The sequence below is a fragment of the Bartonella australis AUST/NH1 genome, from assembly GCF_000341355.1.
Classification (GTDB): domain Bacteria; phylum Pseudomonadota; class Alphaproteobacteria; order Rhizobiales; family Rhizobiaceae; genus Bartonella; species Bartonella australis.
Genome location: NC_020300.1, coordinates 346,030 through 403,700 on the forward strand (window position 1 = coordinate 346,030; position 57,671 = coordinate 403,700).

Consider the following 57,671-nt stretch of genomic DNA (forward strand, 5'->3'; position numbering starts at 1 on the left):
CATTTTTTGACAAAAACCTTTCAGGGAGGGGCAGAAAACATTCTTCTCACTACATTGAAACAGAATTTTAAAACAGTCCGACACGTCAAACCGCCCGCAAGTCGAGCAGAATCAGCTGAACTTTACCTCTTAGCGCTTCAATTTAAAGGAAAAACCGAAATACAACGATAATTGAGGGTAGGGATGTTTTCAGGCAGTTTTCGATGACGTTATGTGCCGTTTTTAAGTGTATGATGAAAAACTAGCAGAATTAGCGTATTTTCTGTACAAATAAAAATAATTGATTCCCAGCGAGCGTCTCTATGAAATTTCTTGATCAGGCTAAAGTCTATATTCGTTCTGGTAATGGCGGGGCGGGGGCAGTGTCATTTCGCCGCGAAAAATTTATAGAATTTGGGGGGCCAGATGGTGGTGATGGGGGGCGTGGCGGTGATGTTTGGGCCCTCGTTGTCGATGGGCTAAATACGCTGATTGACTATCGTTACCAGCAGCATTTTAAAGCAAAGACAGGTGGTCATGGCGGGGGGCGTAATATGACGGGCGCCAAGGGTGATGATATTATCCTTAAAGTGCCGGTTGGAACGCAGATTTTTGAAGAAGATAATAAAACATTGATCTGTGATTTAACGGAAGTCGGCCAACGTTATCTTCTTGCAAAAGGAGGCAATGGAGGTTTTGGCAATCTTCATTTTACGACATCCACTAATCGAGCTCCTCGCCGCGCAAATCCAGGTTTGAGCGGAGAAGAGCGCACGCTTTGGCTGCGCTTGAAACTGATTGCTGATGGTGGGCTTATTGGTCTACCAAACGCCGGGAAGTCGACATTTTTGGCATCGGTAACAGCTGCGAAGCCAAAAATTGCCGATTACCCTTTTACCACTCTCCACCCCCATCTTGGCGTAGTACGTATTGATGCGCGCGAATTCGTTTTGGCTGATATTCCCGGTTTAATTGAAGGTGCTCACGAAGGTGCAGGGGTCGGTGACCGTTTTTTAGGGCACGTGGAACGCTGTCGTGTTTTACTCCATTTAATTTCTGCTCAAGAAGAAGATGTGGCCAAAGCGTATCAAACTATCCGTAATGAACTCGATGCGTACGGAAATGGTTTGAGTGAGAAAGCCGAAATTGTTGCTTTAAGCCAAGTGGATACTCTTTCTGTCGAGGAGCGTGAAGCTAAACAAGCAGTTTTGCAAAAAATATCTGGTAAATCTGTTGTGGCGTTATCTGCGGTCAGTCATGAGGGCTTAGAAAATGTGTTACGTTCTTTGGCACACATTATTGAAACGGTCCACAAAGATAATCTCGACGAGAATGAGAAAGATTGATCAAGATGGCGCTTGGATCACAAAAACTTGAGCAATATAAACGTATTGTCGTCAAAGTTGGTTCTGCACTTTTGGTTGATCCCCAAGCAGGGTTGCGAGTTGAGTGGCTCAAGAGTTTGGTAAGTGACGTTGCTGAGTTACGCCAAAAAGGAGTGGAGATTTTACTAGTGTCTTCTGGCGCTATTGCTTTAGGGCGAACATTATTACATCTTCCTAAGGGGACTTTAAAATTGGAAGAAAGCCAAGCGTGTGCTGCTTTGGGTCAAATTGAACTGGCTAAGGCTTATAGTGAGACACTTGATCGCCACGGATTAAGAACAGGCCAGATTTTACTCACGCTATTTGATACGGAAGAACGGCGGCGTTATTTAAATGCGCGTGCCACCATTAATACGCTTCTGCATTTTAGAGCTGTGCCCGTTATTAACGAAAATGACACTGTGGCAACGAGCGAAATTCGCTACGGTGATAACGATCGTTTGGCAGCGCGTGTTGCGACTATGATGGGTTCAGATCTTTTGATACTTTTGTCAGATGTTGATGGTCTTTATACGAGCTCTCCTTATCTAGATCCGAAGGCTGAATTTATCCCTTTTGTTACATCAATTACGAGCGAAATTGAAAAAATGGCGGGTGCTGCTGCTTCAGGGTTTTCAAGGGGCGGAATGAAGACAAAGCTCGCTGCTGGAAAAATAGCTAATTCTTCTGGGACGGCTATGATCATCGCGTCGGGTAAGGCCTTGAATCCTCTTGCGGCAATTGATCGAGGGGGACGTAAGAGTTTTTTTGCTGCCAGTGAAAAGCCGATAAATGCTTGGAAGACTTGGATTTCAGGCAATTTGGATCCATCTGGTACCTTGATGATTGATCAGGGGGCAGTTAAGGCGCTTGAATCTGGAAAGTCATTATTAGCCGTGGGGGTTATCGCGGTTGAGGGCGTTTTTGATCGCGGAGATACGGTTGCAATTGTTGGCGTAGATGGGATTGAGGTCGCTCGCGGCCTTGTAAATTATGGTAAGGATGAAATTGTGCGCATTATGGGCTGCAAAAGTAAGGAAATAGAACGCGTCCTTGGGCATGGGCCGCGTTCTGCTGTAGTGCATCATAATGATATGGTTTTACGCTATTTGGCCGATTTTACTTAAAAAGTTACCCCTTTTTTCTTTACCGTTTTTTGGAATGGATGATTACATGGCTTTAAAAGAACAAATGAAAGTTATGGGGCAGAAAGCACGTGATGCTGCATCGGCGCTTGCGATTATTTCGGCCGAGCAAAAAAAGGACGCACTGGAAATGATAGCTCTGAGTTTGGAAGCTCAGTCAGACGAGATTTTATGCGCTAATCGACAAGATTTAGCTAATGCTGTTCAGAATAATTTGCAGGCATCTATGATTGACCGGCTAAAGTTAGATGAATCGCGTTTGCGTGCAATTATAGATAGCGTTCGTCAGATTGCTTATTTGCCTGATCCAGTCGGACAAGTGATAGGTGAATGGACGCGTCCAAATGGGCTTCATATAAGTCGTGTACGGACGCCACTCGGTGTTATTGGTGTTATTTATGAAAGCCGGCCCAATGTTACAGTTGATGCAAGCGCTTTATGTTTGAAGGCTGGAAATGCTGCAATTTTACGTGGTGGTACAGATAGCTTTTGTTCTGCACATGCGCTTCATTCGGCATTGGTACAGGGATTAGAAAAGGCCGGTTTAACTAAAGATGCTGTCCAAATGGTTAAAACCACAGATCGTTGTGCTGTTGGGGAAATGCTGAAGGGATTGGATGGAGCGATTGATGTTATTATACCTCGTGGCGGCAAAAGACTTGTTGCACGTGTTCAATCTGATGCACGTGTCCCTATTTTTGCACATTTAGAGGGGCTTTGCCATATTTATATCGACAAATCAGCAAATTTAGAGATGGCACATGATATTGTGCTGAATGCGAAATTGCGGCGTCCCAGCGTATGTGGGGCCGTTGAGACAGTTTTAATTGATCGCCAGGCACTTAAAAAGTTTTTCCCCGTCCTTACGGCTTTACAGGAGAGAGGATGTGAAATTCGCGCGACAGAGGATATTATTTCACTGATGCCAGTGGCAAAGTTAGCAACTGAAGAAGACTGGTCATGTGAATATCTTGATACAATTCTTTCTGTCAAAACAGTCGATGGTGTTGAGGGAGCCATTGCGCATATTAAGCGTTATTCATCAGGACATACTGAGTCAATCATTGCTGAGGATATGAGGACAGTAGAGACATTTTTTTATCGTTTAGATTCGGCTATTTTGCTTCATAATGCATCCACGCAGTTTGCTGATGGTGGTGAATTTGGTTTTGGAGCGGAAATTGGTATTGCTACGGGGAAAATGCACGCGCGTGGACCGATAGGCGTTGAACAACTGACGTCATTTCAATATCATGTTAAAGGAAATGGACAGGTTAGGCCTTGAAGCAGCTATTTTTTCCGTGGGAAAATCGTATGCCGCATGTTGAGAAGTCTACTATCGTTGGCTTATTTGGTGGCTCATTTAATCCGCCGCATGAGGGGCACCTCCTCGTTGCAAAGAGCGCAATCCGGCGTTTGCACCTTGATCAATTATGGTGGATGGTTACTCCAGGAAATCCTTTAAAAGATTGTACGCGATTACCGTTTTTACATGAAAGAATGCGGCTTAGTATTGAACTCGTTGATCACCCAAAGATTCGTATAACAGGTTTTGAGGGGAATATAGGGAGTACGATATCGGCGGAAACAATTTCTTATATTCTCGCCCACTATAGCGGAGTGCGTTTTGTGTGGGTTATGGGTGCGGATAGTTTGGTAACGATTCATCGTTGGCACCAATGGCGTGATATTGTGTCTACGCTTCCTATTGCAATTATCGATCGTCCTTCAGCGCGTATGTCAGCGCTTTCTTCTCCTATGGCGCGGGCGTATCGTTATTTCCGCTTAGATGAAAGAGAAAGCGCGAGATTGCCTTTTATGAAGCCACCGGTTTGGACCTATTTGCACGTGCCTTTGTCTTTTCAGTCTTCAACGAAGCTCCGTTCAAAAGGGGATCATTTTGCTTGAATATCTTATAAGATTCTGTCAATCTCTTTAAAGCAATTCCTCTTTTTCTTTATTTTAACCGATGAGAAAGGATATCAATCTGGAAAACGCCCCACAAAAAGGTCATTGTAGTATCACGGCGGTAGAAGAAGGTTTTTTTTTAATAGCCGATAGCCTCAAAATTATTCTTAATAGCTTAGAAGATGCAAAAGCAGGCGATATTGTTTCTATTAACATTCAAGATAGGTCATCTTTCGCCGATTATATGGTTCTCGCTTCGGCGCGTTCTCAGCGTCATCTTTCGGCTGTCACCGGTTATTTACTGCGTAATTGGAAAAACAGCGGACGCGGACAAGTAAGGGTGGAGGGGCTCTCTGGCGGCGGTTGGGTGTTAATTGATACAGGAGATATTATTGTTCATCTTTTTCGCCCAGAAATTCGCGCTCTTTATGATTTAGAAAAAATATGGCTTGCTCGGGATTAAAGTGATACAAGCTCGGTTTTCATTTAGGGCAATTGATATGCAAATTTCTATTTTTGCTGTTGGTCGTATGAAAAAAGGAGCTGAGCAAAAATTAGTTCACCATTATTTAGACCGTTTTTCTAAAAGCGCTAGGGGGGTAGGTCTCCATTTAGCAAAGTTGCAAGAAATATCAGAGAGTCGTGCTCAGACAGCCTATCAGCGTATGGAAGAAGAAGGTAAGAAACTCTTGGAATTTTTGCCTGAAAAGTGTCGATTAATTGTATTGGATGAGCGCGGAAAGTCAATTTCGTCGCCTTTTTTCGCCGAAAAATTAGGGTTTTACCGTGACGAAGGCGTCCGCGATTTGGTAATTGCGTTGGGGGGTCCTGACGGACATAGCGAGCAGGTAAGAAAGCGCGCTGATTTTCTTTTATCGTTTGGTTTTATGACGTGGCCACACCAAATCGCGCGCATATTACTCACAGAACAGCTCTACCGGGCCGTGACTATTGCCGGTAATCATCCTTATCACCGTTTTTAATTTTTGTATATGTTTTTTGGCACCTATTTATACGCTTATTAATATTGTTTTAGGTGTCACCATTTAAAGCACTTTTAATTTATGCGATTGGGTTTGGATGGTTAGATAAATGAAGCGGCTTCTTCATGGAAAGATGCGATATTTATATAAGGGATGGGTGATGTCTGTGGTTTTGACATCTGGCGTAGCGGGATATTCATCTATACTACATGCAGAAAATACACAGAGTCGTGAGGCTGCGCGTAAAGCATTGGCAGAAATTCGCCAAAATATCTCTGTATCGCGTAAGCACGTCGCTTTTCTTGCTAACCAAATTGACCGTTTAAAAAAAGATCAACGTACTGTAACTGATGCATTAATAAAAGTGGCTAAGGCGGAACGTGATGCGGCAAATGATATTGCTGAAAGAGAAAAAGAACTTGAGCAACTTATAGAGCGGCAGGAGTTTGTGCGCCAAAACTTAAGAAGGCGTCGTGCTGAATTTTCAGAAGTGCTGGCTATCTTGGAACGAATGGGGCTAAAGCCGATTCCCGCTCTTCTAGCACGGCCTGAAGATGTATTAGCTTCTATACGCAGTTCCATTTTGTTGGGGACTGTTATTCCAGAAATGCAAGAAAAAACGCATGCTTTGACAGTAAGTCTCAAGGAATTATCTAAGTTAGATCATTTGGTTACTGCGGAATACAAGGCTTTAAAAGCTAAAATGCAAAATCAAGCCGAGCAGAGAAAGTATTTAGAGCTTTTATTAAATGAAAAAGAAAAATTGCAAATAGGATCGGAAAAAGAGCTTGCAGAACAGCGACAAAGAAATGTTATTCTTTCTAAAAAAGCTCAGTCTTTGGAAGAAATGATTTCAGAGTTTGATCACCGGTCACAGCTTAAACTCAATTCATCGGCGCAGATGCGAAAAAATTTGCAATTGTTAGAGAGGTTTGATTTCGAAAGCCGAAAAGGCTCTTTATTTTTGCCTGTTTCAGGAAAAAAAATTCAGCAATTTAATAGTGGTTCGCGCGCTGCGCGCTTTGGTGAAATAATTGCGACAGAACCTGCCGCTGTAGTTACAGCACCTACTGATGCCTTTGTTGCTTTTGCCGGGCCGTTCCGTTCTTATGGACAGCTCATTATTCTCAATGTTGGACGTGGTTATCATATTATCCTTATTGGGATGTCTAAAATTAATGTAAATCAAGGCCAGTTTGTTCTTTCAGGTGAGCCTCTTGGGAGGATGGGTACGCAATTTATCGCGAACGCTTTCTCATTGGATATAGGCAAAAGTGTTCCGATGCTTTACATTGAGTTTAGGAAGCGGGGAAAGCCTGTAAATCCAAATCTCTGGTGGCGAATTGAAAAATCGGGAAGGAACCAAAATGATTCGTAAAGTTGTTCTTTTGGTTGTCGGGGTACTGCTCGGCGCTAGTTCAATGATTATAGTGCAGCCCGTTGCTGCTGATAATGAGGGTAATGTTTATAAACGTCTAGCCGTATTTGGCGATATCTTTGAGCGGGTGCGTGCACAGTATGTAACAGTTCCGGATGATAAAGAGCTTATTGAAAATGCCATCAACGGCATGCTCTCGTCGCTTGACCCGCATTCATCTTATATGGATGCTCAAGAAGCCAAGGATATGCAGGATTCTACTAAAGGAGAGTTTGGAGGCATTGGTATTGAGGTAACTATGGAGAAAAATTTAATTAAAGTTGTTTCTCCGATGGATGATACGCCCGCTTCAAAAGCAGGTATTTTAGCAAGAGATCTCATTTCAAAAATTGATGGCGTACAGGTGGGCGGTAAGACATTGAATGAGGCTGTTAATCAGATGCGGGGTGCTGTTGGAGCGCCTATCACGCTAACAATTATTCGTTCTGGTGTTGATAAGCCGTTTGATGTTAAGGTTGTTCGTGATATCATTAAGATAAAAGCAGTTAAATATCGCGTTGAAGGTGATATCGGATATTTAAGACTTATTAAGTTTTCTGAGAAGACTTTCGGTGACCTCCGAGCTGCAATTAAAGATATTCAGTCCAAGATTCCTCAAAATAAGTTGAAAGGATATGTTCTTGATTTGCGGCTTAATCCCGGTGGTCTGTTAAATCAAGCTGTTAGCGTCTCAAGTGCTTTTCTTGAAAAAGGCGAGATTGTTTCAACTCGCGGTCGCAGAAAAAATGATGTGATGAGGTTTGACGCTAAGCCGGGGGATTTAATTAATGGAAAGCCTCTCATTGTGCTTATAAACGGTGGTTCGGCGAGTGCTGCCGAAATTGTCGCAGGTGCTTTACAGGATCATCGTCGTGCTACAATTTTAGGTACGCAGTCTTTCGGTAAGGGGTCGGTTCAAACAGTTATCCCTTTAGGCGAAAATGGCGCTTTGCGTTTGACGACGGCGCTTTACTATACGCCAGCAGGTACATCAATTCAAGGAACTGGAATTACACCGGATATTATTGTAGAGCAGCCGTTACCTGAAAAATATAAGAATTATGATGTAAAGCTTGGTGAATCTAAGCTAAAAGGACACATCAAAGGAAAACAGGAGAGTGATCGAGGATCTGGTTCGGCCGCTTTTGTCCCAAAAGATCCTAAGGACGATATTCAATTAAATGAAGCTTATAAGCTTTTACGAGGTGAAATGGCGAATGCAGCATTTCCACCAGATCCCAATAAAAGTATTTTAAAGTAAGAAAAATTTGCGCTGTCTTTTTTGTATGGCTCGTGCTCTTTTAGAGGAATAGTTAAATGGATGCGGTCGTTGATTTTGAATCCCTTCCTTATCGAAGATGCGTCGGGATTCTTGTATTTAATCATGTAGGTAAGGTTTGGGTTGGGCACCGTCTGATGACGTTTTCTCACACAAACACCCAAATATCTCAGTGCTGGCAATTGCCTCAAGGGGGAATTAACGAAGGGGAAGAGCCGTTAGATGCCGCACGACGTGAACTTTACGAAGAAACCGGGATTCGGTCGATAAAGTTGATTAAGGAAGCACAGGGTTGGTTTCATTACGATTTTCCACAAGAGCTTGTGGGATGTGTATTAGAGAATAAATACCGCGGGCAAATACAAAAGTGGTTTGCTTTTCAGTTTACAGGAGAGCCTTCTGAAATCAAGATTAATCCACCTCCAGATGGCAATAAAGCAGAATTTGATCAATGGAAATGGGTTAATCTCGAAACACTGCCTTCAATTGTTATTTCTTTTAAGAAGCGCGTTTATATAAAAATTGTCAGAGAATTTCGCGATAGCATCAGACATTTATAAAATCTATAATCACGGAAAGCTGCTTTTTGCCAAGGTACTTTATATCGTATATATATCGCGTACGTCCATTATGGATAGTGTAAAGTGATTCTACTCGTCAATTTTATTTTACATAAAGAACTGGGATATAAAATGAAAAAGTTATTAAATTTCTTTGTAATTTCCGCTCTCTTGAGCGTTTCCTCTGCAGCATTTTCTCAAAACGCAAAGCTAAGCGCAGAGAAGCCTGCTGCGGCTATGTTGCCCAATGGTGCTTCTTCTTTAACGGAGACTTATGGTTTATGGAGCGTTAACTGTGGCGTCCAAGAGGGAAAGAAAATCTGTTTTATGAACCGTCAAGAAGTTAATAATCAGAATCGTGTCATTTTGGCTATGAATATTATTCTTGGTGCTGATGGTGGCGTGTCTGGTAGTTTGACTGTTCCTTTTGGCGTTTTGGTTTCTAAGCCTATTCGCTTGCAAGTGGATGATGGAAGGGCTGTTGTTGAAACTGGTGTTCGGACTTGTATACAAGCAGGTTGCCTTGTTCCAATAGCTTTTGATAAAAATTTTGTTGCAGCTTTGCGCGCTGGGAAGCAACTGAAATTAGCTATGACAGTGGCCGCTCCAGGTGAGCCGGACTTAAATGATTTATTCGTTCAGTTAAACGGTTTTAGTAATGCGCTTAATCGTTTGATGAATTTGCAAAAATAATCTAAATGAGATGAAAAACGGCCTTCTGAGGCTGTTTTTCGTTAAGTATAATTTTCCTTGGCAAAAAAATAAGTTAAGAAGTTGGGTGGTTATGCAAAGGGTGGTCTAAGATTTCCTGGCGCTCTTTTTTGTGTTTAACGTCGTTTTTATTTTTTCTGCTAGTTTTCCATTTTATTATTTTGCGTCAGGCTATGTTATTATGACGCGCAGCTAAAGTTGAGCGTTAGAACGCCCTCTTGTTGAAAAACAGAATTAGTGAGAATATTATATTATCTAAAATGGATTTTAAATTTTGTGCAAGGCTTTTCGTCTTGCTACGCAGTGAGGAGATAGAGTATGGGAGTGCTTTGCATTTTTTTGTATGGAGTCGATCCGATCGCAAATCTATTTTTGCCAGGTGGTTTCTCGTTTTACCTTGCTTTGCTCAATGTTGGTGCAGGGTGTTAAGGTAAGTATTTATTTATTCTCTCATAGAAAAACTAAATTGACGAGAATATTAGAGCATTTAGATTGAATTTATTTTTATGAGTATTATGTGCGTGAATCTCTTTTTCTGTTGGTTAGCGAGGGGATAAGGAATGATCTATGCGTTACTCCGAGTGTTAGACCTAATTTTCAGTATTTACATCGATATTTTGGCCGTCAGAGTTATTTTTTCTTGGCTTGACATATTTGGCATCGTAAATGCGCGCAATCGTCTCGTCTATTTGGTTGGGAATTTTCTGTATCTCTCTACAGAACCAGTTTTGAGCCGCGTTCGGCGCTTTATGCCAAATCTTGGAGCAATTGATATTTCACCTATTGTAGTGTTTGCGATTATTTACTTTATACGTATCTTTATGTGGCGTGCATACGCAGGCTTATTGTTATAAAAATGAAAATGGCACATCAGATGAACAAAAATGTTTTACCACGTTGATACCGATGGCCTAGTCCTATTTATCCGTCTCATTCCTAAAGCTTCAGCAGATAGTATAGTAGGGGTTGAGAGAAAAGGTGATGGAAAAAAATATTTGGTTGTACGCCTACGTGCTTTGCCTGAAGATGGAAAGGCAAACAAGGCATTAATTAAGTTTTTGGCAAGGCAATGGGGAATCCCACCTTCTCGTATTTCTTTCAGAAACGGTACTACATCACGTTATAAAAAGCTTCATTTTTTAGAATGTTCAGGAAAATTAGAGCAGATATTACAGTCTTTAAACGACGACACTCTTACACGAAAATAAACAAAAAACACTAACCCGCTCCCTCAAAAGAATTTTATCTGTTGCACTAAAAGGTTATGCTTTTTTAACGCGCTCAATAGCTTGATTAATCAACTCATTTGCGAAACTTTTATTACGCCAACCTTCAATTTTAACCCATTTTCCAGGTTCGAGATCTTTGTAATGCCCAAAAAAATGCTCAATTTGTTTTAGCATAATTTCAGGAAGATCTGTATATTCATGGATATTAATATATCTCTGAGTCAATTTTGAAGTAGGGACAGCGATAATTTTTTCATCTTTACCACCGTCATCCTCCATAATTAGAGCACCGATTGGGCGAACATTGATAATACAACCGGGAATCAGTGGGAGGACGTTACAGATGAGAACGTCAATCGGATCGCCATCTTCTGAAAGCGTATTCGGAACAAAGCCATAATTGCCGGGATAGACCATGGGCGTATAGAGAAAACGATCAACGAATAAAGCTCCAGATTTTTTATCCATTTCATATTTTATTGGGTGGCCTCCGACAGCTACTTCGACGATGACATTGATATCCTCCGGCGGGTTATTGCCAATAGGTATTTCTTTAATATTCATGTTAAATATCCTTTCTAGAGCAAAACGAAGCCGAGTGTAATAAAATAAATAGCCGAGGCAGCTGTAATCAGGTTAAAATTGAAGAACGTGTTTTTTCAAAACGTTTACGTTCATTTGGATCTAGATAAAGTTTACGAAGGCGGATATTTTTAGGAGTTACCTCTACGAGCTCATCGTCTTGTATCCACGACAATGCGCGTTCTAACGTCATTTTAATCGGAGGAGTTAGTTTTACGGCCTCATCCTTGCCAGAGGCGCGCATATTTGTCAGCTTTTTTCCTTTTAAAACATTTACTTCCAAATCGTTATCGCGCGAATGTACGCCAATAATCATACCTTGATAGACTTTAACACCGGCATCAATCACCATAGGTCCACGATCTTCAAGATTGAAGAGCGCGTAAGCAACAGCTTCACCATCGTCATTAGAAATCATAACACCGTTTGTTCGGCCACCAATCTTTCCTTTATGAGGTTCATAGGCGTGGAAGAGACGATTCATAACTGCTGTGCCGCGTGTATCAGTCAAAAGCTCAGATTGATAGCCGATGAGCCCCCGCGTTGGTGCGTGAAAGACGAGGCGTACACGATTACCACCAGAAGGACGTAATTCGATCAACTCTCCTTTGCGTTCTGACATTTTCTGGACAACGGCCCCAGAATATTCTTCGTCAACATCTATAACGACTTCTTCGATGGGCTCAAGAATTGTTCCATTTTCATCTTTTTGTGTGACTACGCGTGGACGTGAAACACTGAGTTCAAATCCCTCGCGGCGCATATTTTCAATGAGGACTGCAAGTTGTAATTCTCCTCGTCCTGAAACATAAAAGGAATCTTTATCGGCTGATTCTTCAATTTTAAGAGCTACGTTGCCTTCCGCTTCTTTTAATAAACGATCACGGATAACGCGGCTTGTTACTTTATCTCCTTCTGTACCAGCGAGGGGGCTGTCATTTACTAAAAAGCTCATAGTAACAGTAGGGGGATCAATTGGCTGAGCAGTGAGGGGTTCGCTGACTGCAGGGTCGCAGAAAGTATCAGCAACAGTACCTTTTTGTAAGCCTGCAATTGCCACGATATCGCCGGCAAAGCTTTCCTCAATGGGTTGCCGTTCTAGCCCTCGGAATGCCAAAATTTTTGAAATGCGTCCAGTTTCTAAAAGCGTTCCATTTTGCCCAAGAACTTTAACATTTTGATTAGGTTTGAGGGATCCCGAGTGAATTCGTCCGGTGATGATACGGCCTAAAAATGGGTCTGCTTCGAGAATAGTACCTATCATGCGAAACGGTCCCTCAGCGACTGTAGGTGCGGGGACATGGCGGATTACAAGGTTAAACAAGGGGCCCAGCTCTTGATCTTTTGGTCCTTCAGGAGATTCAGCCATCCATCCATCGCGACCTGATCCGTAAAGAATAGGAAAATCGAGCTGTTCGTCGGTTGCATCGAGAGCAGCGAAAAGGTCAAAAACTTCGTTTACGACTTCGTCAGCACGCGCATCAGGCCGGTCAATTTTATTAATGGCAACAATGGGACGTAACCCTACTTTTAACGCTTTTCCAACAACAAATTTGGTTTGTGGCATAGGACCTTCAGCTGCATCAACAAGCACAATTGCACCGTCAACCATATTGAGAATACGTTCAACTTCTCCGCCGAAGTCGGCATGGCCGGGAGTATCGACAATATTAATTCGGGTGTCTTTCCAGACAACTGACGTCGCTTTCGCTAAGATTGTAATACCGCGTTCTTTTTCGATGTCATTTGAATCCATCATACGCTCACTGGTGCGCTGATTATCCCGAAAATTTCCTGATTGTTTGAGAAGCCCGTCTACAAGTGTGGTTTTTCCGTGGTCTACGTGGGCGATGATAGCAACATTGCGCAATTGCATAGATTTTCTTCTTTTTCTCGATGGAATTTCCTTCAAGGCGAAGCTTTTTACTCCCCCGCCTTACAATTTAGAATCTTTTACAGTTTTTTTTATAATTTTGGAAGGGGGAGAACTGTTTTTATAAAGAAGCTACAGAGAGGTTTTTTTGTATAGTTTTCAGTAGTAATTTTTATAGCACGCGCTTCGTAATGAATATCGCACAAAATGCGTGCCGAAAATGATAAAGTTCAGTTTGACCTTTGCGACAGAAGAGCATTGTGAGCTGCTTGGAACAGATTTCTGCCCTGCACGTTAAAGCAAGATTCCAGATAAGATGAAAGAGGCAACAGAAAAATAGATAATAATACCCATGACATCTACTAAGGTTGCTACCAAGGGAGCTGAAGCACTTGCTGGGTCAAACCTTAAGCGTTTAAGGATGAAGGGGAGCATAGAGCCAGATAAGGAACCGAATGTAACAATTCCAACTAAAGCTGTGCCCACTGTCATGGCAATGAAAACCCAGTGTTCGCCATAATCGTAGACGCCAAGCTGTTGCCAGATCATTATACGTGTAATCCCAATGATTCCGAGCAACAGGCCGAGAAATATCCCTGCTGGAATTTCGCGAATGATGACTTTCCACCAGTCTTTGAGCGCGAGTTCACGTAAAGCTAACGCGCGAATAATGAGGGATGTTGCTTGTGAACCGGAGTTTCCTCCCGAACTCATTATAAGAGGAATGAATAATGTAAGAGCAATGGCTTTTTCGAGCGACGTTTCGAAATATTGCATGGCACTGGCTGTTAACATTTCACCAACAAAAAGTAAAGCAAGCCAGCCACCACGCTTTTTCATCATCCCAAGAAAATTTATTTGCATATACGGCTTATCTAGGGCTTCCATACCACCGAATTTATAAGCATCTTCGCTCATTTCATTGACCATCGCATCAAGTACGTCATCAACCGTCACAATACCGATGACGTGATTGCTGTCATCAATAACTGGTACAGAGAGAAGATCGTGGCGCTGAAAAAGGCGAGCGATATCTTCGTGGTGCATAAAAGGTGATATCGTGATGGGTGCATCACGTGTTAGGACGTTTATAATTTGATCACCAGGTGAGGCAAGAATAAGGTTACGCAGCGAAACAGCTTTGAGAAGGGCGCCTGTTTTAGGATCAATAACGTAGCTCGTATAAACTGTTTCACGTGTTCGTTCAACATCGCGAATATGATCAAGAGTTTTTTGCACGGTCCAATTTGCGGGCACCGCTATAAATTCGGTCGTCATCATTGCACCAGCTGTGTGATCAGGGTAACTAGTGAGTTTTTTAAGTTCGGTTCGGGTTAAGGGTTTCAGCAAGGCATAGAGCTGTCTTTGAGTTTCTTCATTCATTTCTTGAAAGACGTCTGCAGCGGCGTCTGCAGACATACCATCAAGAATTTCAACGGAACGATCGACAGGCAAAAGTTCAAGAATAGCCGCTGGTTGTCCAAGCTCCGGTTTGTCGAAGAGCTCAATAGTATAATCAAGAGGTAAAAGACTCAGGACAGTCACGCGTTTTGCAATATCGAGATCATTGATGATATCAATTGAGTCGGCAAAATGGTGGTTTTTAAGTTCTTCGGCGAGAGCCTCGGGAGACAATTTTTTGAAATCGAAGGTTGTTTTAGTCTCAGTCATAAGAAAGCACCTTCCAGCAGGTTATGGAGTTATTGATCCGGATATACAGGAAAGAGAAATTAAAGTTACAGAAAATTTAGAAAAACTTTCTTTATAATTGTATTGGAGATGGTTAATATTTCAAATAAATTCGAGAAGAAATAGCAAGCTATAAACAATTTCAGCTTTCAGACAAAGAGGGCTTTTTTATCTTTGTTTGCTTTTTGTGATAAATTTGCTTTTTACTTTTCTATTTTTATATCAATGTGCGTTTTTTTAACGCTATCTTAGGTCGCACGAAGTGGCTTTACGGTGCTGCCGATTTGTGTTGTTAAGACTGCTATTCTGCCTTAAAATATAATGGAGACGTATAATATTATGACGACAGCGACGGTGCTAGACTGGAAGGGATTTTGCGGGCTTCCTGATTTTTCTTCGATAAACGACGAGGATTTTAGGCCTGCTTTTGAACAGGCGCTCAAAGAAGCTGAAAAAGAAATAGAAGCGATTGCAGCTGTGGAAGCACTTCCAACGCTTCAGAATTTTTTACAGCCTTTTGAACTTTCTGGCGCGGGATTGGATCGTGTATGTTCGATATTTTTCCTGCATTCAGGTGCGTGTAGTAATGCGTTAATTCAGAAATTGGAACGAGAGTTTGTTGTAAAGCTTTCTCGCTATTCTTCAAAAATTATGATGGATGAACGGATATTTGCGAAGATGGACGTGCTTTATAAACAATCACAGGAGGGTGCATATGATAGTGAAACGACGCGTGTGCTTGAATTGTGGTGGAAGAAGTTTGTTTGTAATGGTGCAAGACTCGGAGAAAAAGATAAAAAGAATCTCATCGAAATTAATGAAAAACTCGCTCTTTTAAACGCTACTTTCGGTCAAAATGTACTCAAAGATGAAGCCGAATGGATTTTATTTTTGGAACAGGAAGATTTATCTGATTTGCCTGACGACCTAGTTGCTGCGATGAAGGAGATTGCCCGTGAAAAGGGCCGTGAAGGAGCTTACGCGTTAACATTAGCGCGTTCGCTCGTCGAGGCTTTTTTGAAATTCTCTAATCGTCGAGATTTGCGCAAAACAGCATTCCATGCTTGGTCTACACGCGGTGAAAATAGCAATGATAATGATAATCGAGCGATTATTGTGGAAATTATTGCACTTCGCAACGAAAAAGCTAAATTATTGGGGTACAAATCTTTTGCAGATTTAAAACTTGATAATACTATGGCCAAAAATATTGGTTCAGTTATGAATCTGCTCGCGCCTATATGGGAACGAGCGAGAGCTAAGGCCATTACTGAACAAGGTGAGTTACAAGATTTTGCAAAAAATCAGGGGGCTGACAGACCTTTAGAGGCGTGGGATTGGCGTTATTATGCTGAAAAATTGCGTGCTGAAAAGTTTTTTTTCGATGAAACTGAAGTTAAACAATATTTTCAGCTTGACCGTATGATTGAAGCAGCTTTTTCGGTAGCAGAAAAACTCTTTGGAATTTCGTTTGAAGAAAAGACTAGTGTTCCACTTTGGCATCCTGATGCACGTTTATGGGCGGTAAAAAAATCTGATGGAAGCTTAATTGGGCATTTTATCGGCGATTATTTTGCACGTTCTTCAAAACGGTCGGGTGCGTGGATGAGTAGCTTGCAATCACAGCATAAATTAGATAGCGGGCAAAAACCCATTATTTACAATATTTGTAATTTTACTAAGCCGCCTGAAAAAAATGCGGCCCTTTTATCGCTTGATGATGCACGGACGCTTTTTCATGAATTTGGGCATGCATTGCACGGCTTGCTTTCTGATGTGACATGGCCATCTGTGGCGGGAACATCTGTTTCGCTTGATTTTCTTGAACTTCCTTCTCAACTTTATGAACATTGGTTAACAGTACCAGAGGTGTTAAAATCTTATGCAACGCACGTAGAAACCGGTATCCCTATTCCGCAAGTTTTGATAGATAAGATTTTGTCAGCACGTACATTTAATGCTGGTTTTTATGCTGTTGAGTTTACTTCATCTGCTTTGATGGATATGGCTATGCATCAGGGAGTAATAATAGATGATCCGGCAGCGTTTGAACGTGAAGAATTAAAAAAGTTAAGAATGCCTGATACTATTATTATGCGCCATCGTCCTCCGCATTTTTTGCATATATTTTCAAGTGATGGTTACGCTGCTGGTTATTATTCTTATATGTGGGCGGAAGTGCTTGATTCTGATGCTTTTCAGGCTTTTGAGGAAACACATGATGTTTTTAATTTAGAACTTGCGGACCGGTTAAAGCGTTTTATCTATTCCGCAGGGGGGAGTCGTGATCCAGAGGAGCTTTATAGAGCTTTCCGGGGGCGGTTGCCGTCATCAGAGGCGCTCATTAAAAAACGTGGCTTATAAAGTGCAAACAGTATGGAATAAGGCGTATTTCTCGTTTTAATCGACTAAATGTATTAACTTCGGCGTTTTGCGTAAGAAGTATAGTGAAAGTCGTAAAATCAGTCAGCGTGGTTACGCTGATTCCGATATCGGTGTCTGGACGAATATAATCAGTCTGAAAAATATCCGGAATATAGATCTAAACAACGGTTTTTCGTGAATGAAGGTGTCGCAATAATAAAAGGAGAATTCAGATTTTATTTTCAGTAAATTGATCAATCATTAAACGAAAATTATCGTTATTGAAGCTTATTGTAAATTTAGGTTACTGCATGGGTGTGTGTTTTGGATGTTAGCTTATTGTAAGATGCGGTACACTGTTTTTGCGCTTTTTGCCGGCATTCGCCGCGAGTAACTGCTCCGGAAACAGCGTGGCCACATTCAGATGGGTTTCGGAAGTAGTATTGACGGGTGATTTCCAAAAAGTAATTTCTTCTCGTACCCCGTTTTTAGTTTTTTGAAAAAATGAAATTTTATGCTTTAAGTTACGGGAGAGAAAAATTATCAGCCCGGTTCACTTGGTGGCCGTTTAGGTGTTGTTGTGCTTCTTTTATCAGATTTTGATCTATTTTATCGAGTAAATGAGTATTCTGTCGCGCCATATCATAAAGACTTATTGGTGATTGGCGCCCGATATTATGTATATCTCCTTTCGTCAGATTCAGAGTATTTACGTTGATAGGGAGCCCGTTTTCACGGGAAGGCATTTGAAGACTTAAAACATTTTCTAATGGCTTTTCTAAATAGGAGACGAGTTTTTGTCTCCCTTTAGAAGTGAAATTAACTCCATCGCTGGCGCGCAATATGGATATTTTTCCGTTTATATCATAGCCCGAAAAAGAAAATTGACCTTGTTCATCAACAAAGCCTCCCCAAACATCAACAAAATACCCTCCTGCTTCTTTTGTTGCTTTTTTATAAAGTTCGTTGAGGGTTTGTATTTTTTGTGTCAAAGACTTATTTTCGAAAGCAGGTTGGTCCATCCATATCCATGGTTTTCCAAAATAACGAAGGCTTTCAGTAATATCTGCAATCCTTTTTTTATAAAAATCTATCCATTCTGGTTGGGCAGTTTTTAATATGCCATCAGGCGTAACGATTGGTTGATTATCGTTTGCGCCTACCACTATAATAATAGTGTCGGGTTTATTTTCATGAATAAGTTCAGGGATGTTGTTTTTCCAAGAATAATAGTCAATTCGGACTAAGCCGGAAGCCGGAACTGCTCTGTTTATAATGGTTATACCGGCATTATCTGCGAAAAATTTGTCAAGCTCATTGGCAACAGTGGAAGCCACAAAGTCCCCTATAATGAGAATTCGTTTTGCGCTCGCGTCTTTTTGTTTTTGTATTACAGTTTTTGGGGGAGGTGCGTACGCTTGCTCTTTTATAATGTGCGGCTGTTGTGGTGGTTCTTCTCGTTTTTTATGTTTGAGCAAAAATTCAAAAAAATTTTGGGCTTTAGTTGGAACCGGCCGCATAATCGTGAGAGTAAAAGTAGAATAAAGTAGGCAAATCAAGGATATTTGGCGAAAATAGAACAAAATATCACCCAAACTTATTGTTTTCGCAGAAGAAGAAGAATCTCATGGCTTGGATGTCCATTTACTTTTAAGCCGTGTCGTAGCTGAAAAGCTTTAATTGCTTTCTTAGATTTCGTGCCAATTTTGCCATCAATTTCTCCTTTATAATAGCCAAGTGCGGCTAAACGGGACTGCAATTCTAAACGTTCTTGGAAAGAAACGGGCTTAAATGGCCGGTTCCAGTCTTGGATTAATTTGGAGCGTCCGGCGATGCGATCAGATAAAAGAGCGACGGCGAAAGCGTAGCGGTCTGCGTTATTATAACGTTTAATGACGCAGAAGTTTTTCGTCACTAAAAACGCGGGGCCTCCTAACCCGTCAGGCAATTTTAATTTTGCTAGCTCAGATAAAGAAGGGAAAGGCTTCCCGTTTGCACGTTGAACACCGAGCTTTTCCCATTCCTTGAAGGAAAGCCAATCTTTCGGAAATTTTTTCTCATGCGACAATTTGACTTCGAATCCCCAGGGGAGGCCAGATTGCCAACTATTCATGTGGAGCAGATTTGCTGCGGTGGCTAGTGCATCTGGAACCGACGCCCAAATGTCGCGGCGTCCGTTTCTGTCCATATCAACAGCATAAGTAAGATAGCTGGTCGGGATAAATTGCGTATGCCCCAACGCCCCGGCCCAAGACCCGACAAGTTGAGAGCGGTGAATTTCGCCACTTTGCAGAATTTTCATGGCAGCAATAAGCTGCGCGCGCGCATATTTTTCACGTTTTGGGTCCGCATAAGCTAAAGTTGCCAGCGAACGGATAGCGTCGCGCATTACGGCTTTATTTGACAAAACCCTACCGTAATTGCTTTCTATTGACCAAATAGCGAGGAGGACATTGTAATCGACACCAAAACGTTTTTCAATTTTGAGAAGCCATTTTTTCCATATTTCGGTTTGGCGCCGCCCTTCTGAAATTGCAAGATCGTGGATCCTGTTGTCAAAATAGTTCCATGCGGGATCGACAAATTCTGGTTGATATGCTGCTTTTTCTAAAACTTCTGGGTCAATTGTGCTAACTGTTTTGAAAGCTATATCAAACGTGGAAGATGAAATACCATTCGCTAAAGCTGTTTTTTTAAATTCATTAACCCAGTTTTTAAAGCCACTATCGGCCTGTGCACATGAGAGAAAAAGTGCTGAAGGGATAGCAAAAGCAAACATTAATTTAAGAATAAAGGTTTTCCAATTTCCTAGTTTCTTTAAAGAAGAGGAGAGGTGCAAGTTCATTTTTTACCAATTAATATTGAAGTATTTATATGTAATATAATTTTATTTTTGTATTTGGTTTAATAGAATGTTTTGTCAAGTTAGATAAAAATGCCAAAATGAATCGTCCAAGATAATGAAATTATTCGAAAAAGCGCATTTGAATGCACCTTCTTATTATCAATTATAATAACAAGAAAAATAATAAAATATATTTAAAAAACCTAACCGAAATATGCAATAATGAATCAGAAAGCTATTAGTTAACAAAAATGGCGGGAGTGCGTAAAATCCGCGAAGCAGTATTTCTTATAATAGGTCTTGGTGCTTGTTTTCTTACGGCAACGAAGATAGTTCTTAAAAAATGCTAACTATCGTTAAAACCAGTTATTTAGTATGTTGTGGACGAAGCACGTGAAGCGGGTATCGAACATTTTTTGTCGCTGGACGCAATAAAGCAGTGATTGGGGGTTATTTTAGTACGCAGGTTGAATAATATGCGGCATCCGCTGAAGGCGACAAAAGAGGACGAGCTCGAGCATTTGTGAGATTTTCAGTTTTCACTAAGCATAATGTCTTTTGCTCGGCAACGGCAGCTTCTGGGGGCAGGACGTGCTCTCTGGTGTGCGCGTAAATTAGCTGGGGAAGGGCGCTTTCCTTTGTAGAAAAAGCGCGGAGAAGAAATGTTGTTAGTTGTCCAAGGATGCGAACCCGGAAAAACGCAAATAAATATGGTATTGTCGATAAAGGAAAACAGGTCGCGAACGGTTTTAAAATTACAAAAATGATAAGGAAACAGACAGAAAGAATAGCGCTATCTAATTTTGTGCATCAATGGACGTTATATTTATATTTGCATCTGGAAATTTTTGGTATCCTTTCGCGTCACGAATGAGGGTAAGGGACGAAATTCAGCTAACAAATACCATACCGCAGCTTGTAAAATGAGCGGGTTTTTTGAGCTTTTAATCAGATGGGTATAATTTTAATTATTGTTCTAGAATTAGTTTTATTGAAGCTGATATTGCGTTTTCTTTAGCGCGTACCAATATGTATCAGCAGGTTTCTCCTTCATTAAAAAATTTACTTGAAACGATTAAAGTTGGAAAATGGTATAGACCTCTAGATTGATTTCGTTTATCAAATTTATTTATGGTGGGACAGTCTTCTAATATGTTAGCTCTACAGGATGCCGTGGCGTCGGCACTTAAAACAATCGCCAGCGAGAAGCAGGGGCTTAAGGCCCTTGAAACGGCGTTTCTTAAGGATCTTTCTTCCTCTTTTAAGGCCGCAGTTCAGACCATTAGGAACGCTGGCGGTCATGTGGTGATTACCGGTCTCGGTAAAAGTGGTCATATAGGTACAAAAATTGCAGCGACCTTAGCTTCAACCGGGACACCTGCCTTTTTTGTGCACGCTGCAGAAGCTAATCACGGTGATCTCGGTATGATTAGCTCCGATGATGTTCTCCTTGCTTTATCGTGGTCGGGGGATACTACGGAATTGAGTGGTATTATAAGCTATGCTGCGCGTTTTCGTACGCCACTTATCGCAATGACGTCTGGTGAGAATTCTATATTGGGGCGGCAAGCCGATATTGTTTTATTATTGCCGAAAGTAGAGGAAGCTTGCCCCCACGGGCTCGCCCCTACAACTTCAACAGTTATGCAATTAGCTATGGGTGATGCGTTAGCTATTGCTCTTTTGGAGATGCGTGGTTTTACAGCGACGGATTTTAAAATTTACCATCCTGGAGGTTCTCTTGGTGCAAATCTTAAATATGTGCGCGATATCATGCATAGGGGTGACAGTGTTCCTTTGGTTATGCAGGGTGTATCTATGACCGAAGCTGTGGGTGTTTTAGTAAAAAAACACTTTGGTTGCGTTGGCGTTGTAAATCAAAGGGACGAATTGATTGGGATCGTGACGGACGGTGATCTCGCGCGTAACATTCATCGCGATTTATCGAAATTTAACGTTGATGAAGTAATGACCAAGGATCCTAAAATCGTGAATTCAGACACATTGGTTGGTGCTGCAGCGGCTTTTATTAATGACCACCATATAGGTGCTTTTTTCGTTACTGAAGGTAAGAAGCCCGTAGGGATTGTACATTTTCACGATCTTTTGCGTATTGGCGTTGCTTGAGTCAGCGAGTATCAATATTGGATAAAATTCCGCGTTCAGCTATAAATGAATTAAGGATAAATCGGGGAAGTCTGTATAAAAAATAGTGCCGTTAAGGTAACTCTGGGAAAAAGTTATCGCTTCACCGCATTTTACGACATAGCGTCAGTCTATCCAGGCCGGCATAATCACACAGATGTTGATATATGGCAGATATAGCCTCTAAAAGAAAAAAATATCCTGCTTTTGTTGTTGTGTATTTTTGCGAGAGCCTCGACCTTTGTTTAGGTTTTCCGTTTAAGAAAAAATTGTGAGCTAGCATTTGACATACAGGAAAGCAGTGTTTTATCATTGGACACTGTGCAACTAGCGCGGGATACCTTCCCCCGAAGAATCGAGCGTACTTCAAGTTCTACATGTCGGGCGTTGACGTAATTGTATGTGCCTTCTGATAATTTTTCTTTTGTATCCGCAGCGCGCGTTTCAAAAATGCCGTCGCGAAAGGAGGAGATAATGCCGTTTTGGTCGGCCCATTCGCCGTCGATTCCGGTTGGCATATTGTGCGCAAACAGGTTTGGCGTATAATATTGCGAAGAACCGCAGGCTACCAACGTCAAAGCGCTGATCATAAGACATAAAATATGGCCGATGTATTTCATTTGTTTTACTCTATTTACTTCGTTCTATTTTTCAACTTTTATAACTTGTGAAATTATTTCGTTAATCAATATGAGGCTTTTGACGAAAATCAATGAAAAAGCAAAAAATTACAAAAAAATATCTTAATATTGTAGTTAATTTTCGACTCGCTAAAGTCAGTCTGCAAGGCACAAGAGGCGAAATATATCCCTGTGATTTGCGACGATTCCTGTATTAATATGCTGAATAGTCTCAAAGGAGATTATTAAAGTTATGATTAGTCCGATTCTTGTTGCGGGTGAAGACCATGGAAGGCGTATAGAACTTTCCGCTATGCTTCGGAGTCTTGGTTACCGTACCATCGAAGCAGAAAATAGTTTACGTGCGATTGATCTTTTGTATAGACGTAAAAATATTGTGCTCGCGTTGCTTGATGTTGTTATGAGCGATTTGAGTGCGAGTGATTTAATTAAAACAATTAGGGCTGCAGGAATTTCTGTTCCTGTTGTTGTTACGGCAAAACAGAATGATCAAGAATTGCTTCAGAAAGCTTTAAAAGCTGGGGCTATTGATTATTGGATTCATCCGATTACGCAGTTGCGGTTGAGGGTTACTTTGAATAATCTTTCACTTATTGCCTCATTAAAGCGTGAGGTTTGCTATATTCAGCGACAAAATAGAAATCATTTGCGGTTTTCTGATCTTCATATGAAAAGCAAGGCAATGCAAGTGGTTTTGGAACAATCGAAAAAGGCAGCTACTTCTTCAGAGAATCTTTTAATAGAGGGTGAAGAAGGGACAGGTCGGGAAACATTAGCCCGCATTATTCACCACGAAAGTTTTTTATCGGAAGGGCCTTTTATTCGCTACCAATGTTCAGCCGTTGTCGATCCAGAGGAAGAGAACCGCTTGTGGTTCGAAGAATTTTTACCACTGGTTTCTTTTCTCGAAAAAGGGACGCTTTGCCTTTGTGATATTGATCGGCTTGAGCCTATACAGCAAAAACGTTTTGCGCGTTACCTTAAAAAAAGAGCGGAAGCTGCAAAGGTTAAAGATTTATCTTTTCGCATTATCGCTCTTTCAACATCACGAGTCGCAGATTTGGTCAAAGAAGGCTTTTTTTCGCGCAGTTTATTTGAACAGTTTGCTCAATTATGCGTCAGTGTTCCCCCTTTGCGAGAATTGAGGGATGATCTTCCAGAGATTTCTCAACGCTTGATTGACCGCATTATTGCCGAAACAGGGCGATCGCATGTGCACGGTCTGGCGGGATCGGCTGTTTCGTTGCTGATGCAGCATGATTGGCCCGGTAATCGCGGCGAACTTGAAAATTTACTGTTTCGCGCAATTTTACTCAGTGAAGGGCCGTTGTTGACCATCCGGGACTTTCCCCAATTAGTGAAAAGTCCGTTGATTGGTACCCCAAATATTATTTATAATGATGATCGGGAATACTGCGAAAAAAAATTTATACAATTTTTGAACGCTGAGGGGCACGTTCGCGCTTTTTTTGATGTGGAGTGTGATATTATCGAGAAAGCTGTCAAACATTATAAAGGGCGTACGAGCGAAATTGCTCGTCGTCTTGGTATAGGGCGCTCGACGCTTTACCGTAAAATAGAGAAATTAAAGGCGATAAATAGTCAAGGGAAGGAGTGAAATTTATAATCGATTTTTATTTATAGAGAGTTACAATTTTCAAAAAAGAGTCATTAGCTTTTGCTGAAGCGAGGGGAGGTTTGCAGTTTCGCTTCTCTTAAAAAATTGTTTATTTATAAAATTTTCTGATTTAGAGTGCTTCTCTGAGTTTATGTCTTTTTTAATGATTTATAGATACGGAGTTAGTCGATGCCATTATTAATTTTTTCTCGCCATCTAAAATTTTTAGCACTTTAGCTAATTACGAGGATGGGGGGTAAACGGCGCGCTCTTCAGCACAAGAGGCGGAATTTCGGAAACACTAGTTCGCGTTTGTGTCCTTTTAAATAAAAGAGAGGCGGCGTTCTTTTTGTTCTGCAATTTGGCAATATGGTCGTTAATTTCGGCTTTATAGTCCGTATTTATAAGGGTGGAGTGGCTTCTAAAATAGAAAGTTTATCTTTTTGACTTTTCTACATATTATCACCGACTTCGTCATATTTTTCTTTATTGCGTCTATGTTAGCGATTTACGCCTATGGTCGCTTTCCTCGAAACGCTGGGGGCGAGTGCTCTTATGCATTTCAGGTTAAAGAAGATGAGACAGCGCTGGACCGTATAGTGAGTCGATTGGCAAAAGAGAGGGATGGATTGGGGGTTGATAAAGATGCTCTTTCGCTCATTGTCAGTAATTTAGATGCATTTTATGTTCGCGCTACGGGAGCGGCAGAGGCTGGGCGCAGTCTTGATTTGATGTATTATATTTGGGATGATGATTTAACAGGTCGTTTATTACTGAGCGAAATAGTGGAGGCTGCCGATCGTGGTGTACGGGTACGCCTTCTTCTGGACGATATCAATGCTCAAGGCCGTGATCCGGCTTATATTGCACTTGACAAACATCCCTTTATTGAAGTCAGAATGTTTAATCCATGGCGAGCACGTAATGGCGGGTTACGCCGCGGCATAGAGATCATATTGCGGGCAATCACCGTAACGCGCAGAATGCATAATAAAGCTTTTATTATAGATGGGCGGGTGGCTTTTGTTGGGGGACGGAATCTCGCGGATTCTTATTTTGATGCAGGTAAAAAATCGAGCTTTCGGGATTTAGACCTGATGTTAATAGGTCCGTCGGTTAAAAAAGTGGAAACTGTTTTTGATGATTTCTGGAATAGCGCTGTAGTTTTACCGATTCGTACTTTAGTAGTGCCGAAAAGCACGTACGATCTGGGCAAATGGAGGGATAAGTTACGTGAGTTTCGCGATTCCAAAATTGCAGAAGTTTACCTGGATTACGTCAAAAAGCATATCGATTTTGAATATTTTATTCACGCAGGGAAGCGATTATTTTTAGCGGACAAAGTTGATGTCCTTTCTGATCCTCCGGAAAAAGCATTGCGCAAGGGGGAAAGGAATTGGCTAATGGAAGCGATCTCGCGAGTTATAGGCGAAGCTCAAAAAACAGTCCAGATCACGTCACCTTATTTCGTCCCCGGCAAAGCAGGTACACAAAATTTTGGCAGCTTAGTATCAAAAGGTATTGACGTTAAAATTCTTACTAATTCTTTAGCAGCTACTGATGTAGCAGCAGTACATGGTGGTTATGTGCCTTATCGTAAGGCATTATTGAAAAGTGGTGTTAAACTTTACGAATTGAAACCGGATGGAGGCACTCATCTTTTAAGATTATTTGGATCAAGTAGGGCAAGTTTGCATACAAAAGCTTTTTTAATTGATCATAAAACCGCTTTTATTGGATCTTTAAATTTTGACCCTCGATCAGCTTCTCTCAATACTGAAATGGGCATTCTTTTTGAATGCGCTCCGATTACAGCGAGGTTAGATTTACTTTTTTCTGAGGAAACGACAGGAGAAATGAGCTATCATTTGCGGCTTGGTGATAATAATCGTATTTATTGGGATTTTACTGAGAACGAAAAACAGTGTAGTACCGATTCTGAGCCAGAAAGCAATTTTTGGCGCCGTGCGTTCGCAAAGATAATGAGCTGGCTGCCTATTGAATCACAATTATAAAGAGTGTGAATCATAATCTTAGGAAAAATATTTTATTTTTTCTTTTCATTTAATCTACAGCGTGGCATAATTTGCCGCCAATTCGCAGTTTATGAAGAATCGTAGAGGCGTCCACGAGCTTCTCGTAGTGCTTCGTTATTAAAGGAATTTGGCTATGGCAAAAATTGTTGAAACAGGAACGGGTGCAATCGCACTAACGTTTGATGATGTGCTTCTGCAGCCGGGCCATTCTATGGTCATGCCTGGTCAAGTAAATCTTAAGACCCGTGTTGTGGCTGATATTGAGCTGAATTTGCCGCTGCTTTCTGCGGCGATGGACACAGTAACGGAATCGCGTTTAGCAATTGCTATGGCCCAAGCTGGGGGACTTGGCGTTATCCACCGCAACATGTCTCCCGCGGAGCAAGCTGAAGAAGTGCGTCAAGTAAAAAAGTTTGAATCTGGTATGGTTGTGAATCCGGTAACAATCGGGCCAGACGCGACGCTCGAAGAGGCGAAAGCTTTGATGGGCTTTCATGGTATTTCAGGTATTCCGGTTGTCGAAAATGGTTCTAAGGGTGGGGTCATTGGCCGACTCGTTGGCATTTTAACTAATAGGGACGTGCGTTTTGCATCAGATCTGAAACAAAAAATTCACGAATTAATGACGTATGAAAATTTAATTACAGTGCGTGAAAATGTCCAATTGGATGAGGCAAAGTACCTTTTGCATTATCACCGTATTGAAAAATTATTGGTCGTGGATGAACAGGGCCGCTGTGTTGGTTTGATAACTGTTAAAGATATTGAAAAAGCGCAATTAAATCCGAATGCTGCCAAAGATTCTCAAGGTCGCTTACGCGTTGCAGCCGCAAGTAGCGTCGGGAGTGATGGAATTGAGCGGGCTGAGCGATTAATTGATGCAGGCGTTGATGTGTTAGTAATTGATACGGCTCACGGGCATTCTCAGCGGGTGTTAGAAGCAGTTGAGCGTATTAAAAAGATAGCACCTTTTACGCCTATTATTGCCGGTAATGTAGCAACCCCGCAAGCGACGCAGGCCTTGATTGATAGTGGTGCGGATGCAGTGAAGGTCGGTATTGGGCCTGGTTCTATTTGTACAACGCGAATTGTTGCGGGCGTTGGTGTACCTCAGCTTGCTGCCGTTATGGGTGCGGCAGAAATTGCTGATAAAGCGGGTATTCCTGTCATTGCTGATGGCGGTATTAAAACTTCGGGTGATTTTGCTAAAGCTTTGGCCGGTGGGGCTTGCGCTGCTATGGTTGGTTCCCTTTTAGCTGGCACGGATGAAAGTCCTGGCGAAGTTTATCTTCACCGGGGGCGATCTTTTAAGGCTTATCGCGGCATGGGGTCAGTTGGCGCTATGGCCAGGGGCTCAGCAGATCGTTATTTTCAGGCTGAGGTTCGTGATGCGCTTAAATTAGTTCCTGAAGGTGTCGAAGGGCAGGTTGCTTATAAAGGTCCTATAGAGTCTGTTTTACATCAGTTGGCTGGTGGGCTACGTGCTTCGATGGGTTATGTTGGGGCGAAAAACTTAATTGAGTTCCGTGAAAAAGCAGCATTTGTCCGTATTACTAATGCTGGCCTTTACGAAAGTCATACACACGGCGTTGCTATTACGCGGGAAAGCCCAAATTACCGTGGTCCTGTTTGAAATAGGTGAAGACTCTGAGGTCATTTCCGTATTTATACGGCAAGTGCTCTCTTTGATAGGCAGGTGCGGTACTGGTATTTTTTGCCAGCGGCCGAGTTTGTAATATTAGAGGCGCAGAAAGAAGGAATTGGGCATTAACGCTCCAATTCCTCCCGGGGGTATGCTGAATAAAAAGATTAGCTTTTTACAGTCTTTCGTGTTGTTTTCGGCGCGCGCTGGCGAGTGTTAGCATTATTACTTTGTACGGATTTCTTTCCGTTGTTTGAGGGCATTGTATTATAGCTGCTTTTAGATGAAGTTTTATCATTTTTATGAGTGTTCATTGTTTTCTCCTTTTTGATTATCTGGCATATACCAGTGCAGGAAAAACGGTCATACTAAATAGTAGTTCCAAGAATCTTTGAAAAGTTGGTTCATATTTTATTCTAAACGGAGCAGCTTTACATGATTTTTACAGGAATATTTTTCAAAAAGACAATTTGTACCGACGCGTTAATTTTCAATGTTTAGGGCATCTTAATGAACTTTTAAGCGTCTATTTTGTGAAGATGAAAAGGGTTTTATGATTTTCCACATAGAGCATAACTGAAAAAATATTTTATAGATGATAGCTTGCTTTTAAGATACAATGAGGGATAAAAGGGCCAAAGAATATTCATGAGTAGCGGTAAGCGCCGAGTGGTCATATACTGCAAAGGCACGTTTATTTAAAGTGAGTTCCTGTTTTGAAAATCCCGGCGTTAATGCGGCGTATTGCGGCCGCGTTAATGCCTTACCGAAATTTTCTCGTGCGGTTCACGTTTGTCGTTTTTCGTACAAATTTTACGCAAAAAGCATCTTAGTGAAAAGCGGAATTTCGTAGTTTTAGGAGGGATAAATAAATCCAGTAAAATACCATTGTCGTTGGTTTGTTATGTGTTTAGTGGGTCAAATTTTTCTTTTAATTCAGTTTTAAAATATAAATAACAGGATTGTCGTTTGCATAAATTCGGTGATTTATGGTACGGGAGTGCCGTATTTATACGAGCTGAAGTACGAGCAATTGGCTCTGGTAGCGCGCGAGATTCTTTGAGGTTTGCAAGTTATGGGGCTAACAATCCCGTTTATTTAAGAATAAAACATTCTAAATTATGGCGCTGAAACTTGGGGTTTTTAGTACAAATTTTAAAGCCTCTCTGAGATTATTAGTAATCAGAAAGATAGTTTTCGTTTTTTGACTAAATTATTTACGGCCTCACAAAAGTTGAAAGGGAAAAATAAATGCGATTGGGAGGGCGGTTACAGGCAGCGATAGATGTTTTAAAAGAGGTGGAGATACGGCATCGTCCTGTAAATGAAGCTTTAAAGGATTGGGGGCTTTCTCACCGTTTTGCTGGATCGGGTGATCGTTCGGCGATTGGCACGATTGTGTATGATGTTTTAAGGCGGCTTTATTCGTTACAATGGCGGATGGATAGTGACGATATCCGGGATGCGGCTTTCGGCACTTTGTTAGATACCGGAGCGATGAGGATTGAGCAGATCGACAGCGCCTTAAAAGGGGACCGATTTGCACCGCAGCTATTAGCTCTTAAACAACGTCAATCATGGCAACAACGCCAATTAATTGACGCGCCAGATTATATTCGTGGCGATATTCCTCAATGGTGCCGAACTCATCTTTACTCTTCATTTTCTGATAATTGGGTCACCGAAGCTTCGGCTTTAGCAGCGCGTCCTCCTCTGGACTTACGTGTAAATAGCATAAAAGCAACACCGGAGAAGGTACTCAAAGAATTAGCAAAAACCGAGATTAAAACTTTTTCATGGTTTCAGCAAGCCTTAAGAATTGCGCCAGTCGAAAAGTTCGGCCGCCATCCTAACGTTCAGGTTGAGCCTGCTTTCCAGAGAGGATACTTTGAGATACAGGATTTAGGATCTCAGATTGTTGCTCACCTTGCAGAAGCAAAAGCGGGCATGCAGGTTCTGGATTATTGCGCGGGAGCTGGCGGAAAAACGCTAGCTTTGGCCGCTAATATGGGAAACCGGGGGCAAATTTATGCTTATGATGCAGACAAAGCTCGCTTAGCTCCTATTTTTGATCGTCTTCGGCGGGCTGGTGCCCACAATGTACAATCACGGGCGTGTATAGAAGAATTAAAGCCGTTGCTAGGTCAGATGGATATAGTTTTACTCGATGCACCATGTAGTGGTACAGGAACGTGGCGTCGCCGCCCAGATGCTAAATGGCGTTTAACGCTAAAACAGGTAAGAAAGCGTCAATCAGAGCAGAGCGCTCTTTTGAATAAGGTGCGAGATTACCTTAAACCGGGCGGGCACTTAGTATATATCACATGTTCTCTTTTTGCTGATGAGAACGAAGGGCAAATTTTCCGTTTTCTCCAAGAATACTCAAATTTTTGCCCACTTAATACACAGGCACTTTGGCTGCGACATTTCGGTTCTTCGACTATGCAACCGATATTTTCAAATCACGGGCTTACTTTATCGCCAGCGGCAACAAATACAGATGGCTTTTTTTTAGCTATTTTGCAAAAGAAACGTTAATATATATTTTTATGCTTTTTATTTTAAATTCTATCAGAATAACATTTTCTCATGTTAATAGACTTGTGAAAAGATATGGATTGAATAATAAGCTTTGCTTGTCATTTTCGCACTTATTGATTGGTTTTTTATGAGCACATTGCATTTAGATACTGTCCTTATTATTGATTTTGGTTCACAAGTCACACAGCTAATTGCACGGAGAATACGGGCAATGGGTGTTTATTCTGAAGTTGTTCCTTTTCAATCGGCTTTAGAGGGAATGAAGCGAATTAAGCCTAAGGCTATTATTTTATCGGGTAGTCCTTATTCAACTGTCGACGACGGCTCACCACGTGTTCCGATGGCAATATTTGAAGCTGGCATCCCGGTTCTTGGTATTTGTTATGGTGAACAGGTCATGTGTGTTCAGCTTGGCGGAAAAGTTGAAGCTGGGCATGAGCGTGAATTTGGGCGTGCTTTCTTGGATGTGAAAGAAGAAAGCGCGCTCTTCAATAATGTTTGGGAAAAAGGATCGCGTCATCAAGTATGGATGAGCCACGGTGATCGCGTGACAGCTTTGCCAGAAGGTTTTCGCGTAATCGGAACATCAAAGGGCGCTCCTTATGCTGCTATTGCTGATGAAAAACGTCGTTTTTATGCAGTGCAGTTTCACCCTGAAGTTGTTCATACACCAGACGGTACAAAACTTTTGCAAAATTTTGTGCATGAAATTTCTGCGCTTAAAAATAATTGGTCGATGGCTGCTTACCGTGAACACGCAATTACCGCGATACGCAAGAAAGTTGGAAAAAGCCGCGTGATTTGTGGTCTTTCAGGTGGTGTTGATTCATCAGTTGTAGCTGTATTACTACATGAAGCAATAGGAGATCAATTGACATGTATTTTTGTGGATCATGGATTGATGCGCAAAAATGAAGCTGAAGAAGTCCTTACTTTATTTCGCGAAAATTACGATATAACCCTCATTCACGTTAATGCTGCTGATATGTTTATTAATGCGTTGGAAGGTGAGATAGATCCAGAAAAGAAACGCAAAATAATAGGCCGTCTTTTCATTGAAGTTTTTGAAAAAGAAACCCAAAAAATAGGCGGCGCAGAGTTTTTAGCACAAGGGACGCTTTATCCAGATGTCATCGAAAGTGTATCGGCTATCGGTGAGGCTGTAACTATTAAAAGCCACCATAATGTGGGGGGATTGCCGGAACGGATGAATATGAAGCTTATAGAGCCGTTGCGTGAGCTATTTAAGGATGACGTTCGTTCTTTAGGGAGAGAGTTAAAATTGCCCGATCAGTTCATTGGACGTCAGCCTTTTCCTGGACCTGGACTCGCTATTCGTTGTCCAGGTGCGGTTACGCGCGAAAAATTGGAAATTTTGCGTGAAGCGGACGCTATTTATCTCGATGAAATCCGTAAAGCTGGCCTTTACGAAAAAATTTGGCAGGCTTTTGCTGTTCTTCTGCCCGTCCGGACTGTCGGTGTTATGGGTGACGGGCGTACTTATGAATTTGTTTGTGCTCTCCGTGCTGTAACCTCTGTAGACGGGATGACTGCCGACTTTTATCCGTACGATATGGAATTTTTAGGCAAGGTGGCAGCGCGTATCATTAATGAAGTTCGGGGTATTAATCGTGTTGTTTATGATGTGACTTCAAAACCTCCTGGCACTATTGAGTGGGAATGAGTAAAATTAAGAGCAGGTATTCCAAGAATATAGCTTTGTTTAGGGTTTAATATTGAAGGGAATTAGGGGGCGAAAATAATTGTTTGAAGGAGATTGTCATGGATCTAAATTTGTTTTCTGGAACAATATCTTACTATGTTGTGAATGGTGTAATTTAGAATTTTGAAGTGTGGAATTATACATGCCTAAGAAAAAAATCGTTGCTCATCGCGGTGGGGCTAATCTTTACCCAGAAAATACACTTTCAGCGTTTTCCCATGCAATTGAATTAGGGGTTGATGAGATTGAGTGCGATATTCATCTCCTTAAAAGCGGTGAAGTGGTTGTATTTCACGATTTTTGTCTTGAGCAATTGGTTGGGGAGAAAGGGTATATTCACGATATTGATAACGAAACGCGCAAAAAAATCTGTGTGAGAGGGAGCACCGAACCTCCCCCTTTATTAGAAGAGGTGCTTGATCTTTTAGTGCCGACAAATATTGCACTTCACCTTGAAGTTAAAACTTGTGGTGAAGTTGATCGTGAATATATTTTATCCCAGAAGGCGCTCGAGTTAATTAAGAGCAAAAATTTAGCGGAGCGGGTTTCTGCAATCAGTTTTGACGCTGCTAGCCTTCGTCCCTTCATTGACGCAGGAATACCATCTGGGCCATGTATCGATAGCTTCGAAGGTGATATGTTTAGACGCTTTTCTGAATGGAAAAAGTTGGGATATTCCGATTTGAGTTTAGACGGCTCTATTGTACCGCAGAGTTTCATTGAATCTGCGCTCGATTCTGGCTTCACTATAGGTGTATGGACAATAAACGGAGTAGCTCGCTTATCATATTGGCTTGACTCACCTGTGCATTATATCACAACAGATCAACCTGATCTTGCTTTAAAATTGCGTGCACAAAAATAATGAAGCGTGAATAACAGAAGCGTGCATTTATATAGGCGGGGTCACGCATTTCAACGAAGACAAGAATAATAGGGGGGATCAATCTTCTGTTGGTGAATCTCATGAGATTCGAGTTTTTACTTAATCAATTATGTGCGTTTTCCTGTGGTTTTGTTAAAAGTATGAAAACTTTGATTAGCAACAGTGAAGCTTAATTTTTGTCCATAGTCGTTTGTAAGGCGCTCTTTTACTTCAACAGTAAAAATAGCGTCGTTCCAGCGTGTTAAAACATGGCACCCCGTTCCAACAGGTTTGATGAGTTCAATTTGTGTATGAAAAACAGGCCCTTTATCTGGATATTCGCCTAACAAGATTACTTCTGGTCTAAATGCTAAAATATCAGTTTTTTGATTGCAAGGAAATGAATGGCCTAAATATTGTTCTAAGATCTGACGATCAAGGAAATTAATAGGAGGAGAGCCAATGAAGTCAGCGACAAAGGTTGTAGCTGGGTAGTCGTAAATTTCCATTGGAGTTCCAACTTGCTCTATATATCCTTTGTTCATTACGACTATTCTGTCAGCTAGTGTCATGGCTTCTAGTTGATCATGGGTAACGTAAAGGCTTGTTGTTCCCAATGAGCGCTGCAGTGTTTTAATTTCAACGCACATTTGGGCACGCAATTTTGCATCGAGATTTGAAAGAGGTTCATCAAAAAGAAAGACACGTGGTTGGCGTACAATAACACGCCCCATTGCGACACGTTGACGCTGCCCTCCAGATAATTGCCGCGGTTTACGGTCAAGAAATGGCTCTATTTCTAAAAGTTTTGCGGCACGTGCAATACGTTTATTAATTTCTTCTCTGGGTGTTTTACGATTTTTAAGCCCATATTCCAAATTTCCGCGGACTGTCATATGCGGATAGAGCGCGTAATTTTGAAAAACCATAGCAATATCGCGGTCAGCTGGTTCGCGGTCATTGATACGCTCATCATCGATATAGAGTTCACCTGAAGTAATTTGTTCAAGCCCCGCGATTATACGTAATAAAGTCGATTTCCCACACCCTGAGGGACCGACGATAACGAGAAGCTCACGATCAGCAACAGTTAAATTTAAATCATCGATGACCACGATATCATTGCTATATTGTTTTTTTATATTTGATAATTGGATTGTAGCCAAAGTTATTTCTCCGTTTCAATGAGGCCTTTAATAAAAAGCCGCTGCATGAAAATGACAACTAAGACAGGCGGCACCATGGCCACAACCGATACTGCCATCAAGATATTCCACTGAGGATCATGTTGAAGTGATTCTACAACAAGTTGCTTCAAGATAACGAGAATAGTTTGGTGATTCTGATCTGTCGTTGCAATAAGAGGCCAGAGATACTGCACCCATCCGTAAATGAACATGATGATAAATAAAGCAGCAATATTACTTCTGCTGAGAGGTAGAAGGATATCTTTAAAAAATTTAAGTGGCCCCGCACCATCGACACGAGCGGCTTCTAAGAGCTCATCAGGAACGGTCAGAAAAAATTGACGAAATAAAAATGTAGCGGTAGCTGATGCAATGAGTGGAATAATCATACCACTATAGGTATTTATCATCCCCAACTGCGCAACTACCGTGAATGTCGGGATGATGCGAACTTCGATAGGCAACATTAATGTGACGAAGATGAGAGCAAAAGCGGTTTTACGAAAGGGAAAGCGCATATAGACAATTGCATAAGCAGACAAAAGAGAAATAATAATTTTGCCAACACTAATACCAATAGCCATAATGAGAGAGTTCATTAAAAGCGTCCAAAGGGGCGGAAGACCGAGTTGCACGAGGTTCCCGCCGAATATCATTTTGTAATTTTCTAGACCATATTTCCCGGGGAGGAGAGGCAACATTCCCGAATTAAATATGGCTGAATTGTGAGTTGATGCAATAATAGCAACATAAACTGGGAAGCATATGACGATAACACCGACGATTAGGACAAGATGGGTTAGAAATTTCAAAAAAGGGCGATTTTCAACCATAATTTATTTCCTAATATTGTACGCGACGTTCAATCCAGCGAAATTGGATGAATGTTAAAACGGCTACCATTAGCATCAAGATCGTCGATTGTGCTGTTGACGCACCTATTATCTGATTTTTGAAACCATCATCGTACACTTTGTAGACGAGAGTGCTCGTCGCACGCGCGGGCCCTCCGGAGGTCATGTTATCTATAATACCAAATGTATCAAACATGACATAATGGATGTTGACTATAAGTAGAAAAAAGGTTGTTGGCGAAATTTGTGGGAAAACTACAGTCCAAAATCGTTTAAAAGGACCGGCACCATCGATTGCTGCTGCCTCTATTTGAGAATGTGGAACTGATTGGAGACCAGCAAGAAAAAAGAGGAAATTATAGGAGATTTGTTTCCAGCTGGCGGCAATTACAATAAGGATCATCGCTTGTGTTCCGCTGATACGATGATTCCATGCAATACCTATTTTTTCGAGAAGAAAAGGAACGATTCCAACGGTTGGGTGGAAAATAAACAGCCATAATATGCCCGCCAATACAGGGGCAACTGCATAGGGCCAGAGTAAGAGCATCGTGTAGACCTTTTTTGCACGGATAACACGATCAACAGAAACGGCTAAAATAAGTGATATTGTCATTGAAACGACAGTGACGGAGACGGAAAATATTACGGTCGTGATGAGTGATTTTATATAAATTGGGTCAGATAGGACCGTTACGTAATTTTCAAAGCCAACAAAGGTTGTTGTAAAGCCGAAAGGGTCTTCCCTTTCGAAAGACGATTTTACTGCTTGGGCTGCGGGCCAGAGGAAAAATAGAAAAGTCACAGCGAGTTGAGGTAAGAGCAGCCAATAAGGGAAGAAGCTCTTTTTAAAATACGCATGTTTCTGTTGCATTTACATGACTCTTGAATGAAGGGCTTAGGGAGACGGGTTAAAAAAAATCCAACTTCCTAGGTTAAGCTTTTTAACCTTCGACAGTTATCAGGAAATTCTAATAGTTGGTTTTTTCAAATTCGCGCAAAATTTCATTACCGCGCCTGACTGCCTCGTTTAACCCATCTTCCGGCGTTTTTGAGTCATTAAGAACGGCCTCGAATTCTTGATCAAGAACGGAACGAATTTGCGGTAAGTTGCCAAGTCTTAATCCTTTCGAGTTTGCTGTCGGTGGGTTGAGATTAAGCTGTTCAATAGCGATATTTGCGCCTAGGTGATTATCGTAGAAATGCTGTTTTTTGCTCAATTCATAAGCAGCTTTTGTGATTGGAAGATAACCCGTTTCCTGATGCCATTTAGCCTGATTATCTGTTTTTGAGAGGAATTCGAGAAATGCTGCTGCACCTGCGTATTCTTCTGGTGTGTGACCTTTCAAAATCCAAATAGAGGCACCACCAATAATCGAGTTTTGAGGCGCGCCGTCTACATAACCGTAATAAGGCAACATACCGAACCCAACATCAAATTGAGCTTCCGAAACGATTCCACCAAGTGATCCTGAAGATTGTATAAAAATTGCACAATTTTGCGCCATAAACATCGGTTCTGAATCTAATGAGCCAGCCGGACCACCGTAGTAAAAAATGCCCTGATCTGACCATTTTTTAAAATCAGCCCACATACGTATCTGCACAGGGCCATTGAACGTGAGTTCTGAATCAAATCCTCCAAGGCCATTTTCTTTCGTCGCGTAAGGGAGATTATGAAATGCTGAAAAATTTTCTAAACCAATCCATTGTGGCGCATAAGACATTGTAAAACCGCAGTTTGCCGCTTTACTCTCGAGGATTTTCATTGAAAAATCCTCGATATCTTGCCAAGTTTTAGGCGGCCGCTCTGGGTCAAGGCCCGCTTTTTTAAAAATATTTTTATTATAAAAAAGGATCGGCGTTGAAACATTGAACGGCATGGACAACATCTGCCCCGTAAGATCAGAGTAATAGCTTCTTACAGCAGGTAGGTAGTCCGCGGGGTTGAATTCCCTTTTCGTATCAGCCATAAGCAGATAAAGTGGGTAGACTGCGTTTTTTGCAGCCATCATAGTGCCGGTACCAGCGTCATAAATTTGGGCAAGAACTGGTTGCTGTCTTCCGCGAAATGACGCAATAAGCGAAACCATACCTTCTTCGTACTCGCCACGATACGAAGGAACAACTTCGTAATCAGATTGGCTTGCATTAAAATCGTTAATAAACTGCTCGACTTTTTTCCCAATATTTCCACTCATGGAATGCCAAAAACTGATTTTTGTTTGCGCAAAACCCGCTGTTGCCGCGACCGTAGTGATTGTAAAGACTATCGCGGAAAGATAAAGACGGTTCATGACACACCCTTTCTGAATTGCTGGAACGCAGTTTTCTTAGATTATAATGACCCGTTAATATATTACGAATTGCTCTGTTTCGGAAATATGCCGGCCCATTTAAACATGAACCACGAAAAGGTCAAATAAATTTGTTAGAATAAGCCGGCTTTCGGCTTAGTGTGTATATTGTTGCTGACAAATGTAGCCGTCAATAGCAGGGGATAGAACCAAAATAATTGAAAAAAGAGGCTAAAAAAATGATAAAGGATATGGACAGTGGGATATTACTCTGGCGAGGGAAGTACAGTGGCTCTACGGGACATATCCTTTGTGGCGTTTAGTTTATAATTTTAAAGTAATTATATTTTCGCCATTCATTATTGTGTATTTCAGCGTTTTATTATAGCATCGACGATGGTCGTGACGTTGTGTGTCATCATATCAAGATAAGTTGCGGCAGGGCCGTCTTTTTCTGATAGTGCGTCGGAATAAAGCGTGCCGCCGACCTTTAAGCCTGTTTCTTTTGAGATCTGCTCTATGAGACGAGGATTTGAGATATTTTCGACGAACAGCGCAGATGCTTCCTTGCTTTTAATTTGTTTGATAAGTTTGGCAACATCCGCTGCGGTAGCTTCGGTTTCGGTCGATGTATTCTCGGGTGCAAGTATGGTAAAATTATATTCATGAGCGAAATAGCCAAAAGCGTCATGAGATGTAATAATAGTGCGCTTATTTTTCGGGATGGCAGCAATTTGCGCTTTGATGATCGCCTGTGTTGCGTCCAGCTTTTGGATATAAGCGTCAGCATTTTTATTATAGTTTTCGCATGATTGTTGATCGATTTTGCAAAAAGCAGCTGCGATATTTTTGATATAAATTTTAGCGTTAGGGACAGCCTGCCACGCGTGTGGATCAATATTACCGAGGTGATGATGTGCGGCGTCACGTTCTTGATTTTCGATGTTAATGGGAGAAATATTATCGCTGACTTTGACGAGGAGCGCTTTCGTATCGGTCGCTGTGATTAATTTGTCGATAAAGTCTTCTAAGTAGAGTCCGTTAACAAAAATAATACGGGCATTTTTGAGAGCTTTTGCGTCGTGGGGAGTAGGTTCATAAATATGAGTATTTCCGTTAGGGCCAACAAAGGTAGTGATAGAAACGCGGTCCCTTCCTACATTTTTTACAAAGTCTGCGATAATGGAAAAGCTCGCAACTACTTTAATTGTCTTATGTGCAGCGGCGGGGAATGGGAAGGAAAGAAAAAATAAAAAAAAGCTAAATAGGATGGATTTTTTGACGAGCTTGCGCATGCTGCCTTTTTGCGATAAAGGGGAGCCGCAAAAAAGGCAGGGGGACCAAGCAGCAGCGAGGCCGCGAGGGCTTATGAAGCAAGAGACAAGGTAAATAAGTCCCGCTGCCATGATAATCGCTGGGCCGGAGGGGAGTGATATATGGAAAGAAAGCAGTAGGCCGAATATGCTGGAAATTATTCCTAATATGATAGATAAGACGCAGATAGGAATAAGACGCGAAAACCAAAAACGGGCTGTAATGGCCGGAATCATCATGAGGCCGATCGAAAGAAGCGTCCCTAGTGATTGAAAGCCGCCAACGAGGTTTAATACCATAAGTCCAAGCAGCGATATGTGGACGTATTTTCCCAGCGGAGAGAGCGATCTAAATAATAGTGGGTCCAGGCTTTCCATCGCGAGAGCGCGCCAGAAAATGCGTAAGCTGCTCACTGTTATTAACATTATAGCGGTGATTAACCAAAGGGTTTGTGGGGTGATAGCGAGTACCGAACCAAATAAAAGATGAAGTAGATCGATAGTCGATCCTTTAAGCGAAACGATAATAACACCCGATGCTAACGCAATAAGATAAAAGACTGCCATTGACGCATCTTCTTTTTGCGGGCTGTTTCTTGAAATTAAAGCAGTTGCTAATACAACGACAATGCCCGCTAAAAAGCCACCAATTGTCATGGATATGAGAGAGAAGCCACAAAAAAGAAAAGCGATTGCAACACCAGGGAGGATAGCGTGCGACATGGCGTCGCCTGTTAAACTCATACCACGTAGCATCAAAAATACGCCGATAGGGCAAGCGCTAATTGCTAATAAAATCGAACCGATTAAAGCACTTTGCATAAATTGGAAGTCAATAAAAGGAGCTATGAAAAACGCGTACACGTATTAAGATCCAATTCGGCCGGAAATATTAGCTAGAAGATATTGTTTTTGTAAATTAACCCAGGAAAAATTGGGCATAAAAGACGGTAGGAAATGATGATTGCCGGCATCGAGAAATTGCGCTGTTTTCTCATAAACAGCGCATCGTTTATCGATATGAATCACTCGTGAAAAATGTTCTTTGACAATAAGTGGATCATGTAGTGCTATAAAAATCGTTCGACCTTGCTGTTGCCAACGACGAATCAATAGAAGGAGGTCTTTTTTGGTATTAAGATCAACACCGTTGAAGGGTTCATCGAGCAAGATAATATTAGAATCTTGCACGATAATACGCGCAAAAAGAGCGCGTTGCAGTTGACCACTTGACAGCGTATCGAGCGGATAGTTTGCTTGTGCTACGAGCCTGACTTTTTCGAGTGCATCCTGAATTTTACTTTGATAAGGGCGTTGGCTTTTCCATAATCCACACAGGGGCCACAACCCCATTTTTACGAGCGTCTCTACATCGATTGGGAACGTTTTATCTATATCGCTTTGTTGAGCTAGATAAGCAACGCGGCTTTTTTTAGGTTTTGTAATTTTACCACTGACAGGCTTAATTACCCCAGCAATGGCTTTGAGCAGCGTAGATTTCCCAGAACCGTTATCACCAATTACCGCGATCAGCGAGCCCGCGTCCAGTTTCGCTGAAAAACCCTTTATGGCTATTGTACCAGCATAACCCAATGTCACATCGTTAAAATGTAAGCTCATAATCAGGACCGTCTTTATTAATTTTTTATAATGTTATGTTATATAATTACATTTGTCAATAAAATACCGTCCGTGACATACGCTTTGGGAGATCGTGTATTTTGATCGGAATGTCGTGGAAAATTTAAAATAATGTTTGAATTTTTCTTGACGAAATAGCGTATACGTATACTATATATGGTATCAAAGTAATATACAGTATCAGAATGATGGTGGTCTAAATCTAAGTGCAAATTTAGAAGAGGTGCAACTCGTCTTAATTTGAAGCCTGAATTATTTCCACAATAATAATGGCGAATGGTATTGTATTTATAAATAGTAAATGAAGTAGCAGTTTCGCTGAGATATGTGCATTTAGGGGTGGTTCTTTTTCTTTTTTGTTAAACTTTTTTAACGCAGTGAGGGCAGAGTTATAGCACCGGGGTTATTATTGGGGTGTTTTGCTCTGTGACGAATTGGTCATAAAAGGTAGCGGGAGGGGAGCAAGGCGCCGAAAAAAGTGTTTTGTAACTGGGGAGAGTCGGTTATTCGGATTTTGCAGTGATCGTCTATTTACGTCATAATTCGAATTATTTCCGGTACAAGGTGACGGAAATTTAAGGTATGTCGGGGGGTGTTGCTTTAATTGGAATGTGGTTGTGCGGTTTTTGCACATAATTTTTGATTTTTATCGTTTTTAAGTTTTACGAAATTATCGAAATTAGCTCCTTTACGGGGTTATTTTTTGAGAATATGGAAGTTGAAGAAAATGCCTGTTACTATTTACAGCAAGCCGTCTTGCGTTCAATGTGATGCTACTTATCGAGCCTTTGACGCTAAAGGCATTAATTATCGTGTCGTCGATGTTTCCCGCGATGAACAAGCATATAATTTTATTCAATCTTTAGGCTACCGCCAAGTTCCTGTGGTTGTTTGCGGCGAGAATCATTGGTCGGGTTTTAGGCCAGATATGATTAGCGGTCTCTGCGGTTAATGGGGCTGATTGTTTATTATTCGAGTGTAACGGGTAATACTGAGCATTTTGTTTCTCAGCTTGGGCAGAAACTTTTCAAAATTGATAAAAGAAGGCCATCTACCTTAGTGAAGGAGCCTTATGTGTTGGTTGTCCCTACTTACGCGGATGGTGAGGGAAGAATGGCTGTACCGAAGGCCGTTATTCACTTCCTTAATGAAGTAGAAAACCGTAAATTAATTCGTGGAGTCATCGGCGGTGGGAACCGTAGTTTTGGTCGCAATTACGGTTTAGCTGGAAGAGTAATTGCTGAAAAATGTTGTGTACCTTGCCTCTATTGTTTCGAGTTGCGTGGAACTGAGGAAGATGTTGTCTGTGTTAAAAAGGGATTGGAAAAATTTTGGAAACAATTGATATAGAGCGGTCGCAAAAACTGGATTATATTACAGATTATCATGCGCTGAATGCGATGCTGAACCTTTATGACGAGAACGGCCATATTCAATTTGACATGGACCGGCTTGCTGCGCGGCAGTATTTCCTTCAGCATGTCAATCAGAATACGGTTTTTTTTCATAATTTAAAAGAGAAAATAGACTACCTAATAGAGGAGGGCTATTACGAGAAAACGCTATTCGAGCTTTATAGTTTTTCTTTTGTCAAAAAACTTTTTAAACGCGCTTATGCTTTTAAGTTTCGCTTTCCTACTTTTTTGGGCGCATTCAAATATTATACCAGTTATACGCTGAAGACTTTTGACGGAAAGCGTTATCTTGAACGTTATGAGGACCGCGTCTGTCTTGTAGCTTTGTACTTAGCACAAGGGAATGAGGCCCTCGCTGAAAATTTTGTTGATGAAATTATGACAGGGCGGTTTCAGCCTGCAACACCGACATTTTTAAATGCGGGAAAAAAGCAACGGGGCGAATTGGTATCGTGTTTTTTGTTGCGGGTTGAAGACAATATGGAATCGATAGGTCGTTCAATCAATTCAGCTTTGCAACTTTCGAAACGCGGTGGAGGTGTGGCGCTTTGTTTAACTAATTTGCGAGAAGCAGGTGCACCGATTAAGCAAATAGAAAATCAGTCATCGGGTGTATTGCCCGTGATGAAACTATTAGAAGATGCGTTTTCTTACGCTAATCAACTTGGTGCACGACAGGGGGCAGGTGCTGTCTATTTGCACGCGCACCACCTGGATATTATGAAATTTTTGGACACAAAACGCGAAAACGCTGACGAAAAGGTCAGAATCAAAACCCTTTCTCTTGGTGTGGTTATTCCTGATATTACTTTTGAACTTGCACGTAATAACGAAGATATGTACCTGTTCTCGCCTTATGATATAGAGCAGGTTACAGGAAAGCCCTTTAGCGATATTTCTTTAACAGAGCATTACCGATCTTTTGTTGATGATTCGAGAATCCGTAAAAAGAAAATAAGTGCACGTGTTTTTTTTCAGACATTAGCGGAAATTCAGTTTGAGTCAGGTTATCCGTATATTTTATTTGAAGATACAGCTAATCGAGCTAATCCGATAGCGGGCCGTATTAGCATGAGTAATTTATGTTCAGAAATTTTGCAGGTAAGTGAAGCGAGTGAACTAGAGACGGATTTAACTTATCGCACTGTCGGAAGTGATATATCTTGCAATCTTGGTTCAATGAATATAGCAAAAGCTATGCAAAGCCATGATTTTGGGCAAACAGTAGAAACAGCTATTCGCGCTCTCACGGCCGTCTCCGATATGAGCAATATCGCCTGTGTGCCCTCTATTGCAAAAGGAAATGCTGAAAGTCACGCAATTGGCCTAGGACAGATGAATTTGCACGGTTTTTTGGCGCGTGAACAGATTTATTATGGGTCCCCAGAAGCAATTGATTTCACTAATATCTATTTTTATATAGTAGCATACCACGCGCTACGTGCGTCTAATTTAATTGCACGTGAGCGTCAGGAGATATTTGCGGAATTTGAAAAATCAGCTTACGCTGACGGTAGTTTTTTTACAAAATATATAGAGAGAGAATGGAAGCCACAATTTGCGCTTGTACAAGAACTTTTTGCGCGAAGTAATATTATCATACCGAACCAAAAGGATTGGCAAGAACTTAAGGAGTTGATAGCACAGCATGGACTTTATAACCGCAATCTCCAGGCTGTTCCTCCTACAGGGTCTATTTCTTATATTAATAATGCGACTTCTTCTATTCACCCGATTGCTTCAAAGATTGAAATTCGTAAAGAAGGAAAGATTGGGCGTGTTTATTATCCTGCTCCTTATATGGATAATACGAATTTAGATTTTTATCAGGATGCTTATGAGATAGGGCCTGAAAAAATTATTGATACTTATGCTGCTGCTACGCAGCATGTAGATCAAGGTCTTTCGTTAACATTATTTTTTCCTGATACGGCTACTACGCGTGATATCAACCGCGCGCAGATTTACGCCTGGAAGAAGGGCATAAAGAGTATTTATTATGTGCGGTTGCGGCAAATGGCTCTAAGTGGCACAGAAGTTGATGGCTGTGTTTCGTGCAGTCTATAGGAGATAATCATATGACAAAGATTTCAACTAAAAATCCCGTCGTCAGTGCCGTAAATTGGAATAAGTTACACGATGAAAAAGATCTTGAAGTTTGGAATCGTTTAACTGGAAATTTTTGGTTGCCAGAGAAGGTCCCTCTTTCTAATGATATTCCTTCGTGGTCTAGCTTAACGGAGGAAGAAAGGAAGTTGACGATTCGTGTTTTCACGGGTTTGACTCTGCTTGATACAATTCAAAATACTGTAGGAGCTATTTCGCTTATGGCTGATGCAGTGACAGAGCATGAGGAAGCTGTATTGACAAATATCGCATTCATGGAAGCGGTTCATGCAAAGTCTTATTCTTCCATTTTTTCAACTTTGTGTTCGACAGTAGAGGTTGATGAGGCTTTTAGGTGGTCAGAAGAAAATACCCATTTGCAGAAAAAAGCGAAATTAGTGCTCGAACGTTATGAAGCAAATAATCCACTAAAGAAAAAAATTGCTTCAACTTTGCTTGAAAGTTTTTTGTTTTATTCCGGTTTTTATCTGCCAATGTATTGGTCAAGTCGTGCTAAATTAAGCAACACAGCTGATTTAATTCGGCTTATTATCCGTGATGAAGCTGTGCATGGCTACTATATAGGTTATAAATTTCAATTAGGATTTGCAAAGCTCAGTGAAGCTGAAAAGCAAGAAATGAAGGATTTTGCTTTCGGTCTTCTCTTTGACCTTTATAATATTGAATGTAAATATACTGAGGACCTTTATGATCCTATCGAATTGACAGAGGATGTTAAAGTTTTTCTCCACTATAATGCGAATAAGGCATTAATGAATTTGGGGTTTGAACCCCTTTTCCCGCCTGAGGTTTGTCGGGTGAATCCCGCTATTTTGGCCGCTTTATCTCCAAATTCTGATGAAAATCATGATTTTTTTTCGGGTTCAGGTTCTTCTTATGTGATCGGTAAAGCGGTTTCGACTACAGACGAAGATTGGGCATTTTAACTGTTTGATCTAAAGAGAAGCGCACGGGGTATAGCACTTAGGTCTTTGCGCATTTCTAAATATTTGAATCCATTTTTTTCAAACAAATTGCGAACTTCTTTTGTTTGCGAATAGCCAATTTCGACAGCTACATAACCTTTTGGTTTGAGGTAGTATGCTGATTCCTGAGCGAGCTTACGGTAGAAATTAAGGCCATCTTTTCCGCCAATGAGAGCACATAATGGATCATATTCGCGTACTTCTTTTGCGAGATTTTTTATATCTTTTTCTGGAATATACGGCGGATTCGAAATAACAAGATCAAATCGTTCCGTAACGAGTTCAAACCAATCACTGAGAAGAGGTGTAAACCGCTCTTCAACGTTTGCGTTTTCCGCGTTTTTTGTGGCTGTTTTCAGGGCATCTTCAGAGATGTCGACGGCTGTTGCATAGGCTTCAGAAATTTGTTTGAGAACCGCGACAGCGATAGCACCGGTTCCTGTCCCCATATCAAGAAATGTCGTTTTTTTAAATTTTTGTACGCATTTTTGAAGGATTGGCAAAACAAGGTCAACCAGCGTTTCTGTGTCGGAGCGCGGTTCTAATGTATCTCGAGACAAAGCAAATGATATGCCATAAAATTCCCGTGTCCCAATAATACGATAGACCGGTTCACCGGAGATACGTCGTTTCACAGCTTTTTCTAACTGCGTGATTTGTCTGGAAGACAGGCGCATATTTGGTCGGAGAATTCTGTCAGACAGGTTTGTTCCTGTTGCCCACTCAACGAGTATTTTTGCGTCAAGGTTAGCCTCAGAGATTCCGTGCTGCCTCAGCTTTCCTTGTGTTTGCCGGATGATATTGTCTAGGAAATGATAGCTCATTCATTATCATCTATTTCGGTAAGGAGTGCTGCCTGGTGGTCAGAAATAAGTGCGTCGATAAATTCATCAAGATCTCCTTCCATAACGCGGTCGAGCTTGTACAAAGTGAGATTAATACGGTGGTCAGTGACGCGTCCTTGGGGGAAATTATAGGTGCGAATACGTTCTGATCGATCACCAGAGCCAACTTGAGTTTTACGGGATGCTGAACGTTCGCTCGCCGCTTTCCGTCGTTCGATATCAAATAAGCGTGCGCGCAAAATTTGGAGTGCACGTACACGGTTTTGGTGTTGTGATTTTTCCGCTTGTACAACCATAATTCCCGTTGGAATATGAGTGATACGAACGGCTGAATCAGTTGTGTTGACATGTTGTCCACCTGCGCCAGAAGCGCGCATTGTATCTATACGGATATCTTCTGGACGGATTTCGACGTCAATCTCTTCGGCTTCCGGAAGCACAGCAACGGTAGCCGCCGACGTATGGATGCGTCCACCAGTTTCTGTTTCAGGGATGCGTTGTACGCGATGGACGCCTGATTCAAATTTGAGCTTAGAAAATACCCCTTTGCCTGAAATGGAAGCAATAATTTCTTTATATCCGCCAACTTCACTTTCGCTAAGTGAAACGATTTCGACTTTCCAATTATGGGCACTAGCGTAACGTTCATACATACGGAAAAGATCTCCAGCAAAAAGAGCTGCTTCTAACCCGCCTGTTCCTGCTCGAATTTCAATGATGGCACTTTTTTCGTCGGCAATGTCTTTGGGTAAAAGAAGAATTTGAAGTTCTCTCTCAAGTTGTTCAATTTTCTGATATAATAACGGCATTTCTTCTTGAGCGAGGGTGCGCATTTCTGGGTCTGTTTGCGTATCGTCTATTATAGTTTTAAGTTCTTTTATTTCTTTATAGGCAGTATTTAATATCCGTATAGGAGCGACGATCGGCCGTAATTCCGCGTATTCAGAAGCTAATTTTACATAAATCTCAGCATTTGGATTTTCAGCCATTTGACTTTCAATTACTTCGAAGCGCTTTTCAAGTTTTTTCATACGGTCTTGCGGCAAAGAAACCATAACAATGTTAGCCTAATTTCGTTATAATGTTAAAAAGCGACAGTATTACACCATCGTGTGATAAGGGGTGATAAAACAGAAAAATGCTTTTGCCAATGAAAACTGCAGATTTTTTAAGTAGGCTTTCATAAAATTCAATTTGCATGAATAATTTTGATCGTATACATGGTCAATTTTTGCGCTTTTTTCCGTAAAATTCAAGGCGGTGGTGAATGATATCATAGCTGAGGGAATGGGCAATTTTTTCTTGCAGTTTTTCAATGATATTAGACTGAAATTCGATGATTTGTCCTGTTTCTATATCGATAAGGTGGTAATGATGCTGGCCATCAGCTTGCTCAAAGCGAGAAGGGCCTCCACTGAAGGCATGTCTATGGATCGTTCCGTTATTCTCTAATATTTTCATAGTGCGGTAAACAGTCGATAGAGAAATGCTAGAATCTATGTCATTAGCACGCTGGAAGATTTCAACTGCATTTGGGTGGTCATCTGTATCCGCCAAAATACCTAGGATAACGCGCCTTTGACGCGTTATTCTCAGACCTGCTGTGCGCAATTTTTGTTCATAATTTTGTTTTTTTCTCATATTAGCCGTCTGCTTTTTAGACCAGCGACCCATGACAGTGTTTATATTTTTTTTCTGAACCGCAAGGACAAAGTTCATTACGTCCGATTTTCCCCCATGTGGTTGGGTCATTCGGGTCGCGTTTTGCCGGATTAACGAACGTATTTTTTTGTGTTTGCAGCCGCGGTGCAAATTCTCCTTTTTTATCTTGGCTATCAATGGCAAGGTGCTCAGCGTGGATTTCTACGGGAATTGCAGGTTCTGCAGGGTGCTGGACAATCTCGAAGCGCATAAGCTTAGAAATAGCATTTTTACGGAGATTCTGTAGCATAGTCTGAAATAGTTCGAATGACTCTGTTTTATATTCATTAAGTGGGTCCCGTTGCGCGTAACCGCGAAAACCCACAATAGAACGCAAATGATCCAAATTAACCAGATGTTCACGCCACAGCGTATCGATAGTTTCAAGCAATGCGATTTTGTGAAAGTAAGCTCTAATTTCTGGAGAATAGCGCTCCGCACGTTCGCTATCAAGCTTAGTGATAGCGTTTGATACGCGTTCCAATATTTGTTCTTCAGCGATTCCGTCTTCTTTTATCCACTGTTCTATCGGAAGCTCAAGATTGAAGAGTTGGTATAATTCGTCTTTTAGAGCTTCGGTATTCCATTTTTCGGAATATGTCCCGGACGGAATGTGAGATTCTACTAAATCCTCGATCACTTCATTACGCATTTCAGTAACCATTTCAGTTAAATCTTCTGCGCTCATAATTTCCATACGCTGCTCAAAAATCACTTTCCTCTGATCATTCATCACGTCATCGTATTTTAATAAATTTTTGCGAATTTCGAAGTTACGTGCTTCGACTTTTTTTTGAGCTTTCTCAAGTGCTTTATTAATCCATGGATGAATAATGGCTTCACCTTCTTTCAATCCGAGTTTTTGCAGTATAGTATCCATACGGTCAGAACCAAATATACGCATGAGATCATCTTGGAGAGAAAGAAAGAATTTTGAGCGGCCAGGATCGCCTTGGCGGCCAGAGCGGCCACGAAGCTGATTGTCGATGCGGCGGCTTTCATGTCGTTCGGTAGCAATGACGTAAAGTCCCCCGGCAGCTAATGCTTTTTCTTTAAGTTGTTTGACGTCCCTCTTAATTTCCTCAATCTTAGCAAATTGCGCTGGTCCCTCAGGAATATCCTGTAATTCTTGTCGGATACGCATTTCAATATTACCGCCGAGCTGTATATCGGTGCCACGGCCTGCCATATTGGTTGCAATAGTCAGCGCTCCTGGAACACCCGCTTGAGCGATAATATATGCTTCTTGTTCATGATAACGCGCGTTCAAAACTTTAAAATCGGTAATACCTTCTTTCCGAAGACGTTCAGCTAGTTGTTCTGACTTTTCGATAGAGGTTGTACCAACAAGAATGGGCTGCCCTTTTTGGTGCGCTTGGCGGATATCATGCACGATAGCACGATATTTTTCTTCTGCTGTTCGATAAATTTCATCATCTTCATCAAGACGCTTTACTGGCAAATTTGTAGGGACTTCTACGACTTCAAGGCCGTAAATATTACCGAATTCTTCAGCTTCTGTTACAGCGGTTCCCGTCATACCAGACAATTTTTTGTACATACGAAAATAATTTTGAAAAGTAATAGAAGCTAATGTCTGATTTTCCGGTTGAATAGCCACGTGCTCTTTGGCTTCTAGCGCCTGATGCAAACCCTCAGAATAGCGCCGTCCCGGCATCATACGACCGGTAAATTCGTCAATAATGACGATTTCACCATTGCGGACAATGTAATCTTTATCGCGAATAAACAGCTTATGAGCTTTTAGAGCGTTATTGATATGGTGGACGAGAGCAACATTTTCTATATCATAAAGGCTTCCGCTTTTAAGATGCCCGGCTTGTTCGAGCATTTTTTCGACTTTTTCAGTGCCGACTTCGGTGAAGGTCGTTGTCCTTTGCTTTTCGTCTATTTCGTAATCTTCAGGCATTAGGAAAGGAATAAATGTATCGATAAGATTATAGAATTCTGTGCGATCTTCCAAAGGGCCAGAAATAATAAGCGGGGTGCGTGCTTCATCGATAAGAATTGAATCAACTTCATCGACAATTGCGTAATGATGACCGCGTTGGACCATTTGGCTACGGTCAAAAGCCATATTATCACGTAGATAATCAAAACCCAATTCATTATTTGTTGCGTAAGTGACGTCGCACGCGTAGGCCGCTCGTCGCGCATCATTATCCAAATTGTTTAGAATTACGCCCGTTGTTAAGCCAAGAAAGTCGTAAATCTTGCCCATTGTTTCAGCATCACGGCTAGCGAGATAATCATTCACCGTGACGACGTGAACACCTTTCCCTTCTAAGGCGTTGAGGTAAACTGGCAGAGTTGCCATTAACGTCTTACCTTCACCAGTGCGCATTTCGGCGATGCCCCGGTCATGAAGGACCATTCCACCAATAAGTTGTACATCAAAAGGGCGCATATCGTAAACACGCTTCGCTGCTTCACGGACGGTTGCAAAAGCTTCTGATAAAAGCGAATCAACGGTTGCTCCTTCGGCTAACCGTTGACGAAATTCGTCGGTTTTTTGGCAAAGTTGTGTATCGCTCAATTTTTGAAATTGTTCTTCTAAAACGTTAATCTGCGCGACTTTTCGGCGAAGAGCTTTAATACGACGTTCGCGAGCCGAACCAAAAAAATTACGCGCAAAAACACCTAAACCGACCATTTCTGGCCCTTTCTTTGTTATCTGTTGTCACCGCTGTTTGGTGCTTTATAGGTTATATCCACACCTTGCATCTCTTGGGGTATTTGATACAATTAGATGTAAGTGGTAGCACTATATTTGCCGGTGCTTAATTTTTTCATTTAATTTTAAAGTAGAGATAAGGGGCTAAGTCCGCTGTGTCAACTTCGGTGATGCTATTTGGCTGATGAAGCGCGGAGAAATTCAGTGCACGATGCAGTATTTTCTATATCATGGCGCTTTGTAGTATCCAAGTGGAACAAAGTATATTAAGATATAGAGAGTGAAGTTTGCGCCTTTGGAGATAAAATTATTATATTTATCTGTAGTTAGAGGTTAAGGTATTATGGTAAAAGGAATTTAAGCCGTAGATACGCGGTTGTTCTTAAGGAGTATATTTATGAAATTTGATTTTATCACGCTATTTTTGACGTCAACCTTATTGGTAAGTACGAGTTTAGGGGCGGTGGCTCAAGGGGATGCGAAATCTGCGCCCGATGACTTAAAAACAATGGAGAAAGTCTCTGAAAAACCAGTTGCGCTTTCTCATATCATGGCAATTATTGACGGAAATAACATTACTGCAGGGAAATTAGACGAGCTTGCGCTCGAAATGAATCCTAATTTAGCTCGTCTTCCTGAGGAACGACGTCGTATAATGATCTTAAAAGCCTACGTAGATATGCAAGCGCTTGCTAAAGCTGCAATTCAGAAAGGCATGGATAAGACGGAAGATTACGATAAACGTATGGTTGTAATGCGTGATAATGTTCTCCAGCAGCTTTATTTTAAGCGGATGATTGTTGATCAAATTACAGATGCTGATTTGAAAGCTCTTTATGATAAAGAAGTTGCTGCTTTACCTAAAGAAGATGAAGTTAAAGCACGCCATATTTTGGTCAAAACAAAAAAAGAAGCGGAATCCGTTATTAAGCGCTTAAATAAAGGAGAAAAGTTTGAAGAGATTGCAAAGAAGGATTCTACAGATGGTTCAGCTGCTGTTGGTGGCGACCTAGGTTATTTTAGTCGTGGTCAAATGGTTAAGCCTTTTGAAGAGGCAGCGTTCGGCTTAAAAGTCGGCACATATACTAAAACGCCCGTTGAAAGTCCGTTTGGCTGGCACGTCATCAAAGTAGAAGATCGCCGCTTGAGACAGCCCCCAGTATTTGATGATGTTAAAGAGGCATTGCGTGCGCAGCTTATAAGAGATCGGTACCAAATGCTTATCGTCGGTTTGCGCAGTCAGCTAGATGTGAAATACCCTGACGCTAACGTTGAAAAATTAATCCGTTCGCTTGATAAAAACGAAACATCGCTTCTAGACGGTTCACCCCATAAGAACGAAAAAGAAGAAAAATAACATCCTGCGAGCTGGGCTTTTTGACGTTTCTTATTTCTCATAGAGCCCAGCAAGTGCTTTGTTGTATTGCACCTCGTTTACGTTGATGAAAGAGCGCGTAATAGCTGTGAGAATATCGCCTTTATATCCAAAAATGAGACAAGAACTTCCGCCATTATCCGGCGTGCGGATGGCAACAGCGGAAGCTGGAATTAAATATAAAAATCGCGCAGATCTCCTTTTTATCGTATTTGATGAGCCGGCAAGTGTGGCCGGTGTTTTTACACGTTCAAAATGTTCATCTACTTCTGTAGATCATTGCCGAGAGTCACTTTCCCACGGAATTGCTAAGGGTGTTGTGGTTAATGCTGGGAATGCAAACGCTTTTACGGGGCGTAAGGGCGAGCGGACAACGAAAGCAATAGTGCATGCTGCGGCTGATATTTTAGGGGCGAAAGAAAATGAAATTTTTATAGCCTCTACTGGTGTTATTGGCGAGCCAATGGATGAGTCTCGTATTTTAAGCCTTTTACCAGATATGGCAGTCAGAGCCAAAGAGGGAGATTGGCTAGAAGCTGCGAGAGCCATTATGACAACCGATACATTTCCGAAAGTCGCAACCCGTAGATTTAATTGCTGTGGAGAAGTTGTTATCATTAATGGGATTGCAAAAGGCGCTGGCATGATTGCACCAGATATGGCCACCATGCTTTCTTTCGTGGTAAGCGATGCCGCGATCGCTTCGGATATACTTCAATCTATGTTGTCTGAGGCAGTTCATGGATCTTTTAACGCAATTACTGTTGATAGTGATACTTCAACATCAGATACATTAATGATGTTCGCGACAGGCAAAGCAAAAGGAAGCCTCCCTCGTTTAACAAATAAATCTGACCCGCGCTATAGTGTATTTTCGGAGCAATTAGGTAGCCTTCTGCGCGATCTTGCTCTGCAAGTCGTCTGTGACGGTGAGGGTGCACGTCATTTAATTGAAGTAAATGTAACTGGCGCCACAACAGATGATGCTGCTAAAACTATTGCTATGTCGATTGCCAATTCGCCACTTGTAAAAACGGCTATTGCGGGGGAGGACGCTAACTGGGGGCGGGTGGTTATGGCAGTTGGTAAAGCAGGCGTTGAAGCAGACCGAGATCTTTTGACGATTTGGTTTGGGGAATATCGTTTGGCTATCAATGGCGAACGTGACCCTGATTATAATGAGGAAGAAGTCGGCGCTTATATGAAGGAAAAGAATATTATGATCCGCGTTGATATTGGTCTCGGAGGTGGTAAGGCGCGGGTTTGGTCCTGCGATTTGACAAAAGAATATGTTGCAATCAACGGAGATTACAGAAGTTGATATTCACGCGGCATAAACGCGAATATCAGGACCAGTGTATCCTTGAAGGAAGAGAGTATTGAATATTCAAACTTTTTTGTTTTTAGATAGCGGCCTGTGGTAGAAAAAGAAACGATCGTCATTATCTTTGCTAGGGGTCGATATGTGTGCAAAAAATTTACTTCTTCTCGTCGTCGCCTGTGCATTACTAGACCGGGATAACCGGGTCTTGCTGACAGAGCGGCCCCAAGGAAAAACGCTTGCTGGTTTATGGGAATTTCCTGGCGGCAAAGTTGAAAAGGGTGAAACGCCGGAGGAGTCGCTGATTCGTGAATTAGAGGAAGAGCTTGGCGTTTATGTTCGGGCAGGTGATTTGTTACCTTTAACATTTGCGAGCCACGGCTACGAAACCTTCCACCTATTAATGCCATTTTATCATTGTCACTGTTATGAAGGCACTCCACGGGGACGAGAAGGACAAAAATTACAATGGGTTTTTGTCGGCGACCTTCACAAATATCCTATGCCCGATGCTGATAAACCGCTGGTTCGGGTGTTGAACAATTTTCTTCTTTAGTGTATTTACCGACAGAGGGTCTTTTGTTTCCAATGACTGTTCGAAAAGGGGGACCAATGGGGGGTTGTCTTCGAAAAAGGGGCAGGCTGTCCCAAAAAAAATCTCTATTTCTGCACAATTAATTTCCCTGATTATTGCTGTTATGCATTTTTTGCACAAAGCTTTGTATCAAAAACACGATAACGGTCACGCGGGGTTTGCCTCTTAATTAAGGAATAGCTCTTTTAATGCCCGCCGTATAACAGAAGATAAAGTTCGTTTTCAGAATACGCGAATATATATTTAAAGTAACAATTTTGTAAAAAGATAATAACCTTTATGTTCTGCTTTGTAACCAACTTAATTGCGAGTTAGGCGTTATCTGCAACAGCGAGCACAATAATATCAGGAATAGACTATGACATTCAATTTTTTTATTAATTTAGCTCTATTTGTTATTCTTTTATGGCTTCTTGCTCAATGTAAAAAAGGCAATTGGAGTCTTTCGCTTCGTGTTATGCTGGGCCTAGTTATTGGCTTAGGTTTTGGTGGTGCCTTACAGGTTATTTATGGAGGAAATGAGCCTACTCTATTAAAATCTGTTGAGTGGTTTAATATCGTCGGGCATGGTTATATATCATTATTGCAAATGGTTGTCGTACCGCTGATTTTTATCTCTATTCTCTCGGCAGTAGCGCATCTGCATTCTGTTTATGCTATCGGCAGAATTAGTATAGTGACAATTTCGATATTACTCTTCACAACCTCTTTGTCGGCGTTGGTTGGTATTTTGGTAATTGACTTATTCGGACTAACAGTAGACGGTTTTGTGCATGGAGGAGAAGATGTATCCTCTGTTCTTACAGGTTATACTTCTCAGCTTGGAGATATGAGCGTACCAAAGGCAATTTTATCGCTCATTCCTCAAAATCCATTTGCTGCGCTAAGCGGGGAAAAAGGGACATCTATTATTAGTGTTGTTGTTTTTTCAGCATTTTTGGGGGTTGCAGCTATTTTTTTAAAGAGGGATGATCTAGGTAAAGGGCAGAAAATTCTTTCATTTGTCCAGATTGTGCATTCTTGGATTATACAGTTAGTGCGCATTATAGTTTCCTTAACGCCTTACGGCGTTTTTGCACTTATGACTAAGCTAGGGGCGACCGCAAATACTGCAAATATTTTAAAATTACTGATTTTTGTTATCGCTTCTTACGTCGGCATTATTTTTGTATTTGGAATTCACGGTATATTGCTTAGTGTATCAGGTATTAATCCATTCCGCTTTTTCAAAAAAATTCTGCCTGTCTTAACATTTGCTTTTAGCAGCCGTTCGAGTACCGCTAGTGTTCCTCTAAATATTGAGGCACAAACACAGTGGCTCGGTGTGCCGCAGTCAATCGCTGGTTTTTCAGCCTCTTTTGGTACAGTGATTGGACAAAATGGTTGTGCAGGTCTTTATCCGGCAATGGTCGCAGCTATGGTAGCTCCTTCCGTCGGTATTAATCCCTTCGATCCTCTTTGGGTTCTTACACTTATTGCTGTTACGACGTTAGGTTCTATCGGCGTCGCTGGGGTTGGTGGTGGCGCTATTTTTTCTGCATTGATCGTATTGCCAATTATGGGGCTTCCTGTTTCTTTGGTAGCTGTGTTAATCTCTGTCGAACCTTTAGTTGATATGGGGCGCACGGCCCTTAATGTAAGTGGTTCAATGTTGGCCGGCACTATAACAAGCCAGGTATTACGTACAACGGATAAAAGTATTTTTGAGAAATAATTTCCGCGCCGAGGTCACGGGGTATTTTGCTTTGATTGCTTCTCTAAAACATTCACAGGAGGCGTTTTAGGCAGATCCGGTTGTGCGAGCAGGCATTAGTTTTTATTAGGCGCCCAGCCAGATAGCCAAATGAAGGAAAAATGCGCTTGAATGCGGCCGTCTGGGTCGCTAAACCGCTCTGCGTAGATTTCGGCGGCACGAAGAAAAAAGCGTCTGGATACGGGTCGTTTCGAGCGGTTAATGAGCGCGTTTTGCATTCCCATAGCCTTAAGATCCCGCATAAGATCGAACATTGTATTGTATCGTATAGTAACATTTTCAACGTCTACTACGGGTACAGAAAAACCGACACGCTGTAAAACAGCCCCTACATCGCGAATATCAGCGAAGGGGTAAACCCTTGGGCTAACTCCGCCATAAAGTTCCATTTCAGCTTGAAGTAAACTTTCGCGTAATTCTCTCAGTGTACCAGCTCCAGCCATAACAGCGAGAAATAGACCGTCTGGCTTTAGAATGTTTTTTACCTGACTGAGAACACCAGGGGTATCATTTGTCAGCTGTAATGAGAGAAGCGAAACGATAAGGTCACAATAATGCCGAGGAAAATCGAGTAGTTCTCGATGACGTAAGTGAAATTTTTTGCTACGATTCTCATAAAGGGTGTCGGTTTCGACGCATTCTACGGAACAGATTTTACCGGATTTTGTCAAGGCTTCCGCAGCGAGGCCTGTGTGTCCGTGCAAATCTAAAGCTAATGTAAATTTGCGATCAACAGCACTGAGACGTTCATAAAGATCTTCGACAACATAAGACAATAAAAAGTCATATCCCTTTTTTGCTTTTTTAAAAGCCCGTTTACGGAATTGTTCAATACGCGTGTAATCAAAAATCGAAGGATACGACATATTATCGAGTTCTTTCAGTATATGGCGCCGCGCACTTTGAATATAGTTATTGTATGCATATTACGTTAAGTTTATAATGCCAAATAAAAAGTAAAAGTGAGTTTATAAAAGAGTAGAGCCTTCAAAAAAATTAAATTTCGTAAATTTTAAGGTGCGAAAGGAATTTTTGGTGCATCGCAAACTTATATCAAGCAACAAATTAATAGCATAATATTTTTTGGAAATTATTTTAAATAGCGGGGGTATATTGGGTGAATATATTGAGCGTTTAGCAGCGATTCTGTATCCACCGATTTGCCTTGGATGCAAAAAAATAGTCTCTGCTCACGGTACAGTTTGTCCCGATTGTTGGAAAGATCTCCAATTTATTACGAGACCTTATTGTCCTGTTATGGGCGTTCCTTTTCACCATGATATGGGAGATGGTTTTCTTAGCGGTGAGGCTATCCAGACTTCTCCTCCTTTTTCACGTATCCGCTCTGCTGTTGTTCATAAGGGACTAGCTCGAATTTTAGCAATACGACTGAAATACAGTGACCATATAGAATTAGCACGTTTTATGGCTAACTGGATGATACTTGCAGGACGTGAAGTAATTAATGATTGTGACGTTATTATTCCCATCCCACTACATTTTCGTCGTTTTTTTCGGCGGCGTTATAACCAATCTGCTGAGCTTGCTCGTTATATCGCAGTGATACGGAAGAAACCTTTTAAACCTGGTTGGCTTACGCGTTGTCGGCATACACGTCCGCAGGTCGGCTTGTCTTCTAGGGAGAGAAAGCTTAATGTACAAGGCGCTTTTAAGGTGCCTAAGGAAGTTAAAAAACATATAAAAGGATGCTCTATTTTGCTCATTGATGATGTTTTGACAACGGGTGTAACAGTTACCGCAGCAGCCGCGATATTAAAACGCGCAGGCGCGCGACAGGTTGATATATTAACATTTTCGCGTGTACTAAAGAATGACCCTATTTTTCCTAATTTAGGAGAGGCTACTAATAATGTATCATATTAAATAAAGAATGGAGATTATTATGAAAAAGATCACACTTTATACACGTCCTAATTGCCCTTATTGCATAAAAGCGCGTGCCCTACTTGATGAGAAAGGCGTAAAATATACTGATATTGATGCTTCAACTTCCCTCCGCCAAGAAATGATACAGAAAGCTAACGGGCGTAATACGTTTCCGCAAATTTTTATAGGTGATTATCATGTTGGAGGGTGTGATGATCTCTACGCTTTAGACGCTGAAGGCAAGCTCGATTCTTTATTGGAAGGAGCTCATTAGTTGTTGATTATGGCGCACTTATTTAAGCCGTTGCGCGAGAAGAATGTAGTTGACATCTGTATTTTCTGAGCGATTCCAACTGTCATTTAATGGATTATAAGTTATACCGATCTTATCAATAACAGTAAGAGAATTTTTTAATAATAGATTCGAAAGTTCTTGGGGTTTCAGAAATTTTTTGTAGTCATGAGTTCCTTTAGGAAGCCAGCGTAAAATGTATTCAGCGCCTATAATAGCTAATCCCCATGCCTTCCAAGTACGGTTGAGCGTCGCAATAAACATAAGCC

At 41.4% G+C, this 57,671-nt stretch carries 48 protein-coding genes and 3 pseudogenes (2 of these 51 only partly in view); 32 read left to right on the forward strand and 19 right to left on the reverse strand.

The annotated features are described in order from the left end of the window. The 13 genes from BANH1_RS01505 to BANH1_RS01565 form a co-directional block, all read left to right on the forward strand. Positions 1–171 carry the end of an RlmE family RNA methyltransferase gene (locus BANH1_RS01505; protein ID WP_015397675.1) on the forward strand. Its footprint begins 558 nt before the window's first position, so 171 of the gene's 729 nt are visible here — the last part of the coding sequence; the start codon falls outside the window, past its left edge; its stop codon occupies positions 169–171. A gap of 131 nt (positions 172–302) precedes the next feature. Next, positions 303–1,325, forward strand: a complete 1,023-nt coding sequence (gene obgE / locus BANH1_RS01510) for a GTPase ObgE (RefSeq protein WP_015397676.1) — start codon at positions 303–305, stop codon at positions 1,323–1,325. A gap of 5 nt (positions 1,326–1,330) precedes the next feature. After that, positions 1,331–2,470 (forward strand): glutamate 5-kinase, encoded by a 1,140-nt coding sequence (gene proB, locus BANH1_RS01515; protein ID WP_015397677.1) that lies wholly within the window; start codon positions 1,331–1,333, stop codon positions 2,468–2,470. A 46-nt stretch (positions 2,471–2,516) separates the two neighbouring features. Then, a complete protein-coding gene (locus tag BANH1_RS01520) occupies positions 2,517–3,773 on the forward strand; it encodes a glutamate-5-semialdehyde dehydrogenase (protein WP_015397678.1) in 1,257 nt (418 codons plus the stop codon). A 29-nt stretch (positions 3,774–3,802) separates the two neighbouring features. Next, positions 3,803–4,396, forward strand: coding sequence for a nicotinate-nucleotide adenylyltransferase (locus tag BANH1_RS01525; RefSeq protein ID WP_015397679.1), 594 nt, complete (start codon positions 3,803–3,805; stop codon positions 4,394–4,396). 61 nt (positions 4,397–4,457) lie between these two features. After that, on the forward strand, positions 4,458–4,859 hold the full coding sequence (gene rsfS, locus BANH1_RS01530; RefSeq protein ID WP_015397680.1) for a ribosome silencing factor: 402 nt from the start codon (positions 4,458–4,460) through the stop codon (positions 4,857–4,859). Positions 4,860–4,896: 37 nt separating this feature from the next. Continuing rightward, complete coding sequence (gene rlmH / locus BANH1_RS01535; RefSeq protein ID WP_015397681.1) at positions 4,897–5,379, forward strand: 23S rRNA (pseudouridine(1915)-N(3))-methyltransferase RlmH; 483 nt, start codon at positions 4,897–4,899, stop codon at positions 5,377–5,379. A 160-nt stretch (positions 5,380–5,539) separates the two neighbouring features. Continuing rightward, positions 5,540–6,757: a murein hydrolase activator EnvC family protein gene (locus BANH1_RS01540; RefSeq protein ID WP_420804621.1), complete on the forward strand. Its 1,218-nt coding sequence runs from the start codon at positions 5,540–5,542 to the stop codon at positions 6,755–6,757. After that, on the forward strand, positions 6,747–8,057 hold the full coding sequence (locus BANH1_RS01545; RefSeq protein WP_015397683.1) for a S41 family peptidase: 1,311 nt from the start codon (positions 6,747–6,749) through the stop codon (positions 8,055–8,057). Before BANH1_RS01540 ends, BANH1_RS01545 begins: the two co-directional genes overlap by 11 nt. Positions 8,058–8,113: 56 nt before the next feature. Beyond that, on the forward strand, positions 8,114–8,635 hold the full coding sequence (locus BANH1_RS01550) for an RNA pyrophosphohydrolase (protein WP_015397684.1): 522 nt from the start codon (positions 8,114–8,116) through the stop codon (positions 8,633–8,635). A 132-nt stretch (positions 8,636–8,767) separates the two neighbouring features. Further along, on the forward strand, positions 8,768–9,328 hold the full coding sequence (locus BANH1_RS01555; protein WP_041582913.1) for an invasion associated locus B family protein: 561 nt from the start codon (positions 8,768–8,770) through the stop codon (positions 9,326–9,328). Positions 9,329–9,906: 578 nt separating this feature from the next. Further along, positions 9,907–10,200, forward strand: coding sequence for a YggT family protein (locus BANH1_RS01560; protein WP_015397686.1), 294 nt, complete (start codon positions 9,907–9,909; stop codon positions 10,198–10,200). A 30-nt stretch (positions 10,201–10,230) separates the two neighbouring features. Beyond that, the gene (locus BANH1_RS01565) at positions 10,231–10,554 is read left to right on the forward strand and encodes a DUF167 domain-containing protein (RefSeq protein ID WP_015397687.1); all 324 of its coding nucleotides are present in this window, start codon (positions 10,231–10,233) and stop codon (positions 10,552–10,554) included. A 54-nt stretch (positions 10,555–10,608) separates the two neighbouring features. Here BANH1_RS01565 and ppa read toward each other — a convergent pair whose 3' ends face one another. The 3 genes from ppa to mgtE form a co-directional block, all read right to left on the reverse strand. Then, on the reverse strand, positions 10,609–11,139 hold the full coding sequence (gene ppa / locus BANH1_RS01570; protein ID WP_015397688.1) for an inorganic diphosphatase: 531 nt from the start codon (positions 11,137–11,139) through the stop codon (positions 10,609–10,611). A 67-nt stretch (positions 11,140–11,206) separates the two neighbouring features. Then, positions 11,207–13,033 carry a translational GTPase TypA gene (gene typA / locus BANH1_RS01575; protein WP_015397689.1) on the reverse strand — a complete coding sequence of 609 codons (1,827 nt, stop codon included), beginning with the start codon at positions 13,031–13,033 and terminating at the stop codon, positions 11,207–11,209. A 291-nt stretch (positions 13,034–13,324) separates the two neighbouring features. Then, positions 13,325–14,701, reverse strand: coding sequence for a magnesium transporter (mgtE, locus tag BANH1_RS01580; protein ID WP_015397690.1), 1,377 nt, complete (start codon positions 14,699–14,701; stop codon positions 13,325–13,327). Between the two features lie 357 nt (positions 14,702–15,058). Between mgtE and BANH1_RS01585 the strand changes: the two genes are divergently transcribed. Beyond that, entirely contained in the window at positions 15,059–17,083 is a 2,025-nt protein-coding gene (locus BANH1_RS01585; protein ID WP_015397691.1) for a M3 family metallopeptidase, read from the forward strand. Positions 17,084–17,607: 524 nt separating this feature from the next. Here the strand turns inward: BANH1_RS01585 and BANH1_RS01590 are convergent. Both BANH1_RS01590 and BANH1_RS01595 read right to left on the reverse strand, forming a co-directional pair. Continuing rightward, a complete protein-coding gene (locus BANH1_RS01590; protein ID WP_041583179.1) occupies positions 17,608–18,666 on the reverse strand; it encodes an SGNH/GDSL hydrolase family protein in 1,059 nt (352 codons plus the stop codon). 14 nt (positions 18,667–18,680) lie between these two features. Then, positions 18,681–19,928: a lytic murein transglycosylase gene (locus BANH1_RS01595; protein WP_015397693.1), complete on the reverse strand. Its 1,248-nt coding sequence runs from the start codon at positions 19,926–19,928 to the stop codon at positions 18,681–18,683. Positions 19,929–20,188: 260 nt separating this feature from the next. On the opposite strand from BANH1_RS01595, the pseudogene BANH1_RS07515 reads away from it, so the two are divergent. Both BANH1_RS07515 and BANH1_RS01605 read left to right on the forward strand, forming a co-directional pair. Next, positions 20,189–21,038: pseudogene (locus tag BANH1_RS07515) on the forward strand (UTP--glucose-1-phosphate uridylyltransferase). A 21-nt stretch (positions 21,039–21,059) separates the two neighbouring features. Next, positions 21,060–22,055 (forward strand): KpsF/GutQ family sugar-phosphate isomerase, encoded by a 996-nt coding sequence (locus tag BANH1_RS01605; protein ID WP_015397694.1) that lies wholly within the window; start codon positions 21,060–21,062, stop codon positions 22,053–22,055. 263 nt (positions 22,056–22,318) lie between these two features. Here the strand turns inward: BANH1_RS01605 and omp10 are convergent, their stop codons facing one another. Continuing rightward, a complete protein-coding gene (omp10, locus tag BANH1_RS01610; RefSeq protein ID WP_015397695.1) occupies positions 22,319–22,693 on the reverse strand; it encodes an outer membrane lipoprotein Omp10 in 375 nt (124 codons plus the stop codon). Positions 22,694–22,946: 253 nt separating this feature from the next. On the opposite strand from omp10, the gene BANH1_RS01615 reads away from it, so the two are divergent. The 6 genes from BANH1_RS01615 (at position 22,947) to BANH1_RS01640 (ending at position 33,139) form a co-directional block, all read left to right on the forward strand. Continuing rightward, positions 22,947–24,332: a sigma-54-dependent transcriptional regulator gene (locus tag BANH1_RS01615; RefSeq protein ID WP_015397696.1), complete on the forward strand. Its 1,386-nt coding sequence runs from the start codon at positions 22,947–22,949 to the stop codon at positions 24,330–24,332. A 443-nt stretch (positions 24,333–24,775) separates the two neighbouring features. Further along, positions 24,776–26,347, forward strand: coding sequence for a phospholipase D family protein (locus tag BANH1_RS01620; RefSeq protein WP_015397697.1), 1,572 nt, complete (start codon positions 24,776–24,778; stop codon positions 26,345–26,347). A 154-nt stretch (positions 26,348–26,501) separates the two neighbouring features. Further along, positions 26,502–28,001: an IMP dehydrogenase gene (gene guaB / locus BANH1_RS01625; RefSeq protein ID WP_015397698.1), complete on the forward strand. Its 1,500-nt coding sequence runs from the start codon at positions 26,502–26,504 to the stop codon at positions 27,999–28,001. A 1,260-nt stretch (positions 28,002–29,261) separates the two neighbouring features. Then, on the forward strand, positions 29,262–30,548 hold the full coding sequence (locus BANH1_RS01630) for an RsmB/NOP family class I SAM-dependent RNA methyltransferase (protein ID WP_015397699.1): 1,287 nt from the start codon (positions 29,262–29,264) through the stop codon (positions 30,546–30,548). A 130-nt stretch (positions 30,549–30,678) separates the two neighbouring features. Next, a complete protein-coding gene (gene guaA / locus BANH1_RS01635; protein WP_015397700.1) occupies positions 30,679–32,235 on the forward strand; it encodes a glutamine-hydrolyzing GMP synthase in 1,557 nt (518 codons plus the stop codon). A 181-nt stretch (positions 32,236–32,416) separates the two neighbouring features. Beyond that, positions 32,417–33,139: a glycerophosphodiester phosphodiesterase gene (locus tag BANH1_RS01640; RefSeq protein WP_015397701.1), complete on the forward strand. Its 723-nt coding sequence runs from the start codon at positions 32,417–32,419 to the stop codon at positions 33,137–33,139. 128 nt (positions 33,140–33,267) lie between these two features. Here BANH1_RS01640 and BANH1_RS01645 read toward each other — a convergent pair whose 3' ends face one another. The 7 genes and pseudogenes from BANH1_RS01645 to BANH1_RS01670 form a co-directional block, all read right to left on the reverse strand. Further along, on the reverse strand, positions 33,268–34,305 hold the full coding sequence (locus BANH1_RS01645; protein WP_015397702.1) for a sn-glycerol-3-phosphate import ATP-binding protein UgpC: 1,038 nt from the start codon (positions 34,303–34,305) through the stop codon (positions 33,268–33,270). Between the two features lie 2 nt (positions 34,306–34,307). Beyond that, a complete protein-coding gene (ugpE, locus tag BANH1_RS01650; RefSeq protein ID WP_015397703.1) occupies positions 34,308–35,159 on the reverse strand; it encodes a sn-glycerol-3-phosphate ABC transporter permease UgpE in 852 nt (283 codons plus the stop codon). 10 nt (positions 35,160–35,169) lie between these two features. Then, a complete protein-coding gene (gene ugpA, locus BANH1_RS01655; protein WP_015397704.1) occupies positions 35,170–36,054 on the reverse strand; it encodes a sn-glycerol-3-phosphate ABC transporter permease UgpA in 885 nt (294 codons plus the stop codon). 97 nt (positions 36,055–36,151) lie between these two features. Beyond that, complete coding sequence (ugpB, locus tag BANH1_RS01660) at positions 36,152–37,477, reverse strand: sn-glycerol-3-phosphate ABC transporter substrate-binding protein UgpB (RefSeq protein WP_015397705.1); 1,326 nt, start codon at positions 37,475–37,477, stop codon at positions 36,152–36,154. Between the two features lie 371 nt (positions 37,478–37,848). Next, the gene (locus BANH1_RS07450) at positions 37,849–38,772 is read right to left on the reverse strand and encodes a metal ABC transporter solute-binding protein, Zn/Mn family (RefSeq protein WP_210160694.1); all 924 of its coding nucleotides are present in this window, start codon (positions 38,770–38,772) and stop codon (positions 37,849–37,851) included. 30 nt (positions 38,773–38,802) lie between these two features. Next, positions 38,803–39,654: pseudogene (locus tag BANH1_RS07455) on the reverse strand (metal ABC transporter permease); the annotation flags it as partial. A 3-nt stretch (positions 39,655–39,657) separates the two neighbouring features. Beyond that, positions 39,658–40,410, reverse strand: coding sequence for an ABC transporter ATP-binding protein (locus tag BANH1_RS01670; protein WP_015397707.1), 753 nt, complete (start codon positions 40,408–40,410; stop codon positions 39,658–39,660). Positions 40,411–41,158: 748 nt separating this feature from the next. Here BANH1_RS01670 and nrdH point away from each other — a divergent pair. Genes nrdH through nrdF form a run of 4 tightly spaced genes read left to right on the forward strand, consistent with a single transcriptional unit; the run spans position 41,159 to position 44,899 of the window. Continuing rightward, positions 41,159–41,383, forward strand: coding sequence for a glutaredoxin-like protein NrdH (gene nrdH, locus BANH1_RS01675; protein ID WP_015397708.1), 225 nt, complete (start codon positions 41,159–41,161; stop codon positions 41,381–41,383). Then, the gene (nrdI, locus tag BANH1_RS01680; RefSeq protein ID WP_015397709.1) at positions 41,383–41,781 is read left to right on the forward strand and encodes a class Ib ribonucleoside-diphosphate reductase assembly flavoprotein NrdI; all 399 of its coding nucleotides are present in this window, start codon (positions 41,383–41,385) and stop codon (positions 41,779–41,781) included. Before nrdH ends, nrdI begins: the two co-directional genes overlap by 1 nt. Continuing rightward, entirely contained in the window at positions 41,763–43,913 is a 2,151-nt protein-coding gene (gene nrdE, locus BANH1_RS01685; RefSeq protein ID WP_015397710.1) for a class 1b ribonucleoside-diphosphate reductase subunit alpha, read from the forward strand. The genes nrdI and nrdE overlap by 19 nt, the downstream gene beginning before the upstream one ends. Before the next feature lie 11 nt (positions 43,914–43,924). Then, positions 43,925–44,899, forward strand: coding sequence for a class 1b ribonucleoside-diphosphate reductase subunit beta (gene nrdF, locus BANH1_RS01690; RefSeq protein WP_015397711.1), 975 nt, complete (start codon positions 43,925–43,927; stop codon positions 44,897–44,899). On the opposite strand, the gene prmC is transcribed toward nrdF, so the two are convergent. The 4 genes from prmC to secA form a co-directional block, all read right to left on the reverse strand. Next, on the reverse strand, positions 44,896–45,762 hold the full coding sequence (gene prmC / locus BANH1_RS01695) for a peptide chain release factor N(5)-glutamine methyltransferase (RefSeq protein WP_015397712.1): 867 nt from the start codon (positions 45,760–45,762) through the stop codon (positions 44,896–44,898). The genes nrdF and prmC overlap by 4 nt on opposite strands. Further along, positions 45,759–46,838: a peptide chain release factor 1 gene (gene prfA, locus BANH1_RS01700; RefSeq protein WP_015397713.1), complete on the reverse strand. Its 1,080-nt coding sequence runs from the start codon at positions 46,836–46,838 to the stop codon at positions 45,759–45,761. The genes prmC and prfA overlap by 4 nt, the downstream gene beginning before the upstream one ends. Positions 46,839–47,007: 169 nt before the next feature. Continuing rightward, a complete protein-coding gene (locus BANH1_RS01705; protein ID WP_041582916.1) occupies positions 47,008–47,502 on the reverse strand; it encodes a Fur family transcriptional regulator in 495 nt (164 codons plus the stop codon). Beyond that, on the reverse strand, positions 47,441–50,158 hold the full coding sequence (secA, locus tag BANH1_RS01710) for a preprotein translocase subunit SecA (RefSeq protein WP_015397715.1): 2,718 nt from the start codon (positions 50,156–50,158) through the stop codon (positions 47,441–47,443). The genes BANH1_RS01705 and secA overlap by 62 nt, the downstream gene beginning before the upstream one ends. 418 nt (positions 50,159–50,576) lie before the next feature. On the opposite strand from secA, the gene BANH1_RS01715 reads away from it, so the two are divergent. The 4 genes from BANH1_RS01715 to BANH1_RS01730 all read left to right on the forward strand — a co-directional run bounded on the left by BANH1_RS01715 (position 50,577) and on the right by BANH1_RS01730 (position 55,184). Further along, positions 50,577–51,536 (forward strand): peptidylprolyl isomerase, encoded by a 960-nt coding sequence (locus BANH1_RS01715; RefSeq protein WP_015397716.1) that lies wholly within the window; start codon positions 50,577–50,579, stop codon positions 51,534–51,536. Between the two features lie 100 nt (positions 51,537–51,636). Continuing rightward, on the forward strand, positions 51,637–52,875 hold the full coding sequence (argJ, locus tag BANH1_RS01720; RefSeq protein ID WP_041583183.1) for a bifunctional glutamate N-acetyltransferase/amino-acid acetyltransferase ArgJ: 1,239 nt from the start codon (positions 51,637–51,639) through the stop codon (positions 52,873–52,875). 142 nt (positions 52,876–53,017) lie between these two features. Further along, entirely contained in the window at positions 53,018–53,431 is a 414-nt protein-coding gene (locus BANH1_RS01725) for a (deoxy)nucleoside triphosphate pyrophosphohydrolase (protein ID WP_015397718.1), read from the forward strand. 397 nt (positions 53,432–53,828) lie between these two features. Next, complete coding sequence (locus BANH1_RS01730; RefSeq protein ID WP_015397719.1) at positions 53,829–55,184, forward strand: L-cystine transporter; 1,356 nt, start codon at positions 53,829–53,831, stop codon at positions 55,182–55,184. A 98-nt stretch (positions 55,185–55,282) separates the two neighbouring features. Here BANH1_RS01730 and BANH1_RS01735 read toward each other — a convergent pair. Next, positions 55,283–56,089, reverse strand: a pseudogene (locus BANH1_RS01735) (methyltransferase domain-containing protein); the annotation flags it as partial. 244 nt (positions 56,090–56,333) lie between these two features. Here BANH1_RS01735 and BANH1_RS01740 point away from each other — a divergent pair. After that, positions 56,334–57,107 (forward strand): ComF family protein, encoded by a 774-nt coding sequence (locus tag BANH1_RS01740; RefSeq protein WP_187287503.1) that lies wholly within the window; start codon positions 56,334–56,336, stop codon positions 57,105–57,107. Positions 57,108–57,126: 19 nt separating this feature from the next. Further along, positions 57,127–57,384: a glutaredoxin 3 gene (grxC, locus tag BANH1_RS01745; protein WP_015397722.1), complete on the forward strand. Its 258-nt coding sequence runs from the start codon at positions 57,127–57,129 to the stop codon at positions 57,382–57,384. 18 nt (positions 57,385–57,402) lie between these two features. On the opposite strand, the gene ubiG is transcribed toward grxC, so the two are convergent. Then, a protein-coding gene (gene ubiG / locus BANH1_RS01750; RefSeq protein WP_015397723.1) for a bifunctional 2-polyprenyl-6-hydroxyphenol methylase/3-demethylubiquinol 3-O-methyltransferase UbiG crosses the window boundary here: on the reverse strand, positions 57,403–57,671 show its end. It continues 478 nt past the right edge of the window; 269 of the gene's 747 nt are visible here — the last part of the coding sequence; the start codon falls outside the window, past its right edge — the gene reads right to left on this strand; its stop codon occupies positions 57,403–57,405.

What these genes read in the sequence shown, in the direction of transcription:
- BANH1_RS01640 (WP_015397701.1), top strand. Translation starts at nt 32,417, where the DNA reads ATGCCTAAGAAAAAAATCGTTGCTCATCGCGGTGGGGCTAATCTTTAC.
- secA (WP_015397715.1), bottom strand. Translation starts at nt 50,158, where the DNA reads ATGGTCGGTTTAGGTGTTTTTGCGCGTAATTTTTTTGGTTCGGCTCGC.
- rlmH (WP_015397681.1), top strand. Translation starts at nt 4,897, where the DNA reads ATGCAAATTTCTATTTTTGCTGTTGGTCGTATGAAAAAAGGAGCTGAG.
- mgtE (WP_015397690.1), bottom strand. Translation starts at nt 14,701, where the DNA reads ATGACTGAGACTAAAACAACCTTCGATTTCAAAAAATTGTCTCCCGAG.
- BANH1_RS01540 (WP_420804621.1), top strand. Translation starts at nt 5,540, where the DNA reads ATGTCTGTGGTTTTGACATCTGGCGTAGCGGGATATTCATCTATACTA.
- ugpA (WP_015397704.1), bottom strand. Translation starts at nt 36,054, where the DNA reads ATGCAACAGAAACATGCGTATTTTAAAAAGAGCTTCTTCCCTTATTGG.
- BANH1_RS01560 (WP_015397686.1), top strand. Translation starts at nt 9,907, where the DNA reads ATGATCTATGCGTTACTCCGAGTGTTAGACCTAATTTTCAGTATTTAC.
- BANH1_RS01525 (WP_015397679.1), top strand. Translation starts at nt 3,803, where the DNA reads ATGCCGCATGTTGAGAAGTCTACTATCGTTGGCTTATTTGGTGGCTCA.
- ppa (WP_015397688.1), bottom strand. Translation starts at nt 11,139, where the DNA reads ATGAATATTAAAGAAATACCTATTGGCAATAACCCGCCGGAGGATATC.
- BANH1_RS01595 (WP_015397693.1), bottom strand. Translation starts at nt 19,928, where the DNA reads ATGAACTTGCACCTCTCCTCTTCTTTAAAGAAACTAGGAAATTGGAAA.
- BANH1_RS01630 (WP_015397699.1), top strand. Translation starts at nt 29,262, where the DNA reads ATGCGATTGGGAGGGCGGTTACAGGCAGCGATAGATGTTTTAAAAGAG.
- BANH1_RS01715 (WP_015397716.1), top strand. Translation starts at nt 50,577, where the DNA reads ATGAAATTTGATTTTATCACGCTATTTTTGACGTCAACCTTATTGGTA.
- BANH1_RS01615 (WP_015397696.1), top strand. Translation starts at nt 22,947, where the DNA reads ATGATTAGTCCGATTCTTGTTGCGGGTGAAGACCATGGAAGGCGTATA.
- rsfS (WP_015397680.1), top strand. Translation starts at nt 4,458, where the DNA reads ATGAGAAAGGATATCAATCTGGAAAACGCCCCACAAAAAGGTCATTGT.
- BANH1_RS01670 (WP_015397707.1), bottom strand. Translation starts at nt 40,410, where the DNA reads ATGAGCTTACATTTTAACGATGTGACATTGGGTTATGCTGGTACAATA.
- BANH1_RS01520 (WP_015397678.1), top strand. Translation starts at nt 2,517, where the DNA reads ATGGCTTTAAAAGAACAAATGAAAGTTATGGGGCAGAAAGCACGTGAT.
- nrdH (WP_015397708.1), top strand. Translation starts at nt 41,159, where the DNA reads ATGCCTGTTACTATTTACAGCAAGCCGTCTTGCGTTCAATGTGATGCT.
- nrdI (WP_015397709.1), top strand. Translation starts at nt 41,383, where the DNA reads ATGGGGCTGATTGTTTATTATTCGAGTGTAACGGGTAATACTGAGCAT.
- prfA (WP_015397713.1), bottom strand. Translation starts at nt 46,838, where the DNA reads ATGGTTTCTTTGCCGCAAGACCGTATGAAAAAACTTGAAAAGCGCTTC.
- BANH1_RS01565 (WP_015397687.1), top strand. Translation starts at nt 10,231, where the DNA reads ATGTTTTACCACGTTGATACCGATGGCCTAGTCCTATTTATCCGTCTC.
- BANH1_RS01585 (WP_015397691.1), top strand. Translation starts at nt 15,059, where the DNA reads ATGACGACAGCGACGGTGCTAGACTGGAAGGGATTTTGCGGGCTTCCT.
- guaA (WP_015397700.1), top strand. Translation starts at nt 30,679, where the DNA reads ATGAGCACATTGCATTTAGATACTGTCCTTATTATTGATTTTGGTTCA.
- BANH1_RS01705 (WP_041582916.1), bottom strand. Translation starts at nt 47,502, where the DNA reads ATGAACTTTGTCCTTGCGGTTCAGAAAAAAAATATAAACACTGTCATG.
- nrdF (WP_015397711.1), top strand. Translation starts at nt 43,925, where the DNA reads ATGACAAAGATTTCAACTAAAAATCCCGTCGTCAGTGCCGTAAATTGG.
- BANH1_RS01605 (WP_015397694.1), top strand. Translation starts at nt 21,060, where the DNA reads ATGGTGGGACAGTCTTCTAATATGTTAGCTCTACAGGATGCCGTGGCG.
- BANH1_RS07450 (WP_210160694.1), bottom strand. Translation starts at nt 38,772, where the DNA reads ATGCGCAAGCTCGTCAAAAAATCCATCCTATTTAGCTTTTTTTTATTT.
- omp10 (WP_015397695.1), bottom strand. Translation starts at nt 22,693, where the DNA reads ATGAAATACATCGGCCATATTTTATGTCTTATGATCAGCGCTTTGACG.
- guaB (WP_015397698.1), top strand. Translation starts at nt 26,502, where the DNA reads ATGGCAAAAATTGTTGAAACAGGAACGGGTGCAATCGCACTAACGTTT.
- typA (WP_015397689.1), bottom strand. Translation starts at nt 13,033, where the DNA reads ATGCAATTGCGCAATGTTGCTATCATCGCCCACGTAGACCACGGAAAA.
- ugpE (WP_015397703.1), bottom strand. Translation starts at nt 35,159, where the DNA reads ATGGTTGAAAATCGCCCTTTTTTGAAATTTCTAACCCATCTTGTCCTA.
- grxC (WP_015397722.1), top strand. Translation starts at nt 57,127, where the DNA reads ATGAAAAAGATCACACTTTATACACGTCCTAATTGCCCTTATTGCATA.
- BANH1_RS01730 (WP_015397719.1), top strand. Translation starts at nt 53,829, where the DNA reads ATGACATTCAATTTTTTTATTAATTTAGCTCTATTTGTTATTCTTTTA.
- BANH1_RS01555 (WP_041582913.1), top strand. Translation starts at nt 8,768, where the DNA reads ATGAAAAAGTTATTAAATTTCTTTGTAATTTCCGCTCTCTTGAGCGTT.
- proB (WP_015397677.1), top strand. Translation starts at nt 1,331, where the DNA reads ATGGCGCTTGGATCACAAAAACTTGAGCAATATAAACGTATTGTCGTC.
- prmC (WP_015397712.1), bottom strand. Translation starts at nt 45,762, where the DNA reads ATGAGCTATCATTTCCTAGACAATATCATCCGGCAAACACAAGGAAAG.
- BANH1_RS01725 (WP_015397718.1), top strand. Translation starts at nt 53,018, where the DNA reads ATGTGTGCAAAAAATTTACTTCTTCTCGTCGTCGCCTGTGCATTACTA.
- obgE (WP_015397676.1), top strand. Translation starts at nt 303, where the DNA reads ATGAAATTTCTTGATCAGGCTAAAGTCTATATTCGTTCTGGTAATGGC.
- BANH1_RS01550 (WP_015397684.1), top strand. Translation starts at nt 8,114, where the DNA reads ATGGATGCGGTCGTTGATTTTGAATCCCTTCCTTATCGAAGATGCGTC.
- BANH1_RS01545 (WP_015397683.1), top strand. Translation starts at nt 6,747, where the DNA reads ATGATTCGTAAAGTTGTTCTTTTGGTTGTCGGGGTACTGCTCGGCGCT.
- ugpB (WP_015397705.1), bottom strand. Translation starts at nt 37,477, where the DNA reads ATGAACCGTCTTTATCTTTCCGCGATAGTCTTTACAATCACTACGGTC.